At 47.2% G+C, this 57,671-nt stretch carries 52 protein-coding genes and 3 riboswitches (1 of these 55 running past the window's edge); of the genes, 11 read left to right on the top strand and 41 right to left on the bottom strand.

Annotation, left to right across the window (positions count from 1 at the left end):
* Nucleotides 1–487, bottom strand: the beginning of a protein-coding gene (locus tag K8U60_RS04520; RefSeq protein WP_223635031.1) for a TAXI family TRAP transporter solute-binding subunit. 503 nt of this gene lie to the left of the window's left edge; only the first 487 of its 990 coding nucleotides appear in the window; the start codon lies at nucleotides 485–487; its stop codon lies off the left edge, out of view.
* Between the two features lie 231 nt (nucleotides 488–718).
* Here K8U60_RS04520 and K8U60_RS04515 point away from each other — a divergent pair, with 231 nt between their 5' ends.
* On the top strand, nucleotides 719–2,047 hold the full coding sequence (locus tag K8U60_RS04515) for a TrkH family potassium uptake protein (RefSeq protein ID WP_223635028.1): 1,329 nt from the start codon (nucleotides 719–721) through the stop codon (nucleotides 2,045–2,047).
* 50 nt (nucleotides 2,048–2,097) lie between these two features.
* On the opposite strand, the gene K8U60_RS04510 is transcribed toward K8U60_RS04515, so the two are convergent.
* The 3 genes from K8U60_RS04510 to K8U60_RS04500 form a co-directional block, all read right to left on the bottom strand.
* Nucleotides 2,098–2,718, bottom strand: a complete 621-nt coding sequence (locus tag K8U60_RS04510; RefSeq protein ID WP_223636001.1) for a bifunctional 2-keto-4-hydroxyglutarate aldolase/2-keto-3-deoxy-6-phosphogluconate aldolase — start codon at nucleotides 2,716–2,718, stop codon at nucleotides 2,098–2,100.
* Between the two features lie 21 nt (nucleotides 2,719–2,739).
* Nucleotides 2,740–3,696, bottom strand: coding sequence for a sugar kinase (locus K8U60_RS04505; protein WP_223635025.1), 957 nt, complete (start codon nucleotides 3,694–3,696; stop codon nucleotides 2,740–2,742).
* Nucleotides 3,697–3,947: 251 nt separating this feature from the next.
* A complete protein-coding gene (locus K8U60_RS04500) occupies nucleotides 3,948–5,072 on the bottom strand; it encodes an NADH-dependent flavin oxidoreductase (protein ID WP_223635022.1) in 1,125 nt (374 codons plus the stop codon).
* 183 nt (nucleotides 5,073–5,255) lie between these two features.
* Between K8U60_RS04500 and K8U60_RS04495 the strand changes: the two genes are divergently transcribed.
* Complete coding sequence (locus tag K8U60_RS04495; RefSeq protein WP_223635019.1) at nucleotides 5,256–6,284, top strand: NADP-dependent oxidoreductase; 1,029 nt, start codon at nucleotides 5,256–5,258, stop codon at nucleotides 6,282–6,284.
* 229 nt (nucleotides 6,285–6,513) lie between these two features.
* On the opposite strand, the gene K8U60_RS19000 is transcribed toward K8U60_RS04495, so the two are convergent.
* The 3 genes from K8U60_RS19000 to katG all read right to left on the bottom strand — a co-directional run bounded on the left by K8U60_RS19000 (nucleotide 6,514) and on the right by katG (nucleotide 10,104).
* Nucleotides 6,514–6,648 (bottom strand): hypothetical protein, encoded by a 135-nt coding sequence (locus K8U60_RS19000; RefSeq protein WP_263298571.1) that lies wholly within the window; start codon nucleotides 6,646–6,648, stop codon nucleotides 6,514–6,516.
* Between the two features lie 58 nt (nucleotides 6,649–6,706).
* Nucleotides 6,707–7,714 carry an LLM class flavin-dependent oxidoreductase gene (locus K8U60_RS04490; protein WP_223635017.1) on the bottom strand — a complete coding sequence of 336 codons (1,008 nt, stop codon included), beginning with the start codon at nucleotides 7,712–7,714 and terminating at the stop codon, nucleotides 6,707–6,709.
* Between the two features lie 140 nt (nucleotides 7,715–7,854).
* On the bottom strand, nucleotides 7,855–10,104 hold the full coding sequence (gene katG, locus K8U60_RS04485; protein WP_223635014.1) for a catalase/peroxidase HPI: 2,250 nt from the start codon (nucleotides 10,102–10,104) through the stop codon (nucleotides 7,855–7,857).
* Nucleotides 10,105–10,589: 485 nt separating this feature from the next.
* Between katG and msrB the strand changes: the two genes are divergently transcribed.
* Nucleotides 10,590–11,726 (top strand): peptide-methionine (R)-S-oxide reductase MsrB, encoded by a 1,137-nt coding sequence (gene msrB / locus K8U60_RS04480; RefSeq protein WP_223635011.1) that lies wholly within the window; start codon nucleotides 10,590–10,592, stop codon nucleotides 11,724–11,726.
* A 635-nt stretch (nucleotides 11,727–12,361) separates the two neighbouring features.
* Here the strand turns inward: msrB and metH are convergent.
* From metH to K8U60_RS04465, 3 genes are all read right to left on the bottom strand, one after another.
* Nucleotides 12,362–15,799 carry a methionine synthase gene (gene metH / locus K8U60_RS04475; RefSeq protein ID WP_223635008.1) on the bottom strand — a complete coding sequence of 1,146 codons (3,438 nt, stop codon included), beginning with the start codon at nucleotides 15,797–15,799 and terminating at the stop codon, nucleotides 12,362–12,364.
* Nucleotides 15,780–17,639 (bottom strand): bifunctional homocysteine S-methyltransferase/methylenetetrahydrofolate reductase, encoded by a 1,860-nt coding sequence (locus K8U60_RS04470; protein WP_223635005.1) that lies wholly within the window; start codon nucleotides 17,637–17,639, stop codon nucleotides 15,780–15,782. Before K8U60_RS04470 ends, metH begins: the two co-directional genes overlap by 20 nt.
* Nucleotides 17,640–17,711: 72 nt before the next feature.
* Nucleotides 17,712–17,816, bottom strand: a riboswitch (SAM riboswitch).
* 265 nt (nucleotides 17,817–18,081) lie between these two features.
* Complete coding sequence (locus K8U60_RS04465) at nucleotides 18,082–18,831, bottom strand: DUF6920 family protein (protein ID WP_223635003.1); 750 nt, start codon at nucleotides 18,829–18,831, stop codon at nucleotides 18,082–18,084.
* A 140-nt stretch (nucleotides 18,832–18,971) separates the two neighbouring features.
* Between K8U60_RS04465 and K8U60_RS04460 the strand changes: the two genes are divergently transcribed.
* A complete protein-coding gene (locus K8U60_RS04460; protein WP_223635001.1) occupies nucleotides 18,972–19,517 on the top strand; it encodes a PadR family transcriptional regulator in 546 nt (181 codons plus the stop codon).
* 12 nt (nucleotides 19,518–19,529) lie between these two features.
* Nucleotides 19,530–20,006 (top strand): DUF4188 domain-containing protein, encoded by a 477-nt coding sequence (locus K8U60_RS04455; RefSeq protein ID WP_223634999.1) that lies wholly within the window; start codon nucleotides 19,530–19,532, stop codon nucleotides 20,004–20,006.
* 382 nt (nucleotides 20,007–20,388) lie between these two features.
* Here K8U60_RS04455 and K8U60_RS04450 read toward each other — a convergent pair whose 3' ends face one another.
* From K8U60_RS04450 to sat, 13 genes are all read right to left on the bottom strand, one after another.
* The gene (locus K8U60_RS04450) at nucleotides 20,389–20,976 is read right to left on the bottom strand and encodes a hypothetical protein (protein WP_223634997.1); all 588 of its coding nucleotides are present in this window, start codon (nucleotides 20,974–20,976) and stop codon (nucleotides 20,389–20,391) included.
* Nucleotides 20,977–21,065: 89 nt separating this feature from the next.
* Complete coding sequence (locus K8U60_RS04445; RefSeq protein ID WP_223635998.1) at nucleotides 21,066–22,268, bottom strand: MFS transporter; 1,203 nt, start codon at nucleotides 22,266–22,268, stop codon at nucleotides 21,066–21,068.
* Nucleotides 22,269–22,475: 207 nt separating this feature from the next.
* On the bottom strand, nucleotides 22,476–23,705 hold the full coding sequence (locus K8U60_RS04440) for a threonine synthase (RefSeq protein ID WP_223634995.1): 1,230 nt from the start codon (nucleotides 23,703–23,705) through the stop codon (nucleotides 22,476–22,478).
* An 84-nt stretch (nucleotides 23,706–23,789) separates the two neighbouring features.
* Complete coding sequence (gene cysI, locus K8U60_RS04435; RefSeq protein WP_223634992.1) at nucleotides 23,790–25,505, bottom strand: assimilatory sulfite reductase (NADPH) hemoprotein subunit; 1,716 nt, start codon at nucleotides 25,503–25,505, stop codon at nucleotides 23,790–23,792.
* A gap of 32 nt (nucleotides 25,506–25,537) precedes the next feature.
* Nucleotides 25,538–27,379: an assimilatory sulfite reductase (NADPH) flavoprotein subunit gene (locus tag K8U60_RS04430; RefSeq protein WP_223634990.1), complete on the bottom strand. Its 1,842-nt coding sequence runs from the start codon at nucleotides 27,377–27,379 to the stop codon at nucleotides 25,538–25,540.
* A 279-nt stretch (nucleotides 27,380–27,658) separates the two neighbouring features.
* The gene (locus K8U60_RS04425; RefSeq protein WP_223634986.1) at nucleotides 27,659–28,468 is read right to left on the bottom strand and encodes a uroporphyrinogen-III synthase; all 810 of its coding nucleotides are present in this window, start codon (nucleotides 28,466–28,468) and stop codon (nucleotides 27,659–27,661) included.
* A 22-nt stretch (nucleotides 28,469–28,490) separates the two neighbouring features.
* Complete coding sequence (locus K8U60_RS04420; RefSeq protein ID WP_223634982.1) at nucleotides 28,491–29,243, bottom strand: sirohydrochlorin chelatase; 753 nt, start codon at nucleotides 29,241–29,243, stop codon at nucleotides 28,491–28,493.
* Nucleotides 29,244–29,255: 12 nt separating this feature from the next.
* A complete protein-coding gene (gene cobA, locus K8U60_RS04415) occupies nucleotides 29,256–30,032 on the bottom strand; it encodes a uroporphyrinogen-III C-methyltransferase (RefSeq protein ID WP_223634980.1) in 777 nt (258 codons plus the stop codon).
* Between the two features lie 86 nt (nucleotides 30,033–30,118).
* Nucleotides 30,119–30,832: a phosphoadenylyl-sulfate reductase gene (locus K8U60_RS04410; RefSeq protein ID WP_223634978.1), complete on the bottom strand. Its 714-nt coding sequence runs from the start codon at nucleotides 30,830–30,832 to the stop codon at nucleotides 30,119–30,121.
* Nucleotides 30,833–31,017: 185 nt separating this feature from the next.
* A riboswitch (SAM riboswitch) is annotated at nucleotides 31,018–31,134 on the bottom strand.
* Nucleotides 31,135–31,269: 135 nt separating this feature from the next.
* Entirely contained in the window at nucleotides 31,270–32,085 is an 816-nt protein-coding gene (gene cysQ / locus K8U60_RS04405; protein ID WP_223634976.1) for a 3'(2'),5'-bisphosphate nucleotidase CysQ, read from the bottom strand.
* Nucleotides 32,085–32,687, bottom strand: coding sequence for an adenylyl-sulfate kinase (cysC, locus tag K8U60_RS04400; protein ID WP_223634974.1), 603 nt, complete (start codon nucleotides 32,685–32,687; stop codon nucleotides 32,085–32,087). Before cysC ends, cysQ begins: the two co-directional genes overlap by 1 nt.
* Nucleotides 32,688–32,698: 11 nt before the next feature.
* Nucleotides 32,699–34,477, bottom strand: a complete 1,779-nt coding sequence (locus K8U60_RS04395; protein WP_223634972.1) for an SLC13 family permease — start codon at nucleotides 34,475–34,477, stop codon at nucleotides 32,699–32,701.
* An 18-nt stretch (nucleotides 34,478–34,495) separates the two neighbouring features.
* Nucleotides 34,496–35,659 (bottom strand): sulfate adenylyltransferase, encoded by a 1,164-nt coding sequence (gene sat / locus K8U60_RS04390; protein ID WP_223634970.1) that lies wholly within the window; start codon nucleotides 35,657–35,659, stop codon nucleotides 34,496–34,498.
* A gap of 134 nt (nucleotides 35,660–35,793) precedes the next feature.
* Nucleotides 35,794–35,899: riboswitch (SAM riboswitch) on the bottom strand.
* A 233-nt stretch (nucleotides 35,900–36,132) separates the two neighbouring features.
* On the opposite strand from sat, the gene K8U60_RS04385 reads away from it, so the two are divergent.
* Nucleotides 36,133–36,765, top strand: coding sequence for an NAD(P)-binding protein (locus tag K8U60_RS04385; RefSeq protein WP_223634966.1), 633 nt, complete (start codon nucleotides 36,133–36,135; stop codon nucleotides 36,763–36,765).
* Nucleotides 36,766–36,814: 49 nt separating this feature from the next.
* On the opposite strand, the gene K8U60_RS04380 is transcribed toward K8U60_RS04385, so the two are convergent.
* Both K8U60_RS04380 and K8U60_RS04375 read right to left on the bottom strand, forming a co-directional pair.
* A complete protein-coding gene (locus K8U60_RS04380; protein ID WP_223634963.1) occupies nucleotides 36,815–37,333 on the bottom strand; it encodes a YehS family protein in 519 nt (172 codons plus the stop codon).
* 118 nt (nucleotides 37,334–37,451) lie between these two features.
* Nucleotides 37,452–37,664 (bottom strand): hypothetical protein, encoded by a 213-nt coding sequence (locus tag K8U60_RS04375; protein WP_223634960.1) that lies wholly within the window; start codon nucleotides 37,662–37,664, stop codon nucleotides 37,452–37,454.
* Nucleotides 37,665–37,860: 196 nt separating this feature from the next.
* On the opposite strand from K8U60_RS04375, the gene K8U60_RS04370 reads away from it, so the two are divergent.
* A complete protein-coding gene (locus K8U60_RS04370) occupies nucleotides 37,861–38,376 on the top strand; it encodes a CarD family transcriptional regulator (RefSeq protein ID WP_223634957.1) in 516 nt (171 codons plus the stop codon).
* An 84-nt stretch (nucleotides 38,377–38,460) separates the two neighbouring features.
* On the opposite strand, the gene K8U60_RS04365 is transcribed toward K8U60_RS04370, so the two are convergent.
* Nucleotides 38,461–38,925 (bottom strand): MarR family winged helix-turn-helix transcriptional regulator, encoded by a 465-nt coding sequence (locus tag K8U60_RS04365; protein ID WP_223634954.1) that lies wholly within the window; start codon nucleotides 38,923–38,925, stop codon nucleotides 38,461–38,463.
* A 176-nt stretch (nucleotides 38,926–39,101) separates the two neighbouring features.
* Here K8U60_RS04365 and K8U60_RS04360 point away from each other — a divergent pair, with 176 nt between their 5' ends.
* Nucleotides 39,102–40,511: a GH1 family beta-glucosidase gene (locus K8U60_RS04360; protein WP_223635995.1), complete on the top strand. Its 1,410-nt coding sequence runs from the start codon at nucleotides 39,102–39,104 to the stop codon at nucleotides 40,509–40,511.
* A gap of 84 nt (nucleotides 40,512–40,595) precedes the next feature.
* Here K8U60_RS04360 and K8U60_RS04355 read toward each other — a convergent pair whose 3' ends face one another.
* From K8U60_RS04355 to K8U60_RS04330, 6 genes are all read right to left on the bottom strand, one after another.
* Nucleotides 40,596–40,883: a PTS sugar transporter subunit IIB gene (locus K8U60_RS04355; RefSeq protein WP_223634953.1), complete on the bottom strand. Its 288-nt coding sequence runs from the start codon at nucleotides 40,881–40,883 to the stop codon at nucleotides 40,596–40,598.
* Nucleotides 40,880–42,244: a PTS galactitol transporter subunit IIC gene (locus K8U60_RS04350; protein ID WP_223634949.1), complete on the bottom strand. Its 1,365-nt coding sequence runs from the start codon at nucleotides 42,242–42,244 to the stop codon at nucleotides 40,880–40,882. Before K8U60_RS04350 ends, K8U60_RS04355 begins: the two co-directional genes overlap by 4 nt.
* A gap of 72 nt (nucleotides 42,245–42,316) precedes the next feature.
* Nucleotides 42,317–42,769 (bottom strand): PTS sugar transporter subunit IIA, encoded by a 453-nt coding sequence (locus K8U60_RS04345; protein WP_223634945.1) that lies wholly within the window; start codon nucleotides 42,767–42,769, stop codon nucleotides 42,317–42,319.
* Between the two features lie 381 nt (nucleotides 42,770–43,150).
* A complete protein-coding gene (locus K8U60_RS04340; RefSeq protein WP_223634942.1) occupies nucleotides 43,151–43,897 on the bottom strand; it encodes an aquaporin in 747 nt (248 codons plus the stop codon).
* A gap of 393 nt (nucleotides 43,898–44,290) precedes the next feature.
* Nucleotides 44,291–45,292, bottom strand: a complete 1,002-nt coding sequence (locus K8U60_RS04335) for a tRNA dihydrouridine synthase (protein ID WP_223634939.1) — start codon at nucleotides 45,290–45,292, stop codon at nucleotides 44,291–44,293.
* Between the two features lie 266 nt (nucleotides 45,293–45,558).
* Nucleotides 45,559–46,404 carry a DegV family protein gene (locus tag K8U60_RS04330; RefSeq protein WP_223634936.1) on the bottom strand — a complete coding sequence of 282 codons (846 nt, stop codon included), beginning with the start codon at nucleotides 46,402–46,404 and terminating at the stop codon, nucleotides 45,559–45,561.
* A gap of 281 nt (nucleotides 46,405–46,685) precedes the next feature.
* Here K8U60_RS04330 and K8U60_RS04325 point away from each other — a divergent pair, with 281 nt between their 5' ends.
* Nucleotides 46,686–47,450, top strand: coding sequence for an SDR family NAD(P)-dependent oxidoreductase (locus tag K8U60_RS04325; protein WP_223634934.1), 765 nt, complete (start codon nucleotides 46,686–46,688; stop codon nucleotides 47,448–47,450).
* A 192-nt stretch (nucleotides 47,451–47,642) separates the two neighbouring features.
* On the opposite strand, the gene groL is transcribed toward K8U60_RS04325, so the two are convergent.
* Nucleotides 47,643–49,274 carry a chaperonin GroEL gene (gene groL / locus K8U60_RS04320; protein WP_223634932.1) on the bottom strand — a complete coding sequence of 544 codons (1,632 nt, stop codon included), beginning with the start codon at nucleotides 49,272–49,274 and terminating at the stop codon, nucleotides 47,643–47,645.
* Between the two features lie 31 nt (nucleotides 49,275–49,305).
* Nucleotides 49,306–49,590, bottom strand: a complete 285-nt coding sequence (groES, locus tag K8U60_RS04315; RefSeq protein ID WP_006831533.1) for a co-chaperone GroES — start codon at nucleotides 49,588–49,590, stop codon at nucleotides 49,306–49,308.
* A gap of 115 nt (nucleotides 49,591–49,705) precedes the next feature.
* On the opposite strand from groES, the gene K8U60_RS04310 reads away from it, so the two are divergent.
* The gene (locus K8U60_RS04310; protein ID WP_223634930.1) at nucleotides 49,706–50,641 is read left to right on the top strand and encodes a CPBP family intramembrane glutamic endopeptidase; all 936 of its coding nucleotides are present in this window, start codon (nucleotides 49,706–49,708) and stop codon (nucleotides 50,639–50,641) included.
* A 77-nt stretch (nucleotides 50,642–50,718) separates the two neighbouring features.
* Here K8U60_RS04310 and tatC read toward each other — a convergent pair whose 3' ends face one another.
* From tatC to K8U60_RS04295, 3 genes are all read right to left on the bottom strand, one after another.
* The gene (gene tatC, locus K8U60_RS04305) at nucleotides 50,719–51,504 is read right to left on the bottom strand and encodes a twin-arginine translocase subunit TatC (protein WP_223634928.1); all 786 of its coding nucleotides are present in this window, start codon (nucleotides 51,502–51,504) and stop codon (nucleotides 50,719–50,721) included.
* A gap of 12 nt (nucleotides 51,505–51,516) precedes the next feature.
* Nucleotides 51,517–51,711: a twin-arginine translocase TatA/TatE family subunit gene (locus K8U60_RS04300; RefSeq protein ID WP_146558198.1), complete on the bottom strand. Its 195-nt coding sequence runs from the start codon at nucleotides 51,709–51,711 to the stop codon at nucleotides 51,517–51,519.
* A 90-nt stretch (nucleotides 51,712–51,801) separates the two neighbouring features.
* Nucleotides 51,802–52,434 carry a redox-sensing transcriptional repressor Rex gene (locus K8U60_RS04295; RefSeq protein WP_223634926.1) on the bottom strand — a complete coding sequence of 211 codons (633 nt, stop codon included), beginning with the start codon at nucleotides 52,432–52,434 and terminating at the stop codon, nucleotides 51,802–51,804.
* Between the two features lie 132 nt (nucleotides 52,435–52,566).
* Here K8U60_RS04295 and K8U60_RS04290 point away from each other — a divergent pair, with 132 nt between their 5' ends.
* Nucleotides 52,567–54,501: an ABC-F family ATP-binding cassette domain-containing protein gene (locus K8U60_RS04290; protein ID WP_223634924.1), complete on the top strand. Its 1,935-nt coding sequence runs from the start codon at nucleotides 52,567–52,569 to the stop codon at nucleotides 54,499–54,501.
* Nucleotides 54,502–54,881: 380 nt separating this feature from the next.
* On the opposite strand, the gene tsaD is transcribed toward K8U60_RS04290, so the two are convergent.
* From tsaD to tsaE, 4 genes are read right to left on the bottom strand one after another with little or no spacing between them, the layout of a single operon-like run.
* Complete coding sequence (tsaD, locus tag K8U60_RS04285) at nucleotides 54,882–55,901, bottom strand: tRNA (adenosine(37)-N6)-threonylcarbamoyltransferase complex transferase subunit TsaD (protein WP_223634922.1); 1,020 nt, start codon at nucleotides 55,899–55,901, stop codon at nucleotides 54,882–54,884.
* Entirely contained in the window at nucleotides 55,894–56,349 is a 456-nt protein-coding gene (gene rimI, locus K8U60_RS04280; protein ID WP_223634920.1) for a ribosomal protein S18-alanine N-acetyltransferase, read from the bottom strand. Before rimI ends, tsaD begins: the two co-directional genes overlap by 8 nt.
* Nucleotides 56,346–57,041: a tRNA (adenosine(37)-N6)-threonylcarbamoyltransferase complex dimerization subunit type 1 TsaB gene (gene tsaB, locus K8U60_RS04275; protein WP_223634918.1), complete on the bottom strand. Its 696-nt coding sequence runs from the start codon at nucleotides 57,039–57,041 to the stop codon at nucleotides 56,346–56,348. Before tsaB ends, rimI begins: the two co-directional genes overlap by 4 nt.
* A complete protein-coding gene (gene tsaE / locus K8U60_RS04270) occupies nucleotides 57,038–57,490 on the bottom strand; it encodes a tRNA (adenosine(37)-N6)-threonylcarbamoyltransferase complex ATPase subunit type 1 TsaE (protein ID WP_223634914.1) in 453 nt (150 codons plus the stop codon). Before tsaE ends, tsaB begins: the two co-directional genes overlap by 4 nt.
* Nucleotides 57,491–57,671: the final 181 nt, after the last annotated feature.

Here is a 57,671-nt window from a genome sequence, read left to right as displayed (position 1 = left end):
AATTCTGGTCGCCTACCGCGATCCGCTTGCCGCGCAGGTCTTCAAACGTTTCAATGCCTGAATCCGCAGTGGTGACGATTTGGACGTAGTTTGGATACAAGGCAGCGATTTGGCTGATTTTGTCTGTCGGCTCTGTAAAGCCTTCCGTTCCTTCAACCGCCTGGCTGACCACATCGCTCATGGTGAATGCCATTTCAATCTTGTCTTCCTTGATCAAGTTGACGTTCTCAACCGAAGCACCGGTCGTCTGTGTTCTTGAATTGACGCCATATTGCGAACTGTACGTTTCAGCCAGTGTCGAGCCGATGATGTTATAAGGACCGGACGCTCCACCCGTAGCGATGGTGACAATATTCGTCTCTAGTCCAGCGGCTTCCTCGCCCCCGCCTTCTTCTGGGTCCGTAGTGACATTGTCATCTCCACACGCTGCTAGAACAATGCTTCCGGCAACAATCAAAGAGAAAGCGCTTGCCTTCATATTTTTCATCTCTCTACCCCCTAGGTTTTTTCTCATTATACCGAAATTAAGAAGTGATTAATAGGAAATATTCTTTTTTTTCTGATTAAATAAGCATTTGTGCTTCGTTATAGAGAAATGACTTTTCCGTAACCTGCTGAAAAACTGTCCTTTTCACCGTGCATAATTTTGTTGACAGGCTGCCGAAACAGGAATAGAGTAGGCTCATAATTTCAGTTCAATGGATAAGGAAGTGCCCTGATGCGCTCTTGGAAAAAAAAGCGGATAACCATTTCGCCGCCGTTGGTTATTTCCGGTAGTTTTCTATTTTTGATTTTGGCAGGCACCTTATTGTTGAAGCTGCCGTTCGCAACCACACGTCCGATTTCCTGGACCGACGCCTTGTTCACCGCCACTTCCGCAACCACAGTGACGGGGCTCAGCGTCTTTGATCCCGGCACTGTCCTCACCGGATTTGGTGAAGTGGTCCTGCTGGTGCTGATTCAATGCGGGGGCATCGGGTTGATGACGTTCGCTGTCGCCATCCTCATCTTGTTCCGGAAAAAGGTCGGCCTTCAAAACCGGATTTACCTGCAGGAATCGCTGACCCAAAATACGATCGGCGGCATCGTCAGACTCGTCAAATTGATTTTGACATTCGCTTTGACCGTGGAAACAGTGGCCGCTGTTCTATTGACCATCTACTGGATCCCGGAGTTCGGCTTTAAGGATGCACTCAACTACAGTGTCTTTCACGTCATTTCCGCTTTCAACAACGCAGGGTTTTCTTTGTTTCCCGATAACCTGATGAGCTTTGCCGGAGATCCGTTGGTTAATGTGCTGATTTCCTCCTTGTTCATCATCGGAGGTATCGGGTTCACCGTTGTCATGGATATCACACAGAAAAAATCGTTTCACCGGTGGGCTTTGCACACCAAGCTGATGATCAGCGGCACATTGATTTTGAATGTTGTAGCCATGCTCGTGATTTTCGCTTTGGAATACGGCAATCCCGGAACTCTCGGCAATCTGTCTCTGCACGATAAATTGCTGGCTTCCTATTTCAGTGCTGTAACGCCGCGGACTGCGGGATTCAATACGCTGAACTACGGGGAGTTCGAAGATCCGACATTGCTGTTCACGATGCTGTTGATGTTCATCGGAGGCGGCAGCGCTTCGACCGCATCCGGCATCAAGTTGACGACTTTTATCGTCGTTATCCTTGCGACGATTTCTTTTTTGCGGTCACGGCGCGAACCTGAAATTTTCGGCCGTTCCATTCGGATCGAAACAGTGATTCGCTCCCTTGCCATCACAACCATCAGCGTTCTGCTGGTTGTCTTCTTTCTGTTCCTATTGACCGTAACCGAAAAAATCCCGTTCCTGCCACTGGCATTCGAAGTGGTGTCAGCGTTCGGGACCGTCGGCTTGTCCATGGGCATTACTGCCGATTTGAGCGATCTTGGCGAAATTCTGCTGAGCCTGGTGATGTTCACCGGCCGCATCGGACCACTGACTTTGTTCTTTATCTTAATGAAGCCGCACAAGGAAAATTACCGTTACCCGTATGACGCAGTGTTTACGGGTTAAATCTAAAAAATGCAGCTCCCGAAAATCCGGAGCTGCATTCTTTCATTTCTTTACTCTTTGCTTTTCTGCATGTATTGTTGGCTGAGCTCGACCGCTGCATCGAAACCGCCTGCTGCATAGGCCTTGTTCAAGTCGCTGCCGATTCCGACAGCTACTGCACCGGCGGCCAGCCAGTCCTGGATATTGTTCAAATTGATGCCGCCAGTCGGCATGATGCGGACATGCGGCAGCGGTCCGTTGACCGATTTGATAAAGGAAGGTTCAAAATTATTCGCCGGGAACAATTTAAGGATGTCGCTGCCTGATTCCAATGCTTTGACCATTTCCCGGATTGTCATGCAGCCAGGCAAATACGGGATGCCATAGCGGTTGCAGATTGGTGCAATTTCTTCGTTGAAATGTGGGCTGACAATGAATTTCGCTCCCGCCAAAATGGCATGGCGCGCTGTTTCCGGGTCCAGTACTGAACCTGCGCCGAGCAGGACATCTTCGCCTTCAAGCGCTTCGAATATCCGCTGGACGTGCGGCGTCGTGTATGTCAGTTCAATTGCACGAATGCCGCCCTGTACTGCCGCTTTCGATAATTCAACCGCTTCTTCTGCACTGTTGCCGCGGATGACCGCGACCACTTTCGTCTCAGACAATCGGGATAGAATAGCGTGCTTTAACATCAATTGATTTCCTCCTTTGGATTAACGTTCGATGATCGTTTCCTTGCTGATCAATGCCTGCACTTCCTTCAGGTAAGGGAGCCCCTCGTTGTCTCCTGACACGGTCGTCACCAATGCACCGACGCCATTGGCGAATTCCAGTGACGCTTCCGGAGAATAGCCATGCAATACCGAGTAGATATAGCCGGCATCAAAACCGTCTCCCGCTCCTACAGTGTCGATCGGATTGACCTTGAACGCTTCCTTCTCGTGCCATTCACCGCCCGTAAAGACGCGTGCTCCGTTGCCCCCGTCTTTGATGACCAATTGGCCGATCGAGAAATCCGCCGCGCATTTTTCCAGCGCTTCGATTGAAGCGTCACCGATGATCAATTCAATTTCATCCAAACCAGTTAACAGGATATCCACTGACGGCAGGATTTCCATATAAGCGGCTCTCGCCTGTTCGATGGTCCATAGCTTGAGGCGGATATTGGGATCAAATGAAATCCGGATTTCCAGCTGTTTTGCAATTTCCAGCACTCGCTTGGTGATAGCCAGATTTTTTGGATCAATGGCCAGGAACACGCCGGTTAAATGAATGATGTCGATGCCTTCAAACATTTCCGCAGTGATGTCAGCCGGCTCCATCGTCAGGATCGGTGACTGGTACCGATAATAGAACGTCTTGCCTGAGCCGTCTTCCCGGATCTCCTTGAAGTTCAATGAAGTCGGATAGCCCTCCACAAACTCGACATCCGCCATGTCGACGCCTTCGCCACGCGCAAAATTATAAATGACACGGCCGAATTCGTCACCGCCAAGACGGCTTGCCCATTTGGAATGCAGACCCAAACGTGCACAACCGATCGCAAAATTCAATTCTGCCCCGCCGACTTTCCGTGTAAAAGCAGGGACGTAACGCAATGGACCCGTTTCCGACGGATTAAACGTAATCAACGCATCTCCCAATGTAAAAACACTATAACTTTTAGTCAAAATGGTCACTCCTTCTTTTTTATGATCGAAATCTATAGGTAGATCCTCTAAGATGAAATTGCTTCAAACTATTTACTAAACCGGTTTAGTAAATTATAGATGACAGGGCTTACAAAATCAACCTTCTAGAAAGAAGTAGTCGGATAAATGAAACTTAAGCATCACCATTTCACTCCTTCTTCGACCGCTTAGCGCAGGGTTCCCATTAAAAAAAGCGTTCAACTTTGGTTGAACGCTCAGCGGGTAAAATATTAATTGTCTGCTACTTTGACCATGCCATATGAGGTGATCAGATGCCACATATTTTGCGGGATGTCTAAGTTGCCGACCATTTTTTGTGTGATGACAGGATGGATTTCCTGTTCCTTGCCTTGCTTCACTTTTTCAGTCCATTCCGGATCAATCAGTGCCTGGCGTCCGATTACGACGATGTCCGCGCCTTCTTCCAATGCCATCAATGCATCTTCCGGTGTTTTCACGCTGCCGACTGCCACAAAAGCAACACGGCCATTGATATGATCCGCTAAGATGCGGACAATGCTGTCGCCTTGTTCCGCGCCTTTTGGCGTTTTCTTTACTTCCATCAATGATACATGGATGTAGTGGATGCCACGCTGGATCAATTCTTCCACCAATACTTTGGTTTCTTCTATTGTATAACCGGCTCCTGTTTCGTTGTTTTCTTCCGGTGACAGGCGGTAGCCGACGATAAACTGCTCATCTGCATATTTTGCGACGGTGTCCTGAACTTTTTTCTGGACAGCCAGTGGAAACTTCAAGCGGTTTTCAAGGCTTCCTCCCCACTGGTCCTGGCGCAGGTTCGTAGCCGAAGAAACGAATTGCTGAAGCAAGTAGGTATTGGCACCGTGGATTTCCACGCCGTCAAATCCTGCCTCAATCGCTCTTCTTGTCGTTTCACCGAAGTCTTCGATGATCGCTTCGATTTCCTTCCCGGTCAATTCACGCGGTGCCGGCTTACCTGCTGCATTCGGCACAGCGCTTGGTGCAACGGTTTCATTGGCTTTGATCAACGCAGCCTGTCCTTGGCGGCCGCCATGCTGAATCTGCAGGATGGCTTTGCTGCCTTTTGATTTCATTTCTTTTGCCATTTGCGTCAGGCGCGGAATAGCATTGTCGTCAAAACCGATAAACTGGTTCGGGAAAGCGATGCCGTTTTCAGACACTGCAATGCATGCCGAGATGAACAAGTCGCCAAGACCTGCCCGGCGGTTGTAGTACGTCAATTCTTCGTCCGAAACGGTGCCGTCTTCATTTCCTGAATACGTCGTCATCGGTGCAACACCCAAGCGATCGTTCAAGACGACGCCGTTCGGCAATGTAATTTCGTTAAATAGATCTTTATAATGTGGATTCATGGAATTTCCTCTTTTCTGAAATAGGTTCTCTTCCGAAAGGCTTCGGTATTTCAAAATAGCATAGGCATTTTAAGGAATCAAGAATACACGCTCGCCACCGTTTTCCGGTGCATTATTTTTGACCACCCTCATTTCGAGTGGTACGCTTTTCATCGAATTCGTATATAGTAGGAGGAATTTTCCATGACAAACCAAACACATAGAGAAATCCATTTGGTCAATCGCCCTGAAGGCATGCCAAGCAACGATGATTTTAAATTTGTTGAGAAAGAAATTCCGACACCTGGCGATAACGAAGTCTTATTGAAGACACTTTACTTGTCGGTCGATCCATATATGCGTGGACGGATGAGAGATGTAGAATCGTATATCCCCCCATTCGAATTGAATAAAGTACTGGTCGGCGGTGTTCTTGCCGAAGTGGTCGAGTCCAATTCGGATTTATTGAAAAAAGGCGATATCGTCAACGGCAACCTCAGCTGGGCGGAGTACAATGTAGCGGACCCAAAAAAACTGCAACAAGTGGATCCAACTGTCGCTCCGATCACTACACGGCTTAGCGTCCTCGGCTTGACCGGGCTTACTGCTTATTTCGGATTGCTGGACATCGGCAAACCGCAGGCAGGCGAAACGGTTGTTGTTTCAGGCGCAGCGGGCGCTGTCGGTTCGATTGTCGGCCAAATCGCCAAAATCAAAGGAGCGCGTACAGTCGGCATTGCAGGCTCTGATGAAAAAGTTGATTACCTGATCAATGAACTCGGCTTTGACGCAGCGGTCAACTACAAGAAAGACAGCTTCGAGGAAGATCTGATTGCAGCGTTGCCCGGTGGCGTCGATGTTTATTTCGACAACGTCGGTGGAGACGTTTCTGATGCAGTCATCAACCAGCTGAACCGCAATGCCCGCGTTTCGTTATGCGGCTCGATTTCTTCCTACAACTCACCAGGCGAAGATGTCGGCCCGCGCATGCAATGGAAATTCATCAAAACCAGCTCGATGATGAAAGGTTTCACGCTCGGCGATTACGCGAAAGACCTGCCGACAGGCGCCGCAGCCCTTACCCAATGGTTCCAGGAAGGCAAATTGAAATACGACGAAACGATTGTCGAAGGCTTTGAAAACACGCCGGAAGCATTCTTCGGACTCTTCAAAGGCACTAACCTCGGCAAGCAATTGGTGAAAGTCGCTGACCCTGAGTTCGCGAAGCTATAAACCTGTGAAAAGCCGCCTGTCTGGGCGGCTTTTTTTCTATTTAATCGGCGATACTGTCCAAACTCGTTGAAATACTGTCCAATGCAAAAAACAGCCGCAACGAGCATGCGGCTGTTTCCATTTATTTGGATATACTTTCTGTTTGGGCTGGAATACTTTCCGTTTCCATGCAAATACTTTCTGAATGCCATCGAATACTTTCCAAGTCCCCCGAAATACTTTCTTTCCTTTACAATTCCTTAAGAAAACGGAAAACCATACGCGGAAGATAAAATAAAATCTCGAAGATGTCGACAAAAAAGTCGATTACATCAAAAATCCACCAGCGGTCTTTCTTCTCTTTTGTTTTCGTTTTGATTGCCATCTGCCATCTCCGCCTCTTCTGCTTTTTTACTGTATACGCAGCAATAGCGGAAATGGTTTCATTTCCCAGAAAGATTAAATGCCGATGCCAATAAATGCAGCTCGTTCATGCGGTGATCCGCTCCGGAAATATTGGGGATGATGGTGATTTCATCTGTATTGTAGCGTTCTGCAAGGGATTCAATCTGAACTTTCACTTGCTCGGCGGTACCAATCAGCATGCGCTGCCGGTTGCGCACTACTTTTTCCTGTTCATTGGCGCTGAACCCCCGTCGTTTCGCCGTGTCGATAGATGGATAGTAAGGCGGCTGTGAATCGGACTCGACAAACAGCAGCCACAGGTCGAACGCAGTCGCCAGCTCCTCGGCTTTTTCCGCCGTTTCAGCAACGACTGCAAAGACGGCGATCATCACCTTCGGCTCTTTCAAGAATGCCGACGGCTGGAATTTTGAGCGATACGCCTCAACCACTTCTACTCCTTGCTGCGATGGCTTGGCAAAATGTGCAAAAGCATACCCCATCCCTTTTTCAGCCGCGAGCCGCGCACTGCCCGGACCTGTGCCCAGCAGCCACAATTCCGGCGCTGTCTCGATGATTGGCATGGCAAGCAGCGGCTTGAAGCGATGTTCGCTTTCTGTGTCATCAGCGAAGTATTTCTGCAGGTCGGTCAATTGCTGATCGTAAGGAAGCCGTTTCGTTTTGCTTTCATTCAATGCTTCATTGACGATCCGATAGCTGCGCGAACGGCCGATGCCAAGATCGATGCGGCCGGGATAGAGCGCTTCGAGCATGCGGAAGTTTTCCGCTACTTTATAGGCGCTGTAATGCGGCAGCATGACACCTCCCGAACCGATGCGGATGATTTTGGTAGAGGCGGCCAAATGCATCATCAGCATTTCAGGCGTGGTGCCGGCAACCGACTCGACCTGATGATGCTCGGCTACCCAAAAACGCTTAAAGCCGAGCCCTTCTGCCAGCTGCGCAAGTTCCGTCGTCTGCTTTAGGGCAGATGCTGCCGTTTCGCCTTCATCAATCGGGGAATAATCCAGAATGTTCAATGAAATCATTTGCCTGCCTCCTTTGCTGGTCTTTGAATAGTAGCATGCCAGCCCAAATGCATTCCACTAATGATAGCTGGTGATACCTGATAACCATTTTACTCAAAAAATCCTGGTCAGCGGCATGCGCTGACCAGGATTCCCTCTACTTATTTTTCTACGTTGAAACGATCGGCATTCATCACTTTGTTCCATGCTTTGATGAAATCGCGAACAAATTTTTCTTGGTTGTCGTCTTGTGCGTAAACTTCGGCAACTGCACGAAGAATCGCATTCGAGCCGAATACTAAGTCAAAACGTGTTGCTGTGTGGACAACTTCGCCTGTCACACGATCTTTGCCTTCGTATTTATTGAACTCCACTGGTGTCCATTCGATGTTCATATCCAATAAGTTAACGAAGAAATCGTTTGTCAGTACACCGACTTTGTCAGTGAAGATTCCCTCTGTCGCCCCTTGGTGATTTGCACCGAATGCGCGCATACCGCCGACTAACACAGTCATTTCTGGTGCAGTCAGGCCTAGCAGATTCGCTTTATCGAGCAGCATTTCTTCTGGGCTTGTAGCATATTCTTTCTTCTGGTAATTTCTGAAACCGTCTGAAATCGGCTCCAATACCTTAAAGCTTTCTGCATCGGTTTGTGCTTCAAGTGCATCTCCGCGGCCTTGAGTGAATGGTACCGGAATATCAAATCCAGCTGCTTTTATCGCTTGTTCAATAGCTGCATTTCCTCCCAGCACAATCAAGTCGGCGATGCTGATTTGATTGTCAGTGCTGGCTTTCAAGTGCTCGTAGAAATAAAGAACTTTTTCCAGTTCTTCCGGCTCATTTGCTTCCCACTCACGTTGAGGAGCGAATCGGATGCGTGCTCCGTTTGCGCCGCCGCGCTTGTCTGAATCACGGTATGTGCTGGCAGATGCCCAAGCTGTTTTCACCAGCTGCTGAGGATTCAATCCGCTTTCCAAAATTTTCGCTTTTAGCTCTTCCAATTCTTTGTCTTTCAATGTGCCTGGTGCTTCAGGTACCGGATCTTGCCAGATCAATATTTCTCCTGGAACTTCTGGTCCCCAGTAGCGCTCTATTGGTCCCATATCACGGTGCAGAAGTTTGAACCATGCACGGGCAAAAGCATCTTGAAACTCGTCCATGTTCTCATAATAGCGACGGGAAATCTTTTCATATGCCGGATCCATGCGAAGTGCCATGTCGGCTGTTGTCATCATCGTTTTCACTTTGATCGACGGATCTTCTGCATCTGGTGCCATCTGGTGTTCCGACAGATTTTTTGCCGTCCACTGGTATGCACCGGCAGGAGATTTCGTTAACTCCCACTCGTATCCAAACAATTGCTCGTAATAGCCATTATCCCATTTTGTCGGGTTGGCAGTCCAAGCGCCTTCGATACCACTTGAAATCGTATCGCGGCCTTTTCCGGAACCGTACGAGCTCTTCCAGCCAAGTCCAAGGTTCTCCATTACAGCCGCTTCCGGGTCGTCCCCTACATTGGAAGCATCTCCAGCTCCGTGAGCTTTACCGAAAGTATGTCCGCCTGCGATCAACGCAACGGTCTCCTCATCGTTCATTCCCATACGGCCAAAGGTTTCACGAATATCAAAAGCACTTGCAAGAGGATCAGGTTTGCCATTTGGTCCTTGTGGATCCACATAAATCAAGCCCATTACAACTGCAGCCAGAGGTTCTTCTAATTCGCGGTCTCCTGAATAACGGTTATCCGCTAACCATTCTTTTTCATTGCCCCAATAAACATCTTCTTCCGGTGCCCAAATGTCTTCGCGGCCTGCGCCGAATCCAAAAGTTTTGAAGCCCATCGACTCAAGTGCCACGTTGCCCGTTAATACCAGCAAATCGGCCCAGGAAATTTTGTTCCCGTATTTTTTCTTGATCGGCCACAGCAAACGGCGGGCCTTGTCCAAGTTGACGTTATCCGGCCAGCTGTTAAGCGGCGCAAATCGCTGGTTTCCAGTAGATCCGCCTCCGCGGCCATCTGTCGCCCGGTAAGTCCCTGCAGCATGCCATGACATACGGATGAATAATCCACCGTAATGGCCATAGTCAGCCGGCCACCATTCCTGGCTGTTGGTCATCAATTCGTGAAGATCCTGCTTTAATGCAGCATAATCCAACTTCTCAAACTCTGCTTTGTAATCAAACTCTTCCCCGAGAGGATTCGATTTCTTATCGTGCTGATGGAGAATATTCACATTCAGCATATTCGGCCACCAGTCTTTATTTTGCGTTTTCCCCGGTTTGTTCGATGTCGTAATCGCGCTGTCCTTGTGCCCACCTGTTTGGCTGCCGCCTGTTACTGGACATTGTGAATCCCCTGTCGCCGCCGTGTGGCGCTTTTTATCATTGTTGTCATGTACATTGTTTTCCATTTTCTAAATCCTCCTAATTAATAATGAAATTTTTTCTTTAACCATTATCGATGAGCGTCGCCTCTGAAGGACTATAATTCTTACATTAGAATTGTACTAAAGAAGAAGCAGATTGAACAGCGAAATGCGAGATGGCACGAGAAACGAAAAATCCTTGCAAAGTTTATCTTATATATCGATATGCTCCCTTTAAGGTCACCATCAGTGTGGTGAAGAACAAATTTACCAATGATACGTTTTGGCGAATCATAAATCCATTTTGTGACAACTGAGTTGAAATAGCCCTTCATTCCAAATCGCTTCAGTTCCTCTTTTTCAGCCATTCGATTAAACTGAAGATACAAATAGCAAGATAACGCTTCCATCAAATACTTTATACAAACTCATACACAATTTCCGACAAAATTTAAGCTGCCCTTGCCGCCGATAGATCAGACCCACCAGCATTGCGAACCTACTCAATGACGAAAGGCAGGAGCTCTCCTATGAAAAGAATTTCATTTTTAAGTTTTGTGATTTTATTGCTGCTGGTGCTTGCAGCCTGTTCATCCGGCAACGGGTATAATTCAGGCAGTGCCGCCACCGGCGAAGCAGCAGATACAAGCACGTCCAAGTTCCCGGATAATCCGAACACCGACCTCGAGTTCGATACCGACCAACTGGAGGATATCTGGTTGGCGGGCGGCTGTTTCTGGGGAGTCGAAGCCTATATGGCCCGGGTCTTCGGTGTCTATGATGTGACATCCGGCTACGCCAATGGCAATACCGAAAATCCGACCTACGAAGAAGTCATCCGTGAAAATACCGGACACGCCGAAACCGTCCATGTCCGCTACGATCCGGAACGCGTAGAGCTGGAGAAGCTGCTCGGCCATTACTTCATGATCATCGATCCGACGCTCCTGAACCAACAGGGCAATGACCGCGGCGAACAATACCGCACCGGCATCTATTATGAAAATGAAGCCGACCGGGCTGTCATCGACAACGTCGTGGCCGCTGAAAAAGAGCGTTACGACGATCCGATCGTCACTGAAGTCGAAGCGCTGGAGCATTATTACCTGGCAGAAGAATATCACCAGGATTACCTCGAAAAAAATCCGGACGGCTACTGCCATGTGGAGTTTGACACGCTGGAAGGCCAAGATATAGAGGAAGGCGCCCAACTGATCGACCCGGCACTTTATCCGAAACCGAGCGACGAAGAACTGAAAGCAAAGTTGACGGACATTCAATATGAAGTGACCCAGGAAGATGCGACCGAACCCGCTTTCTCCAATGAATACGACGGCTTTTACGAGCCGGGCATCTACGTGGACATCACAACCGGAGAACCGCTTTTCTCTTCTGCGGATAAATATGATTCCGAAACAGGATGGCCAAGCTTCACCAAGCCGATCGATCCAGCTGTCGTGACCGAGCACGATGACGGACTGCTGTTCATGAAACGGACTGAAATCCGCAGCCGTGCCGGCGACAGCCACCTCGGACATGTCTTCAACGACGGTCCCGCGGATAAAGGCGGACTGCGCTATTGCATGAACAGTGCAGCCCTGCTGTTTATCCCGGAAGCGGAAATGGAAGCAGAAGGTTATGGCTTTTTGCTGGATAAAGTGAATTGATTTATCATGCCGAAAAGGCAGTCAGCTGACTGCCTTTTTTTCATACGATTAAAAGCAAAAGCGGGAAATCAATGATTTCCCGCTGTTTTTGTTGTTGAGCAGCTAGTGACGCACCGGTTTTTCGAGGTGCTTTGGATAAAATTGCATAAAAGAGCTCTTTGTCGGGTCGGCAGATGCATTTTTTCTGCTGCAGATACCCGGATTTTTTATTTATGGGCGTTCAGATGGATTTGTGGTCGTTCGTAGAGATTTGTGGTCGTTCAAACGGATTTACAGTCGCTCAGACGGATTTACAGTCGTTCAAATGAATTTGCAGTCGTTCAGCCTAAACTCTCATGAAAAAACATGCACATGAACATGAATCCAAAAGCGAGCGGCGAGCTTCTCGAAATCAATGCTTGGGAGAAGTTTCTTCACAATAAGCAAAGGCGGGAAATCAACGATTTCCCGCTTTTGCTTATTTTTTTGTTTTCTTATTATCGGGGCTAAACGGCTGCCTTCGCTTTTCGCTATTGTCCAGCTACAGCGCCCAGCTCTTTGGGTCATAAGCCAACCCAGCGCCGTGGCAAAGAGCGCCACTCTGCTGGTCTGTCTTATGCCTGTCGGAGCTCAGCGGCCGTTTCCGCTTTTCTTCATTAATCCACAATAAAATATCGCGCATCCGGATGGGCGAAAACCATTGCCGATACTGATGCTTCCGGATCCATCATGTATTCTTCTGTCAGATGGACGCCGATGTCTTCCGGCTTGATGAGATTGAATAGTTTTGCCTGATCCTCGAGGTTCGGACAAGCCGGGTAGCCGAAGGAGAAGCGCTGCCCTTGGTATTTCGCTGCAAAACGATCGCGCATCGAGAAATCCGTTGCGTCCGGGAAGCCCCATTGGTCGCGGATTTCCTGGTGGATGCGTTCGGCAAAGCCTTCAGCCAATTCCAACGCTGTCGCTTGGAGGGCATGGCTTTCCAGGAATTTTCCTTGTTCTTTTAAACGCGTCGCTTCGTCGCGGACACCGAATCCTGCAGTCACCTGCATAAAGGCTACGTAATCCATTTCTCCGCTGTTCACCGATTTCAGGTAATCGGACAGGCACAAGAATGGCGGAGCCGATTGGCGTGGGAACGTGAAGCGCTCGATTTCCGTTTTGGCATCTTTTGGATCATAGATGACGACATCGTCGCCGTCGCTTTGAGCCGGGAAAAACTGATAAAGGCCGGATGGCTTCAACAACCCGGAACTCAGGAAGTTGGTGGCCATTTCATGCAGCTGCACAGCACGCGGATCGCCCTGCGCCAAGGTTTTATCGCTATAACCTTTCAGCCCGAGGTGATGGCCGATCAAGGTGCGCATATTGACATATGGATACAGATGCGCCACCGAATAATCCTTCAGCACATGGCGCCGTAAGTCATTTGGTACAAAGACAGGTACATCTTCGCGGACCGTCTTGACCGGCTTCTCGGCAACTGCCACAGCCGGTTTGGCTGCGCGCACCGCTTCAGAAGCCTGGCGTTTTTCCTGTTGGGCATCCAATTCCAGCAAGAGCTCGGCTTTGCCTGCACCGCTTTGCAGGCGGTTGGCCAGGTCCAGCCCTTGCATGGCGTCTTTCGCGTAAATAACCGGTCCGTCGTATTCCGCTGAAATCTTGGTTTCGGTAAAGCGTCGTGACAACGCCGCACCTCCTACCAGAATCGGCACATCAATGCCCGCTTCCTTGAAATCCTGCGCGGTGATGACCATCTGCTTCGCTGACTTGACCAGCAAGCCTGACAAGCCAATCATATCCGGCTTTTCTTTCCGGATGACTTCGATCAATGTCGCCGGCGACACTTTTATGCCGACATCGATTACTTTAAAGCCGTTATTGCTCAAGATGATCTCAACCAGGTTTTTGCCGATGTCATGGACATCGCCTTTCACCGTAGCCAGTACGATCTTCCCTTTTCCGGAGTCGTCTTCTTTCTTCTCCATGAATTGTTCGAGGAATGAAACCGCCGCTTTCATGACGCCGGCACTTTGCAGCACTTCGGCGACAATCAATTGGTTGTCGTTGAACAACCGGCCAACTTCGGCCATTCCTTTCATCAAGGGTCCATTGATGACATCCAGCGGTTCATCATACATTTCCAGCGCCTTTTCCAAATCCGGAATCAGGCCTTCTTTTGTTCCTTCTATAATATAATAAGCCAAACGGTCAGGTACCGTTTTCGGGATGTCGTCTTCAGTCTTCTCTTTTTTCTTGTCGCGGTAGAAAGCCGTAAAATCAGCCAAAGTTTGGTCTGTCGTCGTAAACAGCAATTCATTGGCCATATCGATCTCCTGTTTTGGAATCGATGCATAGCGCTCCAGTTTTTCCGTGTTGACGATGGCGTAATCCAAGCCTGCCTGCGTGCAATGGTATAGATAGACCGCATTCAACACTTCACGACCCACCGGCGGCAAACCGAATGATACGTTGCTGACACCCAGGATGGTTAAAGCGCGCGGCATTTTTTCTTTGATCAGGCGGATTCCTTCGATGGTTTCCACAGCCGATCCGATATACTGCTGATCTCCTGTACCGACCGGGAATACCAGCGGATCGAAAATGATATCTTCCGGTGCCAGCCCCCATTTATTGACCAATAAATCATACGAACGTTGGGCAATTTCCAGTTTCCGCTCACGCGTAACCGCCATGCCCGGCTCATCGATTGTTCCGACGACAACTGCTGCGCCGTATTTTTTCACAAGCGGCATCACCGCATCAAAACGCTCTTCCCCATCTTCAAGGTTGATCGAGTTGATGATGGCTTTCCCTTGCGAATATTTCAGCGCCACTTCGATGACTTCTTCATCAGTGGAGTCGATGACCAGCGGCACTTTGACTTTTTTGACGACTTCTTTCATGAAATTGGTCATGTCTTCCACTTCGTCGCGGTCCGGGTTTGCCAGACAGATATCGATGACGTGCGCACCATTCTTCACTTGTGCACGGGCGATTTCAGATGCCTCTTCAAACTGGCCATCAATGATCAGCCGTTTAAATTTGCGGGAACCGATGACGTTCGTCCGCTCTCCGATGAAAAGGGGACGCATGGTCTCATCGTATTGCAAGGCTTCAATGCCCGACACGACATGGCCATGATCGACACGATCCGGTTTTCTTGGTGCCAGGCCTTCCATGGCTTCACGGACTGCCTTGATATGTGCAGGCGTTGTTCCGCAACAGCCGCCCACTACATTCAACCAGCCTTTATCGGCAAAGCCCCGCAGTTTTTTCGCAAGGGATTCCGGCGTTTCGTGGTAATGCCCGTCTTCGTCCGGCAGACCCGCGTTCGGGTAACAACTGACGTAGCCGTCCGACAGCTCGGACAGCGAACGGATATGGTCCGTCATGAATTCCGGTCCGGTGGCACAATTCAAGCCGACCGATAACGGTTTAACGTGTTCAATCGAGATATAAAACGCTTCAATGCTTTGGCCCGCAAGTGTCGTGCCCATCGGTTCGATGGTTCCCGACACCATGATCGGCAATTCGATTCCGGTTTCTTCAAAGGCTTGTTTGATGCCGATCGTCGCAGCTTTGACATTCAGCATGTCCTGGCTCGTCTCTAAAAGGATCAAGTCCGCTCCGCCTTCAATCAATGCCTTGGCTTGCACATAAAAGTTTTCCAGCATTTCATCGAATGTGACACCGCCAGTCACCGACAATGTTTTCGTCGTCGGCCCAATAGCACCGGCCACAAAACGCGGCCATTCCGGCGTTGAAAAAGCAGCAGCCGCTTTTTTGGCAATTTCCACTCCGAGCCGGTTGATTTCTGCTGCCTGGTTGCCGATCCCATACTCATCCAACACGATCGGCGTTCCACCGAACGTATTGGTGCAAAGAATATCAGCTCCCGCTTCCAGATAAGCTGTATGAATCTCTTCAATAACCTCCGGACGGACAATATTCAAATATTCGTTGCAGCCGTCGAATTCATCGCCACCAAAATCTTCAGCGGAAAGATCCGCGTTTTGGATCATCGTTCCCATAGCTCCGTCGATGATCAATATTCTTTTTTCCAGTTGTTGTTCAATAAGATGTTTGGACATGGCTGGCATCGCTCTCTTTCTGTTGATCTAGTTGTCTGATATAACGAATCAATTCCACGGTCATGTCGTAACGGACAAACGGCGTGATCAGGTAGATGCCATGGAATAGCTCCGCCGCCGTATCGATCAATTCTTTCGCAATCTGGACGCCTTCCGCAGTAGCGCGGTCTTTATCTTCCCCGCAGGCGCGCATGCGTTCCAGTGCATCATCCGATAGTTTGATGCCCGGCACTTCATTGTGCAGGAATTCGGCACTGCGGATGCTGGTCAACGGCATCACCCCGATAAAGATCGGAGACTCCAGATGTTTGGTCGCTTCGTGGATTTCTACGATTTTCTCTTTTGTATAGACTGGCTGCGAAATGAAATAATCCGCACCACTTTCAATTTTCTTATCAAGTCTTGCCACTGCCCGGTCCAGTACGCGGACATTCGGATTGAATGCCGCCGCTACCGAAAAGTTGGCTTTTTTCCGCAACGGCTTACCGGAAAATGAAATGCCTTCATTGAGCTTTTTGATCAGCTGGATCAATTCCATGCTCGACACGTCATAGACGCTGGTCGCTCCCGGAAAATCACCGACTTTGGTCGGATCTCCCGTCACGGCGAGTATATCATGGATTCCGAGCGCATCGAGCCCCATCAAATGCGATTGCAGACCGATCAGGTTGCGGTCGCGGCAGGTGATGTGGGCAAGTGCCCGAATATCCTGCTTATGCTTGAGGATCGATCCCATCGCCATATTGCTGATGCGCGGCGATGCCAGTGAATTGTCCGCCATCGTTATGGCGTCCACTCCGGCATCGTTCAAAGCGGCAGAGCCCTCCAGGAATTTGGTGGTATCCAAATGGCGCGGTGTATCCAATTCCACGATGATGGTCCGTTCCGTTTTGGCTTTTTCATGGAGCGGCTTGACTTCCAGTGCTTCTGCTTCACGGATGACAATCGGTTTTCTTTCAGTGACTTCCTTATGGACGATCGGCGGCAAATTACCAAGATGCTTTTTCACCGCTTCAATATGCTTCGGCGTCGTGCCGCAGCAGCCGCCGATCAATCGGACACCTTCTTCTCTCAATAACAAAGCAGCGCGTCCGAAATAATCCGCTTCCGATTCATAGACGATCCGTCCATCTTCCACATCCAGCAGGCTGGCATTCGGATAAGCAGACAGGAACGCTTTTTCAGGCAAGGTGACTTCATCAAAAGCCTGAATGGTATGGTGCGGCCCAAGACGGCAGTTGACGCCGACAATATCGGCTCCGAGCGTCTCCAATTGATGCAGTGCGTCATTCAAGGACATGCCGTTTTGCAGAATCCCCGGATCGTGCATGGAAACTTGTGCAATCAGCGGTGTATCAGTGATTCCTTTCAGGTGCTTGACCGTTTCCGCGAGTTCTTCGAAATCGTAATAAGTTTCCAGCAATAAGCCATCAGGATTTCCGGCAAGCAAATGGCTTGCCTGCTGATCGACCATCGCAATGATTTCCTGCAATGTGGCATCGCTTTTGCGGATTCCGCGTATGCCCCCGATAGTCCCGAATACAAATTGGCCGCCGGGTGCTGCCGCACGTTTGGCGATGTCAATTGCCGCTCTATTGATATCCGCGACCTGTTCTTCCAGACCGTAGCGCGCAAGCTTGGCTGCGTTCGCTCCGTATGTGTTGGTCTGGATGATGTCCGCTCCGGCTTTAATGTAATCCTGGTGAATCTTCTCGATCACTTCCGGCCGCTGCAAATTCAATTCCTCGTTGCAATACTCGATGCCGTACGAATACAGCAAGGTTCCCATGGCTCCATCAGCCGTCAAAATCCTGGTCTTTAATTCGTCTAATAACCCCATCCTCTTCAACCTCCTATATATACAAAAAAAGCCTTCATGAAAAAGAAGGCTTTACGATATCAAACTCGTTCCTTTTCATCTGCCAGACAATGACTTGCCTGCTGGATTTAGCACCTGACCTTTCGGCTGGTTGCTGAAGTTTCATCGGGCCAGTCCCTCAACTTCTCTTGATAAGAATTCACTATTCTGTTTTAAGTATTCTAGATATGGTACCTGTATCTGATGGGCAGGTCAAGGCGATCTGTCAAAAAACAATGAAATTTCTGTGATTTTTTTCACAATCCTTAAATAAATCGAAAAAAACAGCTTCCCGCACCTTTTTCTCCTAAAAAAAGGCTTCAAAATTCCGGGCTGGATCTGTATAAAAAAGGAAAATTTCCACGTTCTTTGCGTTCACCTAGAATATGTTTTCATATTCATTTCGAATTTCTCACTGATGGATTCAAGGATTGAACTGGAAATCGTGCGCCTGAAATTTATACCAGGTGAACGTTCCTTCTGCCAGCTCCCAGCTGATCTCCATGTCCACCGGCACCTTCAATGCACCCACCTGTTTGTGTTCGTTGATGGTCCCTATGCACAGCAACGGACGCGCATCTTCTCCATTTTCTTTATAGCGCCAGGCCTCCACTTTCAGCAGCTCGTAATGCTCATCGAAGAAGTAAGTGGCGGAACCGGTCAGACCGCCATAATTCATGGTTGCCGTTGCACAATACGCATTCACTTCCTGCCAGGAAATGAACGGACTGAGCGCAGCGGACGGATACCAAGACAGCTCCATCAAGTAGCGCTGCAAAGCCGATTCATTCGTCTTTTCGTTGTCGACTGATCTGGAAATTGGCAGAATCCCGGCAAGTTTGATGCGCATATCCGCCTTGCCTTCCTGAAAGCTGTCTTTGCCCGTCACGACCAGGCCTTTCCCCATTTTCATCTTCACGGACCAACGAAAAGCAGGTGGATCCGTGAAGCTGATTTGTTCCGCTTCGGAGGCGGTCCATTTTTTCTGTTCGGGTTTCAATTTCATCATTCCCGATTGTTTGAGCTTCACGGAATCGATTTTTTCATGGCCGACCGCCCCAATTGCTGTAAGCCAATTCTGTACGGCCAATGGAAGTGATCCAGTCATTTCCGCTGTAAGTTTGTCCCGAGCCGCAAAGCCGGCTTCTATTTTCTGCGTTCCTTTTCCCTTCATTACGACCACCCCTTTTACTTGCTATACCTGTTCTTTTAACAAATAAATCTTATTGATGATAATTTATAGACAAACAAACGAAAAAAGAGTATTTTTATATCAATTAGATATGTATCAAAAAGATAGTTGGAGGTGGGTGGATGCCAAAAGAAAACCATACTCAATATGCCATACTGGGACTCTTGACCACGGAATGCCGCACGGGTTATTCGATTAAACAAATGATTGATACCAGCTTGACTCACTTTTGGAAAATCAGTTATGGACAAATTTATCCCACGTTGAAATTGTTGGTGGAAAAAGGTTATGCGTCCGTCGAAGATCAGGCCCAGGATGGCAAGCCCGATAAAAAGGAATACACAATCACCGCTGAAGGCGAATACGTTCTTAAAGAATGGATTCAACAGCCTATTCAGCAGCTCCCGACTGAAAAGAATGAATTGCTGCTGAAGCTTTTTTTCAGCCGGAATCTGGATGTTCAAGACACACTCGACCATTTGGATGCTTATCGCGATAAGCTTACTGACCGCTACAACATTTATCTCGGAATCCAAGAAATGATCAGCACACAGTTGACCGGTCAGCCCGATGCTCCTTTTTGGCTGATCACTTTGGACTATGGATTGCGGACGACACAAGCTGCTATTGACTGGTGCGAAGAAACAAAAAGAACATTACGTTCTTGAGGAGGAAAAATAATGAGCGCAAACGTTTTTCCCGGAAGATTCACTGCTGAAAGCCACGAGGGAATCGTTGTCTTTGTCATCGGAATGCGAATCAACAAATGGAGAGCTGTGCATAAATGGCTTCCCGTTATGGCAGCCATGCCCCCAATGATCAAAGAGCTGGCCATCCACAAAGAACTGGGCTGCCTGTCTTCTGAAAGTTTTTTCAAACCGCCGCTCACTTTTATGGTTCAATATTGGCAGTCAGAAGAAGAGTTGAATGCCTATTCAAAAGGCCAGAAACATTTGCCTGCCTGGAAAACTTTCAACCAAAAAGCAAGAAACAATGATGCTGTCGGCATCTATCATGAAACCTATCTCATCTCCCCTGGCCAATCAGAATCGATTTACGTCAATATGCCTGAATTCGGTTTAGCGAAAGCCCTTGGCAAAAAAGACATCACTCCAGTCAATTCCTCCGCCCGCAAACGGCTGAACAAGCAAGAATAACCATCGTTATTTCCTGTACTCACTACCAGCAAAAGATGGAGCTTGCGGCTTCAATCAAAAAGAGAAGCTCGCTAATTAGATTTTAAAAAAAGTAGTCTTTACAAACCTTGTAAACCCTTCAATTAAGGATCCGGAGCGCAAGGCGGCGACTCCTGCGGGAACAGCGAAGTGCCGAAATCCACTCGGGCGCTAGTCCGAGTTAGTTCGGCGCGAGCCCGCGGAAAGCGTCCGCCTGGAGCGCAGGATCCAGTAGATGAGTATTCATTCTTTAATTGACCTAAGTATTCTTTCATCTAAAAAAACCTGTCAGGAAGGATTCTTCCTGACAGGTTTTCAACTTAAATATACCAGCCCAACTTCAAATTTCATGAAGCTCCTTCAATCAAAAAAGACTCTGTAATTCCTTTACTGGCAGTAAATCAGGCTGGCCATTGTAGCTGACGAACTCGATTTCCCCGATACGCATGCCTGCATTGTATTCTCCGATGATGGTATCCAGCAGAATAAAAGAGGCAGAGATGAACTCATCTTCGTTTTCTTCTGTAAAGCCTTTTATGTACAGAATCAGGTTGACTTCATCGCTATTGCTTTCTTTTTCGAATGTACAGAAGATATCATCCCATGCCAGTTCAATATCGCCATATTCAATGGAAACTTCTTCGTCCTGTTTTTGCCGAAAGGCGATGATGTCAAAAGAATCGAGCTCAGGTGCCTGTCCGACTAAATCGATGACATCGTCAAAGGCCTCCACCATGCCATCCGCACTGATGACGAATTCCCGCTTCCCATCCACCAGAATCTCACTGAGTTCAAAAGCCAAATGCCGGTTAACCTTCTGCAACTTCTTTTCCAATTGGCTGAAAAGTTTCCCTCGTCCAGAATCACCCAATTCAAAGAAAGCTTCTTTATTGTCTGCAAACCATTCCCAGAAAGCTGCTACCTTATTTTTTCTCTTCGGCAACCAATTCATTCCGCTATCCCCTTTGCATCCAGCAATTATATTAGTTCTATCATAATCATAATTATCAAAAAATGATAGTACTTTTTATCCACAAAAACCTACTTTTCGCTTCTTCCCGCTGTTTCATATAGGCTGAATTTCACCATGGAGACTATGCCTAATGCAGGACCAATACTCAGCAAAATAAATACCCATTCCCACCCGATCAAGCTTTGCACAACAGGAATCAAGTTGATCGAAAAAATTGTAATCAAAAATCCGATGCACATCTGGAACGTCAAAGCTGTCCCCAGGTAAGGCGTCTCCGCAAATTCCGTCACCGCTGCTGAAAACTGAGCCGAATCGGAAATCACGAACATTCCCCAAATGACTGCCACGAGAAGGGTCAACCAGAAGGCCTGCCCGAACGTAAAGCCGATGATGATGGAGCAGCTGCCACTGATCAGTAAAGAAAGAATGGTCAGACGCGACCTTCCTAAACTGTCTGCGGCCATCCCGCCCAAAACACAGCCGACTGCTCCGGCAATTCCAATTGACACAAACGAGGCTAACGAAATAATTTCCGGGCTGACCTGGGAAGAGCTGCTGGCGAAACTGGCCGCAAGAAATACAGGGAGCCACGTCCACATCGCATACAATTCCCACATATGGCCGAAATACCCGTAATTCGCCAGCATGACCGGTTTATTGAGCAGCACTTGTTTTATTAGTTTAAAAGAAAAAATTGTCTTTTGCGGTGAAGTTGGTGCGTCTTTTACCACCCAGTTCATAATGCCTGCTGCAGCCAGCGCCAGCAGAGAGCTGACGACGATGACCAGCTTCCAGTCCACAGAAGAAAAAAGAAGACTGATGAAATGGGGCAAGGACGAGCCCAAAGTCAGTGCTGCGATCAAAATCCCAAGCGCCAGTCCTCTTTTTGAGGGGAACCATTGAGAAAGCAATTTGACAGCTGTCGGATAAACGCCAGCAAGCGTCACTCCGGTCATTATCCTCAAGGCAATTCCGATCATGGCACTGTCTGCAACGATCAACAGGCCATTGATCAGCGCACCCGCTAATGCGGAAAGCGCAAACACTCTTCGGGCATTAAAGCGATCTGCTATCCCGAAAGAAACACTGATCAATGTACCGATGATAAAGCCGGCCGGAACCGATGCCGATAACCACGCCTCTGTCAGTACGGTGAGATTCCAAAGCTCCCTCAACTCCGCCCCTGTGACGCTCGCACTGAACCATAGACTCAATGCGAAAAGTTCTGCTATGGCAATCCACATTAAAGCCGTCCATTTCCCCTTGCCCATCATCATTCTCCTTCCGCAAACTAAAACAGTCCTTCTTTTCTCCTAATCATAGAATAGTAAAAGAAAATATGATAGCTGTTAAAGAAAACAGCATCCCACCTACGAAAATCGCCTTCTGCAAAAAAAAACCTTTCATCAGTTGAATGTTCTGATGAAAGGCTTGGAAATTATGATTTTCGCTCTATTGTATGCTATACCGATTAATCCTCAGCTTTTAGCTATCGCCTCTTTTGTAATCGATTCTCCTATTTCCAAAGTCGGCACATCAATGTTCACTGTATCCGGGTATTTGATGCCTGCTCCGGTATTCAACGCGACAACCGTTTCGCCGTCTTTGATCCAGCTCTGTTTTCGCAACTCACGGATTGCCACAAAAACCGCCGCACCTTCCGGACAAATGAAGGACCCTTCCAGGCGAGCAATTTTTGCCTGTTCGGCAAGCATGGCTTGATCATCTACTGCAATGGCACAGCCTTTTGTCTTATAGATGGCATCCAATACCAGAAAATCGCCCAGCGCTTTTGGCACGTTGATTCCAAAAGCCTGCGTGCTGGAATTTGTCCAGAATTCGGACTCGTTCTTCTTTTCTTCCCAGGCTTTCACAATCGGCGCACAACCTGTTGCTTGAACGGCTACAAGGCGCGGCAAATCACCTTTGACCCACCCTAATTTCTTAAGTTCATTGAGGGCTTTATAGATGCCGATCAAGCCGACACCGCCGCCTGTCGGATAAAGGATGACGTCCGGCATTTCCCAGTCCATCTGCTCAGCGATTTCCAATCCCATCGTTTTCTTGCCTTCAATCCGGTAAGGTTCCTTTAAAGTCGAGGCATCGTAAAAGCCAAAATCCTTTACAGCCTGCCCGACGATTTTCCCGGCATCGCTGATCAAGCCGTTAACCAGGTAGAGATTAGCACCCGACAATGCCACTTCGTTGCGGGTGATTTTCGGTGCATCCTGCGGCATGACGATGGTCGATCGGATGCCGGCTTTCGCGCCGTAAAGCGCCCAGGCAGCACCCGCGTTGCCGTTTGTCGGCATCGCGAACTCCTTGACGCCGACTTCTTTAGCTTTCGAAATTCCCACTGCCGCTCCCCTGGCTTTGAATGTGCCGGTTGGAATCAGCCCTTCATCTTTCATATAGAGGCTTTCTACATCCATATCCTTGCCAAGGGTCGGCATCGCGATCAAAGGCGTCATGCCTTCGCCTTGTGATACGACGTTCGCTTCGTCTTCCACTGGCAGCATTTCATGATATCTCCATAAGGTCGGTTTCCTTTTCAACAACTCTTCCGGACTCAAAGCGGCTTTCAATTCATCCCAATGGTAATCCACCAGTAACGGCGAACCGCATGTACATAATTGATGCTGCTGTTCTGTATCGTATGTAGCCTCGCATTTTGGGCAGTAAAGATGGGAAACGTAACTGTACTTCAAATTGAACACTCCTCTCCCGTTGATTTTCCTGACAACAATAGCCCGGAAATCACCCCCGGGCTATTGAATGGATCTTATTTGATTTCAGCTATGGAAATTGAGGCCAGATGTGACCGGCGCCACATAACCGGCACGGATGACGAAATCACCGAAATGTTCGTTTTCCGCGCGCTCTTTGGCGAATTGGAAGAAAATCGGCTTGAGTGTCGCTAAAATCTCTTCTTCTCCGATATTCTCGCGGTACATTTTGTTCAGGCGGTCGCCTGCAAAGCCCGCACCCAAATACATATTGTATTTGCCAGGTGCTTTGCCGATAAAACCGATTTCCCCAAGTGCAGGGCGTGAACAGCTATTCGGGCAGCCCGACATGCGGATGATGATTTCCTCATCACGCAGACCAGCTTCGTCCAGCGTATCTTCGATTTTGCTGATCAGCACCGGCAAGTACCGCTCCGCCTCGGCCATTGCCAAACCACAAGTCGGCAACGCCACACATGCCATCGAGTTCTGGCGCAGCGCTGAATTTTCTTTGCCGTCGGTCAAGCCATATTTCTCAACCAAGGCATCGATTTTCTCTTTATTTGTTGCCGTAACATTGCTGATGATCAAGTTCTGGTTGGCAGTCAGGCGGAATTCCCCCGTGTGGACATGGGCAATTTCGCGAAGTCCTGTCATCAATGGGTAGCCATCAAAATCTTTGACACGGCCGTTCTCGATGAATAACGTCAAATGCCATTTCCCGTCGCTTTCAATCCAGCCATAGCGGTCGCCGTTGCGGTCGAATTGGAACGGTCGCTCTTGTTCAATCTCCCAGCCCAGACGCGTGTTCAGTTCATTTCTGATCCAATCAAGGCCCAGTCTGTCGACAGTGTATTTGAAACGGGCATTTTTCCGGTCCGTCCGGTTGCCGTAGTCACGCTGAATCGTAAGAATTTTTTCACCGACTTCATTGACTTTGTCCGGCGGGCAGAATCCAATGACACGCGCCAATTGCGGATACGTATTCGTGTCGCCATGTGTCATACCCATGCCACCACCGACTGTCACGTTGAAGCCCTGCAGCTTGCCGTCTTTCAAGATGGCAATAAATCCAAGATCCTGCGAATAGATATCGACATCATTGGCAGGCGGAATCGCGAAACCGATTTTGAATTTCCGCGGCAAATAATAGCGCCCGTACATCGGTTCCACTTCTTCTGCTTCATTGCTGTCGACAACTTTTTCTTCGTCCAGCCAAATTTCATGATAAGCTCTTGTTTTTGGTAACAGGTGTTCACTTAACTCACGGGAAATGTCATAAACTTCTCCGTGGACATCCGACTGATATGGATTGGATGTCGACATGACATTCCGGTTAACGTCTCCGCAGGCGGCAATCGTGTCCATCAAAGCATGATTCATTTCCTGGATGGTACTCTTCATATTCCATTTCAGGATGCCATGCATTTGGAACGTCTGGCGTGTCGTCAGCTTCAACGTGCCGTTGCCGTGCGTGTTGGCCAGATTGTCCATCGTCAGCCATTGATGCGGCGTTGCCACACCTGCCGGCAACCGGACGCGGATCATGAATTGGTAAGCAGGTTCAAGCTTCTGCTGCGCACGTTCGTTGCGGATATCCCGGTCATCCTGCATATAGCTGCCGTGGAATTTCAACAGCTTGGTGTCTTCATCCGGAATCGAAGCCGTCAGGCGCTCCGCAAAGCTTTCTTCAATATTGCCCCGTAAATAATTGGTTCTATCTTTAATGACCTCCATTTCACTTGGAGTGCCTTCTATGTCAGTCAACTCTTTAATTTTCATGATAAGCCCCTTTCAATGTTGAGCGGTTCTGCTTAATAAACATCGCGCAAATAACGTTTGTCGCTGCGCATCGAAGTCAGATATTCTTCCGCTTGTTCCGCGCTCATATTGCCTTCCTGCTCCAAAATGGCCGCTAGCGTAGCATGGACATCTTTGGCCATGTATTTTTCATCGCCGCAGATATAGACATTCGCGCCGGCTTCCAGCCATTGATACACTTCCTGGCTTTTTTCCATCAAACGGTGCTGCACATAAATCTTTTCAGCCGTATCACGGGAAAAGGCAACATCCATTTTTGTCAGAACGCCATCCTTCAGCCATCTTTGCCATTCGGTCTGGTAAAGGAAATCGGTGACGAAATGCTGTTCACCGAAGAACAGCCATGCGTCTCCCTGAGCATCCGTTTCTTCGCGTTCTTCCATAAAGGCACGATAAGGGGCGACTCCTGTTCCGGCACCGATCATGATGATCGGCGTTTCCGGATTTTCAGGCAAGCGGAAATTGTTATTGCTTTGGATGAAGACAGGCAAGCTTGCGCCGGCTTCTGAGCGTTCTGCGCATTGTGTCGAGCAGACGCCTGTCCGTTTCCGCCCATTCGCTTCATAACGCAAAGCCCCTACAGTCAGATGCACTTCATCCGGATTTGCTTTGGAACTGCTGGCAATCGAATACAGGCGAACCGGTATTTTGCGCAGTATTTTAATGAATTCAGCAGCAGGCGTTTGCCACGGACCGAAATCTTCCGTTAAGTCGATCAGGTCTCTTCCATAGATATAAGCCTGCAGCTGTTCTTTGTTTTCGGGCTCCAATAGATCGGCCAAAGCATTGCCTTCTGCAAAAGCTGCCGCTTTTTCAAGCAAAGGTTTTGATAGACTCGTGATTTCAAAAGTAGTGATCAAAGCGTCGCGCAGGGAGCTTGTATCGCCCTGCTTATTGATGGATACCGGTTCATCCGGATTCCATCCTGCTGCAGCGATCAATTGGTCAACCAGCTGATCTTCGTTTTCAGGAACGATCCCCAAACTGTCACCCGGCTCATATTGCAGGCCCGAGCCTTCCAAATCCAGTTCCAGGTGGCGGGTTTCCTTATTCGAACCACGGCCATTCAAGTTGATATTCTCCAAAACTTCCGCGTTGAACGGATTGCTGCGGGAATAAGCCGGCTGTTCAGCCGGTGCAGTTTGCTGCGTACCCGAAGCAGCCGTTGGAGCGCCCGGACGATCTGTTTCTCTGTCTTTATTCAGGACACTGAAAACACCGTCAAACCATTCTTCTGCCGGTTCTTCAAAGTCCAGATCGGCATCCACGCGTGCGTGGATCCGGTTGGCACCCAATTCCTCCAGGCGCTTATCAAAATCTTTGCCTGTCTGGCAGAAAAACTCATAAGAGCTGTCGCCAAGAGCCAGCACCGAGAAACGGACATCTTCGAGCTTAGGCGCCCGCTTGCTATATAGGAAATCATAGAGGGCAAGGGCATTATCGGGCGGGTGGCCATCCCCATGCGTACTGGTGATGATCAGCAAATCTTCGACTTTCTTCAAGTCTTTCGGTTTAAACTCATCCATTGGCGTAAGCTTCACCTGGTAATCTTTGTCCTGCAATTTTTTCGAAACCTCTTTAGCGACCGATTCACAGTTGCCTGTGTGGGATCCGACCAAGATGGTGATTTCACGGGTAGCGGCAGGTGCGCCGCCTTGCTGGGCGTACCATTCCAATCCCGGTTGTTCCTGTACGGCCACTGTAGCGGCTGACTGGGACCCAGCCAGATAGCCGTTCAGCCAAATTTTCTGATTGTCGGTCAGCATCGGCAATAAGCGATTGATAAGCTCTACCTGTTCCTGATCGAATGGACTGTTCATTGTCTGCAATTGCAAATTGTTTCACCTCGAAATTCGTTTATTTTTTGTAATTAATTCACAATAAGAAGCGTTGTGTTGAAGAAATCGCTACGGGTGTATGCTTTCCGGGGGGCTTGCGCCGAACTAACTCGGGCTGCTGCCCGAGTGGATTTCGGAGCTTCGCTGCTCCCCCAGGAGTCAACCCCCTTCGCTCTTTCTTCTAAGAGTTGTGCAGTTAGAAACAAATATAAGATAAATTGCTGTTTACTTAATTAAGAGATGAAGCAAACACTCATCAATCTATGGTGTCTACCTTCACACAGGCTGCTGGCGGTAATGATGGTCAATCGCTACAATCATCGCCCCCATCTTTTGGTGTTCAGGCTGCAGCACTTGTTTGATGCCATTGCTTTCGAGTTCCTTGGCGGTGACTTTGCCGACAGCTACTGCCAGCACCTGGTCATTGAAAGCCTTGATCAGCTGCGTGCTTTGAGCTGGGTCAGCGAATATATTCCTGACTTGCGTTTTACTGGTGAAGACAATGGCATCCAAGGACTGTTCGATAATGGATTGCTTCAACTGGTCCACTACGAGAGCGTCTGGTTTTTCGTAGGAATAAGGGCGGGATAAGTAGACGGTATGGCCATTTTCTTCCAATATGCTTTTCAGCTTATCATCGTCCTGGTCATAGGCCTGCAAGAAGATCCGCTGTGGGCTTTTGCCTTTATACTCTTCATCTAACGCTGCTAATAGATTGTCCATTGTTCCATCTTCTGAAACATGGATCGGCTCCAGACCATGTTCTTTGATCCATTTCATCGTTTTGCTGCCGCGAACGGCCAGTTTTGTTTCCTTCAGCTTATCGAGATAACGTGATTGCAGACCGATGTTTTCAGCTGAATCCGTTAATGTTCGTGCTCCGATGCCGGTTGTGAAGATGGCCCAGTCAAAAGATTCGGCTAAAAAATCCGTGATGTTCTGTGCGCTGATGTCTTCGTTTAGCCTCTGCCTTCCCTGAATCGGGAGAATGACAGGAGTGCCGGACTGCTTTTCAATGAGCAGGCTGATTTCTTTTGCGGCACGTACGGCTGCCACACCTATTTTCTTTCCGGCCAATCCATTCATATCCAATCTCTCCTTCCGTCGTTCACCATGCCGGCTGCTGCTCGTTTTGCAGCGCTTCAAGCACACGTTCTGCGAGGGCATCCACCATAGATGGATGATCGCCTAAATATCCACATAAGATAATCTGCTGTTCGTATGACGACAATCCGTTGATTTTCTTCTGCATTGATTTCACCAGAAGTCCGGTGAACCATAAATAAGGGACTACGAAAATCTGTTTGCTGCCCGAATTGATGGAAGCTTGCAATCCTTCATCAAATGACGGGGCAGCTGCGGCCAAATAACAGACGTCTACGTTCGGTACATTTGCTTTCACTGCCAGTTTCGCAGCAATTTCTTCAACCGAACGAGTGATTTCCGAACTTTTCCCGCCTCTTCCGACCAGTAGAATCTTCGCTTCAGGCAAGCGGTGCACGCCCGTTTCCTGTAGACGTTCGGCTAAAATCTCTACGAGCCGGTCCTGCACGCCCAGCGGTTTTCCATACGTAAAGCGGATGTCGGGATAGCGCAATACTGATTTTTTGACTTCATCCGGAATATCTTCGTAATAATGTCCGGCACTCAACAGCAGAACTGGAACGACGGCAATCGCTGTAGCGCCCTGTTCGACTAGACTGTCGATCCCTTCGCCAATATCCGGACTAGCCAACTCCAAAAAGCAGGTTTCATGTAGAGCCACATCAACTTTTAAATGAACCTGCTCCATAAACGCCATCGCTTCCTGGCGCGTTTCCTTTACACGGCTTCCGTGGCTTACATATAATACAGCCTGCATGTCATCATCTCCTTATCCAACATGGGCGGCAAGCTGGAATTGCTGTTCGTCCTGCAGCTGCTCATACCATTGCAATTTGTCTCTCAGGCGGACCACTTCTCCCACAACGATCATCGATGGGTTCTCGAAATCCTTGGCGTTTCGGACAATGTCCTCAAGCGTTCCAGTAACGGTCCGCTGCCGTTCTGTCGTCCCCCATTCAATCAAGGCGATCGGTGTCGTCGGTTTCAATCCATGGCGCATCAAACGGCCGCAGATTTCCGGAAGCTTGCTGACGCCCATATAGATGCACAATGTATCCATACTTTTAACGACATGTTCCCAGTATTCATCCTGATCGACGCCGACTTTGCTGACCCCTGAAATAAAAGCTACGGACGAACTGTAATCGCGGTGGGTGACCGGGATTCCTGCATAGGCTGGCGCCGCGATCCCCGCTGTGATTCCCGGAACAATTTCAAACGGAATATTATGGTCCACCAGTGCTTCCGCTTCTTCTCCACCTCTCCCAAAAACAAAAGGGTCGCCGCCTTTCAGGCGTGTTACGATTTTTCCTTGCAGCGCAAACCGGCACAGCAGCTCGTTGATTTCTTCCTGTTTCAATGAATGGTTATCGGGTTTTTTGCCGCAATAGATCAATTGGGCATGTTCTTTCGCTTCGTCCAGCAATTCCTGGTTTATCAAGCGATCATAAAGGATGACATCGGCCTTCTGAATGGCCTTCAACCCTTTCACTGTAATCAAATCAAGGTCGCCTGGACCTGCACCAACTAAATAAACTTTTTTCATAAGCTTCCTAGACTCCTTTTTTTAACCAGAGAAACGAAGATTCCGCCATTTTCTGATCGTTGATTTCCATCATCCTGCTGGCCACATTATGTATGCAGGCCACATTCAGTTTTCGCAAAACCTTTCCATCTTCCGTCGCGGCTGTCTCCATCCGTTGTCACGGCAAACGAACAGTGCTTGCAGCCGATGCTTGGATAACCTTCGTCGTGCAAAATATTATATTCAAGGCCGTTCAATTGGATATACTGCCAAACATCGTCCCATGTCCAGTGGATCAGCGGGCAAACCTTAACGGATTTGAAACGGTTGTCTTTATTGATGAAATCCGTTTTGCTGCGGCTTGCCGACTGCTCTCTTCTGAGGCCGGAAATCCAGGCCTGTGCGCCGGAAAGGGTCTGTTCAAGCGGTTTGACTTTGCGGATATCGCAGCATTTATCCGGCTGGCTGTTCCACAGTTCATCGCCGAACTGGCTGGCTTGCTCCTCCAGCGTCAATTCCGGTTTTTTCATGCGGATGTTCAATTTCGGGTAGCGTTTCTTGACCCGCTCAATCAATTCATAGGTTTGGTCGAAGTGGACGTCGGTGTCCAGGAACACCACTTCCGCATCGCTTTTCACCTTGGAAATAAGATCGATCAATACCATGCCCTCCGCTCCGAAGCTGCAGGCATAGACAATATTCTCTCCATAGGAATCATAGGCCCATTCCAGAATATCAGCGGCACCTTTCAGCGTATCGGTCGGTGCCAGGTCCTTAAATGGATCTCCAGTAAATTGCTCGTACGAAACAGCGTGGCTCATCCTAACTTCCTCCTTCAAACTAACCTTGTATTTTGTACTCCTTCTTTATCTATTAAATAAGAGATGAAGAAATCGCTCCAGGTGGACAATCCAATGAATTTCCCACCAAAAAATATAAATAAAAACCCTCTCTTCCAATAGAACAAGAAGAGAGGGAGCCAATGCGCAATTGCAGCAAGCCTGTCTTCTTATCTTCCAGATCCGTTCGGGACCTGCTGGAATTGGCACATTATCCCCAGTCAAAGACTAAAGCTGTTGCCGAGGCTTCAAAGGGCCAGTCCCTCCACCTCTCATGATAAGAAATACCTTATAAGTTTACTAGGTTTTATGATTTGTCTAAATACTAAAGCAATAAAAGATAACTGTCAATAAAACTCTGAAAATATCATTTATTTACTCGGGTTATTTTTCTTTCTTCATTTCTCGGCTCTTCGAAATCATGAGTTCTTCCCTGATGCCAAAAACCAGCCATTTGTGAGGCTTTCCTGGTTATAGGAAAACCGGCTTTGATCTTTGGCGCATTGCACGAGGCCGCCTGCCGCTTCGACAATCGCTTGTCCGGCAGCCGTATCCCATTCCATCGTCGGCGCAAAGCGCGGGTAATAATCCGCCTGCCCTTCGGCCACTAGACAAAATTTCAGAGAGCTACCAGCCGATACACGCTCAATCGATTGCCCTTCATTATTCAGCCGTTCAATAAATTCATGTGTTTCAGCCGACATATGGGAGCGGCTCGTGACGATCCGGGTTATATCCCCCGTTTTTTCAGCAGATAAGGAAATGCTTTTTTCGCGCAGTACATCAACGTTTTCAAACCTTTCAGCAGAAGCATCTTCCAATTTATAGGCGCCCTCATTGTCTTCACCAAAATAGAATACATCGGTCGCCGGCACATAAATAACGCCGAGAACAGGATAGTTTCCTTCTATTAATGCGATGTTGACTGTAAACTCGCCGTTCTGTTTGATGAATTCCTTGGTGCCGTCGAGTGGATCCACAAGCCAAAACCGCTTCCAGTTTTTCCGTTCTTCATAAGGAATTTCACTGCCCTCTTCGCTCAGCACCGGTATTTCCGGATAGGCGCTCTTCAGTCCTGCATCAATTACGCGGTGAGACCGCTGATCTGCAATCGTCAGCGGCGAATCGTCCGATTTTGCCTCAACAGTCAGTTCCTGTCCATAAACCGCCATGATTTCCCGGCCTGCGGAGAGGCTGATTTCGAGCAGTCGATTCAGGTCAATGCCACTTGCCATTAGCCCAAGTAGCCTGTTTTCTTCAAATAATCGATAATCACTTGAACCGATTCTTCCAGTGACTGCTTATCGGTTTCAATGACGATTTCAGGTTTCACCGGTTCTTCATAGGGTGCATCGATGCCGGTAAACCCTTTGATTTCTCCGGCTCTGGCTTTTTTATAAAGGCCTTTCGGATCGCGTGCTTCACAAGCGTCCACACTGCACTTCACATAAATTTCGATAAACTCATCTTCTTCAAGCAGCGCACGGACTTGATCGCGGTCTTCCTGATACGGAGAAATGAATGCGGTCAAAGTCAATACCCCGGCATCGCTCATCAGCTTTCCGACTTCACCGATCCGCCGGATATTTTCAGTGCGGTCTTCGGGACTGAATCCCAGGTTTTTATTCAACCCGTGGCGGACATTATCCCCATCCAATAGGTAGGTACGGATTCCAAGTGCGTGGATTTCTTTTTCCAAGGCAACGGATACCGTCGATTTCCCTGAGCCCGATAACCCCGTAAACCACAGGACCCCGCTTTTGTGATTATTCAATTTCTGTCTATCCTTTTTTGTAACACTCGATTCATGCCAAACGATATTCGTTGATTTGCTCATTTTTTCTCCTCCTAAAACCAGTAATAGTAGACGATTCCAATGGTAACCGACATGACTAGAATACTAAGGGGTGTCCCTACTTTGACGTAATCTGTGAATTTATAGCCACCCGGTCCATAGACGATCAAATTGGTCTGATAACCGATTGGCGTGATGAAACTGGCGGATGCGGAAATGGCGATAATGACGGCAAAGCCCATTGGGTCAAGCTGCAGATTGCTGGCCATTTCGATGCCGATTGGAATCATCAGGACCGCCGCCGCACTATTGGTGATCAATTCTGTAAAGATGCTGGTCAGCAGATACACTAAAATCAGAATGGCCAGCAGGCCGAATGGCTGGCCGATTGCCAACAGCCCGTCTGCCGCCCATTGTGCCAAACCCGTTTTGGTCATAGCTGCCCCAACTCCGAATGCACTGGCAATCAGCAGCAGTACATTAAACTGCACATCGTTTTTAGCGTCTTCCATTGAAATTGATTTGGTCACCAGCAAAATCAGCACTGCCAATGCCATGGCTTTGAACATGCTCAGCCAACCGACAACAACCAGGATAATGGCGCCCAGTAGCACCAGCAATGAAAACCACCCCACGAACCGGCTTTCCTGCAGGGATTTTGGGGTTTTCATGGAAGAGACGACATAAAAGTCATTGGACTGCTGATATTTTTCCACAAAACCCGTTCCGGCGAGCAGCAGCAGCGTATCGCCCGGCCGCAGAATGATATCGCCGACTTTGCTTTTGATGCGCTCATTATTGCGATGAACGGCCATAACACCGGCATCATAGCGTGAACGGAATTGGGATTGCTTGATGGTCTTCGACAGCAGCGAAGATTCATGGGAAACCACAGCTTCCGCAAGCTGTGTATTGCCGTTTTTCAGGTCTTCCAATTGAAGATCGGTTCCCGTCTTCAATGTCAGCCCTTTTCTTTTTTGCAAATCGGCAATGGTGGAAATAAGTCCTGTAAAAATCAGGCGATCTCCAGCTTGGATAACGGTTTTGGAACTGACCGATGAAATCCGGGCATGATCCCGAATGATTTCAATCAGGTACAGCCCCTTCAAATCACGAAGCTTCGCTTCTTCAACCGTTTGACCGGTATATGGAAACGCCTCTTCCACTCTCATTTCAGCGATGTATTTCCGGGAATCTTCAGCAACCTGCTTGCTGAACCCCTTATTTTCAGGCAACAGCATATTGCCGACGGTAAATAAATAGATTAAGCCGACAATGGTGATGGGAATGCCGACAATCGCCAATTGGAACAGCGAAAATCCTGGAAGCCCATAATCGATGAGCATGCCGTGAATAACTAGGTTCGTCGAGGTTCCCATCAAGGTGATGGTGCCTCCTAAAATCGTTACATACGATAAAGGAATCAGCACCTTGGATGGTGCAATATTCCTTTCTTCACACCATTTCTTCAATAAGGGCGTCAATGTCACAACGATCGGCGTATTATTCAAGAAAGCCGAAAATAGCGGGAGCGGAAGAAAAATACGGAACAATGATCCTTTCAGGCTCTTGCCCTTGTTCAGCCAGCCAATCATCATCTGGTCAATCAGGCCATGCTTTTGTACGGTACCGACAACGATGAACAATAAGGCAATGGTCAGCATTCCCGGATTGGAAAAGCCGCGCAATGCTTCTTCTGTCGTTAAAATTCCTGACAGCAGCAAAACCACCAATGCAGAGAACACGATCATATCCGGACGGGCAACTTCAAACAGCAAGGCACTGACCATAGCAACGATGACAATTAGCACAAAAATCATTTCGACTGACATGGGCAACCATCCTTCAACTTAGTTACTTACTACGGTCTCCCGCAAGCCTTTGATAAGGACATCCGCCACTTCCGGACGGGAAAATTGTTTCGGGGGCTTCTCCCCGTTGCGAAGCAATTCACGTACTTTCGTACCGCTCAAATGAACATGATTTTCTGCCGTATGCGGGCAGGTTTTGGCTGTTGCCATGTTTTCGCATGCATTGCAGTAGAATGAATGCTCGAATTTGAAGATTTGAATGCCCAGTTCGTCTTCGAACTGGCTAATGAATTCCTGCGCTTCGTATGTGCCGTAATAATCGCCGACACCGGCATGGTCGCGCCCGACGATAAAATGTGTGCAGCCATAGTTCTTGCGGACGATGGCGTGAAGAACCGCTTCTTTCGGTCCCGCATAGCGCATTGCTGCAGGATAGATGGCTAGGCGCGCACGATCTGCAGGATAGTAATGCTTCAAGATGACCTGGTAGCTTTCCATCCGCACCGCCGCTGAAATGTCGTCGGATTTCGTTTCGCCCACAAGTGGATTCAACAACAATCCGTCAACCACTTCCAATGCCGCTTTCTGGATGTACTCATGTGCCCGGTGCACCGGGTTGCGTGTCTGGAAACCAACAATCGTCTTCCAGCCAAGATCCTGGAACAACTGGCGCGTTTCAACCGGATCCAAATGGAATTCCTCGAATTCGCTGTGATCCGGGCGATTCAATAAGGTGATCGGTCCGGCCAGGTACACATCGCCGCGTTCGTATAATTTCTTAACGCCTGCATGTGCTTCTTCCGTCGTTCCGTAGATTTTTTCCGCTTCCAACCGTTTGTCGTAAGCGTATTTCTCCTTCAGTGCGAGCGTTCCGTAAATCACACCGTCTTCGCCTTTCAGCGCAATTTCGTCGCCGACTTGGTAGCTATCCGCTTCTTCTTTGGTGACCGACAGTGTAATTGGCACGCTCCAAACCGTGCCATTGCTGAGGCGCGATGTATGTACCACACTTTCATAATCTTTTTGTCCAAGGAAACCGGTCAATGGGCTGAAGCCTCCGATGCCGATCAGTTCCAGATCTGAGATCGCCCAATCCGAAACAAATAATGAGGAAAGCGATTCTGCATTTTTCAAGGCCTTTTCTCTTTCCGTGCCTGTCACCTGTCTGTTTACCAAATCTCCACCGTGTGCTTTACTAGTCATTTCATTACCTCCAAGGTTAGTTTTGAATTGCGCTGTTCATTTCGAACCATTCTGAAACCAAACTTCCAAAGCGTTCGAACAAAAAGAAAAGGACCCTCTTCGACAAGAAGAAGGTCCGGAAAAACAAAACAATCTTCTTATCTTCTAGGCTGATGAAGCCTATTGGAGTTAGCACCGTTTCCTTATAGGAGGGTTGCTGAGACATCAAAGGGCCAATCCCTCCGTCTCTCTTGATAAGAACGCCTATTCAATTTTAATGAGAATTGTTTGAAATGTTTGATTTCACAAAGTATATAATAGACTATTCCGAGTGTCAAACTATGTTTTAAGTTTTTTTAGACTTTTTTCCAGGAAAGCTGCCCTGCCAATGGCTAGCGCAAGTAAAATTATTTTGATTAGCTGATGAATGGTTTCTGTTCGACGCAGAGAGGAATATTTTTGATAGTATTAGGAGAGTTAAGGAGGCGGAGAAGATGACGGTAATTCCCATCATGATTGAGTTGGCAGAAAAAAAAGTGATTGTAGTGGGCGGCGGACGCATCGCCAAACGGAAGCTGAACACTTTACTGGACAGTGGAGCTGTGCTGACCGTAATCAGTCCCGCCGTGGCACCGGAAATAAAGCAGTGGGCTGAAGAAGGGAAAATCCAATGGAAACAAAAAAACTTCGACTCAAAAGAGGCCGAAGAGGCTTTCATGATGATCATCGCCACCGATGATCCAGTTGTCAACGCGGCCGCCAAAGAAGCTGCACCTCCGCACTGCCTGATCAATGCTTCCACTGAAGCCGAGTCTGGAAATATCCATTTTCCGGCTCATTTGAAAAGAGGCAAATTGAGCATCGCGGTTTCAACGAATGGCGCCAGCCCTATGCTTGCGAAAAAAATCAAGCAGGATCTGCAGACTCAGTTTGACGAAAGCTACGAACACTATCTTGAATTTCTTTTTGAAGCCAGACAACTCCTGAAACAAACACAGCTTTCTAAAAGCCGGAAAGAAGAATACTTGCGCAACTTTCTTGCTGAATCGTTTATGCAGGAAGAGACTCAGCAAGAGACTCTCCATGAATTGCAGCTGCTCGCAACTGAAAAAAAGGATTCGGAATAACTCTTCCCGAACCCTTTCAATCCTACCGCTTATAGATCTGTTAACCAGATTATTTTCTATACTTGATCGCCAAGCCCTTAAGGAAGTTCCGTGCGTAGCGATCGCCGCATTCTTTATAGTTTTTGTGGCCTACTTTCCGGAGCAATGCACCCAGCTCGCCTCTTGATACGGTCACACCCGCCAAATCCCAAATCTCCAGCATATCTTCACTGGTGAGCTGCAAGGCGATTTTCACTTTCTTCAGCAATAGGTTGTTGGAGCGCTCGTTCGTCAACGCTGGAACTTCTGGCTGACCCGCTTTCGGCTCCTGACGCCCTCGTTTGAAAATGATGAAGCCATTCAAGAACGACTCAAACAGATGATCGTCCGCTTTGATGTAATCGTCGGTTTCCTGTTCGGCCCAGATGCTGTCATTGTCCTCCTCATCGCTTTCAGGCGTTTTCGTCAGCACTTTCAGCACTTCTTCCTTGCTCAGTTCAACGCCGCCCAATTTGAAGATTTCGACCATGTCATTGTTTTTTATATCCAGCGCATAGCGCAGTCTGATCAATAAATCATTATTATCCATTGTATTTGCCTCCTGTTAAGTTCCGGTGATAGTCCATATCCACAATAAATCCACTACTAATAATAGCACATTATCGCGCATCAATCAGACTTACCTGAAGACAGCAAAAAAGACAGTTTCAGGTGACTGTCTCATGGCTTTCTTTATTTTTCACTGCTTTTAATTGCTTCACTTTATCCTGCAGATCCATGATGATTTTAAGGGACTCTTCATCGTCTATTGACTCTTCGTAGAAAAACTGTAAATCCCGCTCCATGTCAGCCAAGCGCTCATTATAATGCTTCAGTTTTTCGGCGATGATCAAACGCTTTGCTTCTTCTATCGTCTTCATTGTTCTTATACCTCCACTTTGGCAGCCCGTAAGTCGCCTCGTATTATAATTCCCTGCTTCTGCCTGTTCTAACCCAGTTTTTCATGACATTTGTATGTCTTTTCAAAAGCGTTCCACTTAATTGTCAACTAAGTTTACAATTAAGTGAACTTGTGTTATAATAAAGGAAGTTGAGATATATTTTAGGAGGAAAAAAATGTTCACTATTGGAGACCACATCATTTATTCCGCCCATGGCCTATGTAGAATTGACGATATTCGTGACGAAACAGTTTCAGGGGTCACGAAAAAATATTATAAATTGCATCCTTTGGAGAATACCTTAGTGACCATCAGCACACCTGTCGATAACGAGAAGGTGGTCATGCTGAAGCTCCTCCAGAAAGAAGAAGCCCTTGCTATCGTCGAAAGCTTTAAACAGGATGGGGCCGAATGGGAAACACAGCCAAACTCACGGCTGAAGCAATATTCCGAGCTCATCAATTCAGGAGATCGCCTGCAGATCGCAAAAGTCGTCAACACCTTGATGCGCAAAAAATTCGATGCCCAGCTTGAGAAGACGACACTTTACGAACGCGACTACAAACTGCTGAATAACACGCAGATCATTCTCTTCAAAGAACTTGCCCGCGCTTTGGACACCAGCTTTGAAGAAATCAATAAGCAGATCAATGACCTGATCAAGAATGATCAACCGCTTCCCACCTCATAAAAAGTCCATATTGGACATTCCTTATAAAAAAGAACGCCCTGCTTCATCAATGGATTGATGAAGCAGGGCGTTCTTCAGTTCGGGTTAGATTCCCCAATCGGCTCTTAACAGATCTTTGAGGGCTTTCATCTGGTCCTTGCCGATTTTTTCTGCAATTTTATTTTCCAGCTGAATTTTCAGCGCTTCGTGTTTCTCGTAGTATTCTTCTCCTAAAGCCGTTAAGCGAATGCATTTTTCTTTTCTATTGTTCTCCACATTCTGCACTTCCACCAAACCTTTGGCTGCCAGGTTTTTAATGAATTTATGAATCGCTTGGCGGGAAATGTCCACATTTTTAGTGACAGATGCAATGGTGGGCTGTTTTTTATAGATTTTGGCCATGATATACCATTCAGAGTTTGAAATATGGATTTCGCTTGCGTCATTCCATGCGCTTTCCGAAATTCTCCGTGTTGCGATATGGCGCTCGCTCAATAAATCAATCAAATCCAAGTTCTGTAATTCCACGTCCGGGGTCAAACGGTTCACTCCTATCATCTTCTTCGCCATTTAATATACCCATTCCGTTAAGCGAAGTCAATTTGTAGAAATACTTATGCACGGTGGAAAGAATTGCTTCAAGTTCCTCCACACGCCTTTATTTCTCGCTCTCTGCTCTCTATTGCTATAATTCAATTAACAAATGCAGATGGAGGGCTTTTACTATGAAAAATGACGATATTCCACTGAAGTTTCCACATGACTTTTTATTCGGCGCAGCTTCCGCTTCCTATCAAGTGGAAGGCGCCGCCAGTGAAGACGGCAAAGGGCCGACCAACTGGGACGTCTTTTCCAAGATTCCCGGCAAAACATTTGAAGGAACAAACGGCGATATCGCCGTCGACCATTACCACCGGTATAAAGAAGACATCCGCTTAATGGCGGAGATGGGCCTGGAATCGTATCGTTTTTCCGTCTCCTGGGCGCGTATTTTTCCTACAGGTGATGGGGAAATGAATGAAAGAGGCCTGGAATTCTACAACAACCTGATTGATGAATGCCTGAAATACGGCATCGTCCCCTTCGTGACGCTATATCATTGGGATCTGCCGCTGACGCTTGAAGAAGATGGCGGCTGGACCAATAAACGGACAGCCAGAGCGTTCGTCAACTATGCGGAAACCTGTTTCCGTTCTTTCGGCGATCGGGTCAAACATTGGATCACCTTCAACGAAACCGTCATGTTCTGCGGGTTGGGCTATTTGAAAGGCGCCCATCCGCCAGGCATCCAAAACGACGAAAAGAACTATTTCCAAGCAACCCATAACGTTTTCTACGCCCATGCCATGGCAGTCGAGTCCTACAAAAAGCTGAAGCAATACGGCGAAATCGGCATTACCCACGTATTCCTTCCAGCCTATAGCGTCGACAATCGCGAAGACAACATGAAAGCTGCACAGCACGCCAACGAATACGAGACCAACTGGTATTACGATCCCATCTTAAAAGGCGAGTATCCTCCCTATGTGGTCAAGCAATTGGAGGAAAAAGGATGGACCCCCGACTGGACACAGGAAGAACTGGACACCTTGCGGAGAAATGCCGACAATAACGATTTCATCGGACTCAATTATTACCAGCCCATCCGAGTGGAGAAAATCCATGAAGCGGTTTCTTCGATAGAACACTCAAGAGAAACCTCCACCTTGGTTCCCGGCAGCCCTTCTTTCGATGGCTATTACCGGACAGTCAAAATGGAGGATAAAACCTATACCAAATGGGGCTGGGAAATCTCGCCGCAAGGATTTTTGGACGGGCTCCATATGCTGAAAGCGCGCTACGGCGACGTCAAAATGTATGTTACAGAAAACGGGCTGGGCGATGAAGACCCGATCATCGATGGCGAAATCGTCGATGTCCCGCGCATCAAATACATTGAAGAGCATTTGAAGGTCATCAAGACTGCCATTCGTCAGGGCATCAACTTGAAAGGCTATTACGCCTGGTCGGCCATCGATCTGCTGAGCTGGCTGAACGGCTTCAAAAAACAATACGGTTTCATCTACGTCGATCATAAAGACGGACTGAACCGTAAGAAAAAGCTTTCGTTCCATTGGTATAAGCATGTGATTGAGACGCGTGGGGAAGAGCTCTAAATCCTCTAACCCCAAAATAAAACCATCCCGTTGTGAAATGAATCGATTTCGCAACGGGATGGTTTTTCTTTCGAGCAGTATGCATTACTCGCGCTTGATCTCAGCCAATACTTTATCGTACATGCTATCGACGCCGATGCCGGTCAACAGCGGCACCCCATCGATCACTTTGTCTTTTATCTTATCCGGCACTAAGGTAGTCGACAGCACGACATCGTATTCATCAATCCGCCCAATTTCATCGCTGACTTTCGACTGATAAATCTTCACTTCCTGGCTCAAGTCATTGTCCTTCAGCCATTGCTCCACTTTTCCTTTCACGACGGTCGAAGTCGCGATTCCTGTTCCGCACATGATCAATAACTTTTTCATTTAAGTTCCTCTCCCTCTCCTGTTGCTTCTGTTTGTTTCTGTCGTCTTGGTTTGATTTTGTTTTGATAAATCAGTCCGAACAAAATCAATAGCCCCAATCCGATCATGCCATACCAGCTGAGGATTCTCGGAATCCAGACGAATACGAAGGTTGTCCAAACCGCTCCATCGATCAATGACGAAATACTGGTGTTCTCGCCCATCTCAAAGTTCGAAGCAATCGCAGCTTCTGTAAACAGCGGCGCAATCCACGTGGCAATGTAAAAACCAATTCCGATGTATATCGATCCACCGATTACGGTTCGGATGATGTTCCCTCTGAAAATCGGAACCATCAAACAGATCAGGAATGGAATGGAAGCCAGATCCGCAAACGGCAGAACGGAATTTCCCGGCAGCAAGACGGCCATGAAAATGGTGATCGGCACAATCAGCAAAGCCGAGGACAGTACTGCTGGATGCCCGATTGCCAAGGCACTGTCCATCCCGATGTAGAGATCTCTTCCCGGGAAACGTTTTTTCACAAATTCGCCTGCTGCCTCCGATACCGGTATCAAGCCTTCCATCAATAAAGCGACCATTCTCGGAAGCAGGACCATGACGGCCCCAGTCTGAATGGACAATTGCAGGATGCCGGGAACATCATACCCAGCCAATATTCCGATCAGAATCCCGATCAATACACCGATGATGGTGGAATCTCCGAGGATCCCGAGTCTTTTTTGAATCGATTCCGGATCGGCCTCCAGCTTGTTGAAACCGGGGATCCGGTCAAAAACCCAGTTCATCGGCATCGCAACAAAAGCAGATGGTGCAGAGGTTCCATGCGGGAACGTGATGTTCTGAAAACCGTAAAATTTCTCGATGTGCTTCGCCAGGACGTCTGCCATCAAATACAGAAGCATCAAGTGAACGATAATGGTCAAAAGCCCCAGCCAAAAATCCCCGGTCAAAGCATAGACCAACGAGCCAGTGAACGCCACATGCCAAAAATTCCAAATATCAACGTTCAGCGTTTTGGTCAAACCGAATGTCAGGAGGAGAATATTAACGCCGACCCCCAATGGAATGGCGAGACTCCCCAAAGACGTACCATAGGAAATAGCAGAAGCTGCCGGCCACCCTACATCGATGGTGTTTAATTGAAATCCAAAATTATCGACCATTGATTGCGCGGCCGGCCCGAGGCTTGAAACAAGCAGTCCGATGACCAGGTTGATGCCCACAAACCCGATCCCGACGATGATGCCGGCACGCAGCGCTTTACCGGGCTTGGTTCCCAGCACTAATGCAAAGATAAAAATCAAAATCGGCAGTAAGACAGAAGCACCCAGATCCACGAACCATTGTAAAAATCCCATCAACTTCACTCCTCGACTTATATTTTAATCTATCGAAAGAAAAGGCTTATTTAAGGGAATATGCCGTGATTTTTATACTTTGTCTTCAACTAATTCATTCAGTTCGTCAACGCTTTTGATTTGGGCCAGCTTTGAGACCATTTCCGGGTCTTGTATCAATTCCATCAACTTCTGCAGCATTTCCAATTGGTCATCCGGACTTTTTAAAGCGAGCATAAAAATCAGCTTCACCTCGACCAGTTTATCGTCTGTTCCCATCATCAGGAACTTGACCGGGTTCTTCAAACTGGCAAAGGCGATTGTTGATGTATGGATCATATCGCCGTCTGTATGGGGAATCGCTACGCCAAAAGGCTCTGTCGGCAACCCTGTTGGATAGTTTTTCTCTCTTTCGAGTATGCTTTCGATGAAATTTTCTTTAACATAGCCTTGTTCGATCAGCTTGCTGCCCAATAACTGCAATGCCTCTTCTTTTGAAGTCGCCTCCAATTCAATAATCGCCAGTTCCTTTTCTACTTTCATCATCCACGCTCCTTCTCCGATTTTCGCATCAACAGAAAACGATAACTCACTATATGTATAAACAGGATGTACGGATCACGATTTTCTACCCTAAAAACTCTTTTACAAATGTTCTTTCTCAGCACATTTGATATCACCCTTATTATAAAAGCGCTTTCAAAATAAATCAATACAGAATACAGAATAATCAGTTAATTAAATAAAGAACTGACTTCTGTTTTTTAAAAAGACCGTTTAGAAGTACTCCTTGAACTTCCAAACGGCCTTCTCCATTATTCCATTTCCTACATGAGTTTCAGCTTTTTCATCAGGAATTTGTGAATGGGGAAGGTTCTTTCAGACAGAAAAAGACTGCTTCCCATCGAAATGGGAAACAGTCTTTTTTTACTTGTTGGCTAGGTCGATATCCGACTCTCCAGCTACTTCAATACCAGTCTCTTCTTTTACCACAAAGAAAGACTTAAAGACAATGGCTGCAAGGGCGGCTCCGACAAGAGGAGCTAAAATGAATACCCATAATTGAGCCAGTGCATCTCCACCCGCAAAAATTGCAGGAGCCAGACTTCTTGCCGGGTTTACAGAAGTACCCGTCAGCGGAATACCGATAATATGCACCAAGGTCAGCGTTAAACCAATGACAATTCCGCCCATGTGGGAAGTTGCCTTACTAGAAGTCACGCCCAAAATGGCAAGGACAAAGATGAAAGTAAGGATGACTTCAATGACAAGAGCTCCTGGCAGATTTAAACCCACAGCACTCAATTCGCCATAACCGTTTGCACCAAATCCTTCTAAGCTTATCGAACTTGCCACGACAAAGGCCAGGATCGAACTCCCAGCAAAAGCACCCAACACCTGTGCAACGACATAACCACCAAACTCTTTAACGGTTATATTCCCCGATATCAGTACGGCCAGTGAAACTGCCGGATTGACGTGGCATCCCGAAATATGCCCGATGGCATAAGCGCCTGCAACAATCGAAAGCCCAAAGGCAAGTGCAATGGCTAGAACCCCAAGAAAGCCTGTGTCCGTTCCCCCTGTGTAACCGCCCAATACAACTGCTGTGCCTGTACCCAAGAATACCAATATAAACGTACCGATAAATTCAGCCAAATACTTTTTCATCACGAAACAACTCCTTCTTCTGAATGAATTTCTAAAAGACTTTGCTTTCTTTCATTACATTGAAGCTGAAGTGCTTGGGATTCAAAATATTCCCTGATTCTTTACACCTGATCTGCGACGTCATTTATGACCGATTCGTACACTACTACCGTTTCCCTAAACATATTCAAAAAAAATGAATTCATTCCACTATCTTTCAGATCGATTGTACCACATTCCCCTTCCAATTAAGCCCCATATTTCCCTGGCCTTTCTTCTCCTCCATATTGTATGGAAGGAAATCCATCGGGTTTCTCGGCAAAAAAAAAGCCTCGCGTCCATTTGTTAAATGGATGCGAGGCCTAGAGATTCAACTAAACTTGGTCTTTATTGATAACATTAACTGGTATTCGAAATTCAGCTGTTTTCTACAGGCTCTGCCAGCTGCTCTGCTTCTATCGAAGCCTCGAAGTCATTGAGCAAGGTACGCACTTCGTCTGTCGTTTCCGTATACATCAATTGGTTTCTCAGCTCACCGACTCCACGGACGCCGCGGACATAAATCTTAAAGAAACGGCGGAGCGGCTTAAATGCGATCGGTTCGATATCTGTGGAATATTTATCATGCAGATCCAGGTGCAGCCTCAACAGATCAAACAATTCTTTGCTGTCATGTTCTCTCGGCTCTTTTTCGAAAGCAAATGGGTTATGGAAAATCCCCCGTCCGATCATGACGCCATCGATGCCGTATTTATCGGCGAGCTCTTGGCCTGCCTGGCGATCTGGAATGTCGCCGTTGATCGTAAGAAGCGTATCCGGCGCTATCTCGTCGCGGAGTTTCTTGATTTCCGGAATGAGTTCCCAATGTGCAGGTACAGCACTCATCTCTTTTTTCGTCCGCAAATGGATGGATAGGTTGGCGATGTCCTGCTCCAATACATGGGTCAACCAGCCTTTCCATTCCTCCACATCGGTATAGCCGAGACGCGTCTTGACGCTGACAGGCAATCCGCCCGCTTTGGCCGCCTGGATAATTTCAGCAGCATTATCCGGGTAATTGATCAGTCCGCTGCCTTTTCCTTTGGCTGCTACGTTCGGCACTGGACACCCCATATTGATATCGACACCTTTAAAGCCCTGCTTCGCCATACCGATACTCATTTCCCGGAAATGCTCGGGTTTATTGCCCCAAATATGGGCCACCATCGGCTGTTCGTCTTCCGTGAACGTCAAACGTCCCCGCACACTGAAAACCGCTTCCGGATGACAATAACTTTCGGTATTCGTAAACTCCGTAAAATACACATCAGGACGCGCTGCTTCAGCCACTACATGGCGAAACACAACATTCGTCACATCTTCCATCGGCGCCAACACAAAAAACGGTTTCGGCAAATCACGCCAAAAATTCTCTTTCATAGTTACATTCCAATCCTTTCATTACGGGATGAAAGGCCAGCCCTTCATCCAAAAGTTCTTATTTCATCTATTCTTACGAACATTAGCTATCAACGATATATAAAGTCATTCCTCTTTTTCTTAACCTTATATAGTTTACACGAATCGTGCCTTTCTGGAAAGTGACGTGTTTTACAAATGAGAAAAGGCGGCTCGACAATTCAAAATTGTTGAGCCGCCTCTTTTTATACTAAGTTTATTCTCATCTGGTTGCCGGGAGATAGGCGTTATTTAGCCAGCCAGCTTAATCCCGTTGTGCCTTCACCCGCATGTACACCTACACATACACTGAGCTGCACCACTTCGACCTTTAAATCCGGAAACTCCTGAAGAAGCTCGTTCTTCCAGATTTCAGCATCAGCGGCATTATTGCAGTGAATAGCTGCCACTTCGGTTACGGTGCCTGCAGCCATATCCGCGCGAAGCGCTTCAGTCACATTATTTTTAGCCCGCTTAATGGAACGGACTTTTTCCTTCATGATGGTTACTCCATCCACAAAAGTAATGACCAGTTTAATATTCAGTAAGTTGCTCAGGAAATTCTGCGTGCCGGAAACACGCCCACTTTTATGCAATTGGTTCAGGCTTGAAGGAATAAAAGATAAATGGGCTTTAGCTGTCATTCCTTCCAGGGCTGCAACCACCTCTTCAACTTCTTTCCCGTTAGCCAGGAGTTCATTTCCGGCTTCGATCATCTTGACCATCGGAAAAGAACCGATTTTCGAATCGATGGGATAAACTTTAAAGTCCGTCATTTTCGCGGCTGACTGCGCGCTTTCAATGGTACCCGAAAGACCGCTGGATAAATGCAGTGCAATCGCCAAATCATATCCTTCGGCTTCCAATTTTTCGTATAAGGCCAGCATCTCTCCAATTGCCGGCTGGGACGTTTTCGGTGAACCTTTCGCTACACGCAATTTATCGTAAAATTCTTCCTGTGTAAGGTCTATGGATTCTCTATAGGTTCCGTCGGAAAATACAACACTGAGGGGCAGGACATGTACATCATGTTTTTGAATGAACGCGTCATTCAACTGTGCAGCTGTATCCGTGATCCAAGCAACTTTTTTCATTAAAAAAATTCTCCTTTTTAAGCAAATCCCTCAAAGGAATCCGCATTCGACTCCTGCTAACTTACATTACGGAGCCGCTTTGGAACCAGTGACAGCTGTCATAAAAGCAGAAATTTTCTAACGGCCGACACAATGTGAACATATTTCATTTAACTCATAAAAACCTTGGATCTCCGAGCGGGGTTCTACGCGCGAAGAATCTCATCACATCATTTGCTTTCCGGTTAATACTAACAGTACGATAGCTGTGTATCATAATAAATTTCAGTGGAGGAATTGGGATGAAATACACCGTCATTACAGGCTCCAGCTCAGGCATTGGATACGAAACCGCATTAGCTTTTGCATCACGAAACAAAAACGTCATTCTGGTCGCAAGACGGGAAGCTCAGCTTAAAGCGTTAAAAAATGAAATCCTTAACATGAACGCTGACCTGGACGTCGTCATTAGAACCGCAGATCTTTCTGAAAGTGAACAAGTTCATGATTTATACGAGAGCCTGAAAGAATACGAGATTGAAACCTGGATCAACAATGCCGGCTTCGGAAACAGTGCGCCGGTTGCTGAACAGGCGGTAAAGAAAATCGAAAAGATGCTTCGTGTAAACGTTGAAGCACTTACAACCCTCTCCACACTTTACACACATGATTATTCCGGCAAAGAAGGCACACAATTAATCAACGTCTCGTCTGACTTAGGCTACCGGATCGTACCAAATGCTGTATCATTCGCTGCAACAAAATTCTACGTGAGCGCCTTTACAGAAGGGCTGGCCCAAGAACTGCGCGATTTGGACTCTCCCATGAAAGTGAAATTACTTGCGCCGGCTATGACCGAAACCGAGTTTGTAAAAACAGCCCGCGAGCTGGATGAGTTCAGCTACAGTGACAATGTCCAAAAATATCACACTGCAAAAGAAATGGCCCACTTCATGCTGGAACTTTACGACAGCGAGAAGACTGTCGGGAAAGTAAATAGCGAGAGCTATGAATTCGAATTAATGGATCCTATTTTTCCTTATACTTCGAAGCGTACAGCTAAGTGATCTAAAAAGCTGCATTCCGAAAAAGTGGAATGCAGCTTTTGGTTTTTTTGGCACAAGCATCGGTGTTAAACCGATGACAATCCCGCCTATGTAGAAGTACCTTACCATTCGATTGCCAAATCCCTTTTTTCACAAAAAAAGAGCGTGAAACCCGATGATATTCGGGTTACACGTTCTCGATTCATTTCTGTCTTACATCATGCCGCCCATGCCGCCCATATCAGGCATTCCGCCCATTGGTGCTGCTGGTTCAGGGATGTCTGCGACTACTGCTTCCGTCGTCAGGAACATAGCTGCAACAGATGCTGCGTTCTGTAATGCTGAACGGGTAACTTTAGTTGGATCGACGATTCCTTCATCCACCATGTTGACCCATTGGCCGTTAGCGGCGTTGAAGCCGATACCGACTTCTTCGGATTTCAGGCGGTGAACGACGATTGATCCTTCAAGGCCTGCGTTTGTTGCGATTTGGCGAACTGGCTCTTCCAGTGCACGAAGTACAATGTTGACGCCTGTTGCTGTGTCGCCTTCCTCTGTTTCAAGAAGTTCAGCCACTTTGTTATAGACGTTGACTAGAGCTGTACCACCACCGGCAACAATTCCTTCTTCTACAGCTGCACGAGTTGAGTTCAATGCATCTTCAATGCGAAGTTTACGTTCCTTCAACTCAGTTTCAGTAGCCGCTCCGACTTTGATGACTGCAACGCCGCCAGCCAATTTCGCTAAGCGCTCCTGCAATTTCTCTTTGTCGAATTCAGAAGTTGTTTCTTCCAGCTGATTGCGGATCTGTGTAACGCGTGCGACGATTTGTTCCTGGTCGCCGGCGCCTTCCACAATGGTTGTGTTTTCTTTCGAAACAACCACTTTTGATGCGCGCCCAAGCTGAGCGATGTTCGTTGTTTTCAATTCAAGTCCAAGATCCTCTGTAATCACTTCTGCGCCAGTCAAGGCAGCGATGTCTTCAAGCATTGCTTTACGGCGGTCACCGAAGCCTGGAGCTTTAACAGCAACAGCATTGAACGTGCCGCGTAATTTATTGACGACCAATGTCGCCAACGCTTCGCCTTCAACATCTTCAGCTACGATCAACAATGGCTTGCTTTGTTGAACGACTTGCTCAAGGATCGGAAGGATTTCCTGGATGTTGCCGATTTTCTTGTCGGTAACCAAGATGAACGGGTTATCCAGAACCGCTTCCATTTTATCTGAATCCGTCACCATGTATGGAGACTGGTATCCACGGTCGAACTGCATACCTTCTACAACATCAAGTTCTGTCGTGAAGCCGCGTGACTCTTCCAATGTAATGACGCCGTCGTTGCCGACTCGCTCCATTGCTTCAGCGATCAGTTTGCCGACTTCTTCATCACCCGATGAAATAGCTGCAACTTGTGCAATCGATTCTTTGCCTTCGATTGGCTTAGAAATAGCTTTCAATTCCGCAAGTGCATTTTCAACGGCCAATTCGATTCCGCGGCGGATGCCAACAGGATTCGCGCCCGCTGTAACGTTCTTCAACCCTTCACGGATCATTGCCTGTGCAAGAACCGTTGCTGTTGTTGTTCCGTCACCAGCGATGTCGTTTGTTTTAGAAGCAACTTCCGCAACAAGTTTCGCTCCCATGTTTTCAAAAGCATTTTCAAGTTCAATTTCTTTCGCGATCGTCACACCATCATTGGTGATGAGAGGCGAACCGAATTTTTTTTCAAGAACCACGTTGCGCCCTTTTGGCCCAAGTGTCACTTTTACTGCATCTGCTAATTTATCTACGCCTTTCAGCATTAAACTGCGTGCGTCTTCACTGAACTTAATATCTTTTGCCATGTTTAGCTTCCTCCTGTGTCGTTGGTTTATTTTAGCCTAAAACTGCTAATATGTCGTTTTCACGTAAAATCAAGTATTCTTTGCCTTCATATTTCAATTCAGATCCTGCGTATTTCGAGAAGATGACGCGGTCGCCAGCTTGCACGTCCAATTCTGTGCGCTGCCCGTTTTCACGGATAAGTCCATTTCCTACAGCGATCACATGGCCCTCCTGCGGTTTTTCCTGTGCTGATCCCGGCAAGACGATGCCGCTTGACGTTTTTTCTTCCGCTTCGATGAGCTCAATAATTACACGATCTCCTAGTGGTCTTAACAATTGAAACACCCTCCTCAAATTATCTAAATGTTCTCGCTTAGCACTCTCAACCTCTGAGTGCTAACCCACTACCAAGTTTAATAAAATCTTCTGTCTTTTGCAAGCAGGAACCATCATGATTTTGATTTCTTTGCGGTTGTTCTTTGAAAGCTCTACAATAGAAAGAGCATCCATCAGTGAAAGGAATTACATCATGCCCACCAAAAGAAAAACTTTTATAGACAATTTTTTAAAAAATGACCATACGTCACGGCCAAAAACCAAAAACAACAACGGCGGCTCCCGCCCGAAATCCCAGGGCAAAAAGACTCCGTTGTATGTATTATTGATTTTCATCGCTGCACAGCTTTCCCCGATCCTGTTCATCGCTCCTACCCTAAGTTACTTTCAGGGACAGGGAATGGACCAAGAAGCCGCGGCTACCGCTACTTCAGGCTGGCTGATCTTCTTGACGATGGGCATCGGCTTCCTTCTTACCTTGCTCGTCATATTCCGGGACAAGCGCTTTTTTGATATTTGGAGAGGCGCGAAGTCCAGTGTCTTCATGTCAGTCGTCTGGGGCCTTCTCGGTTTCCTGCTGCTGCTGATTGGGCAATCGATCGCCGCTTTAATTGAAATGCAGCTTCTTGGCATTGAACCGGGTTCTGAGAATACCGCTTCACTGGTCAACATCGCTGAAGCGGTACCGTTCGCAATCGTATCGATCGTATTGTTTGGACCGATTCTTGAAGAATTGGTTTTCCGCCGCGTCCTATTCGGTTCGCTCAATCAAACGACCAATTTCTTTTTCGCAACAGCCATCAGTGCGTTGGTGTTTGCTTTGATCCATTTTGATTTTACACATTTGCTGCTGTACTTTACTACCGGATTGATCTTGGCATTTCTGTACCAGAAAACCAAGCGCATCATCACGCCCATCATCGCCCATATCTGTTTGAACGGATACGTCATGTTGATTCAACTTAATATGGATAAGATCCTTGAGTTCCAAAAACAGATGGAAGAGCTTCAAACTGCAGGTTTCTTCTTCTTTCAATACCTAATAAAATAGCATTAAAAATGAACGGGCTATGCAGCGTATATGCTGCATAGCCCGTTTTTCTTCAATAAGAAAAAGCCTTCCCCGATTCAATTCGGTGGAAGGCTTTGTTGTTTGATGGCTTCTTGCTGTTCTTCGATGATTTGCTGCTGCTCGGCTTTCAAAAACTTGCGGTAGCCGATTTTGGCGATGATGACACTGAACTCATACAGGATGATCAGCGGCAAGGTCACGATCATATGGGAGACGATGTCCGGCGGGGTGATGAAAGCCGCGATAATCACCAATCCAAGATAGGAATACTTGCGGTATTTCGTCATCAGCATCGGTGTAATGATACCGAGTCTGGTCAGAAACAGCATCAGTACAGGCAGCTGGAAGATCAAGCCGAAGGGCAAGGTGATCTGGAACAGGAACTGGAAGTACTCATTGATGCCGATGGTTTCCTGTATATCCATATTGTCGGAGATATTCAACATAAATCCGATTACGTAAGGAAACAGGATCAAATAGGCAAATGCGATCCCGCCTAAAAACAATATCAGTGAAAACGGAATATAACTTAACGTCGCTCTCCGCTCTTTATCGAGAAGTCCTGGACTGATGAATGCCCAAAACTGATACATGATCAAAGGGGATGTGATGATCAACGCTAAAATCATCGTTACCTGCATGAAGATCTTCAGCGGATCTGTAATTTTGAACGCGTTCAGGGTAAGGTCTTTCGCTTCTTCCGTGTACTGCAGATACTGGATCAGCGGCTGCGCAAGAAAAAAGCTGATAATAATCGCTAATACAAAGAAAACGACTACAATGGTCAGCCGTTTTCTGAGTTCAACTATATGTTCAACTAACGTCATATCTTTTTCTGTCATCAGACAAACATCCTATCGTATTTCCTTTTGCTCGTCTTTCTTTTTCAAATCTACTTTATCGTCGTCATCGTCTACAAGTCCTTTTGTTGCGTTTTTGAATTCACGCAAAGACGAACCGAATGCTTTTCCAAGTTCCGGAAGCTTTTTGGGACCGAAAACTAGCAAGGCAACAACACCGATAATAATGATACTCATTGGACCTGGCATACGTGGCACCTCCTGTATTATGGCTCTATTTTACATCATTAGAGCCGTTTTGGCTATTTGCAAAGGGCTAGTAAATGTGAAGGTTTTAAGTCATTGCTGCTTGATCTGGTAAATCAATGACTGCAGTTCAACTGACAGATCGATGGTCTGTACACGGATATGGTCGGGCACCGAAATTCGCACCGGCGTAAAATTTAAAATCCCTTTGATATCAGTCTTCGCCAAACGGTCTGTCACTTCCTGTGCTGATCGTGACGGCACCGTCAAAATAACCAGTTCTACCCCGTATTCTTTGATTTTCTCTTCAATTTTATCGGGATGGTAGGTATCGATATCGCTGATCTTTTCGCCTTCTTGCGGGCTGTTCGAATCGAATGCGACAATGATTTTCGTATTGTGGTTGCGATGGAAATTATACTTTAAAAATGCACTGCCGAGTCCCCCGACTCCAATTAATGCTACATTGGTGGCTTCGTCCTGATCCAGTGTTTTACGGAAAAAGAGCAGCAGCTCCTGAACGTCATAGCCATAGCCCTTTTTGCCAAGCGCACCCAGATGTGAAAAATCACGTCGGATGGTAGCAGAGTCGATTTTCATCGCTTCGCTCAATTCCTGTGAAGAAATCCTTTTTTGTCCTGCATTCGCGAAGTTTTGAAGGAAACGGTAATATAGCGGCAGCCTTTTGGTCGTGGCTTGCGGAATTTTAGATGTCTCATGTAACATACGCTTTCGCATCCTCCTGAGGTGTTGTCAAATCGCTTTCATCTTACATTAGGAACCTTGATATGTAAAGGCTTGTGCAATTGCGAACAAACGCCCCATCAGCTACACTTAAGAAGAATAGAGGTGACCTACATGATTGTTTTGCAAGTAAATCAAGTCCATAAATCATTTGGCGCGGAGGAAATTCTTTCGGGCGTCAAATTGGAAGTACAGCACCGGGATCGCGTAGCACTGGTAGGCCGCAACGGCGCGGGAAAATCCACATTACTGAAAATCATCGCCGGTGAAATGTCCCACGACAGCGGCGATATCAGCATGCCGAAAGATTTGACGATCGGCTATTTGGAACAACAGACGAATCTCGAATCCGATGCTACCGTCTGGGATGAAATGATGACGATTTTCCAGCATTTCCGTGAGCAGGAAACAAAACTCCGCCGACTGGAAGCGCAGATGGCCGAGCCTGACATATACAATAACCCGGAAGAAAACGACAAGGTCATGAAGGAATATGACCTGCTTCAAACTGATTTCAAAGATGCGGGCGGCTATCAATACGAATCAGACACGCGGGCTATTCTGCATGGCATGAAATTCTATCCGGAAGATTACGACAAGAAAGTCATATCGCTATCCGGCGGCCAGAAAACACGCCTGATGTTGGCGAAGCATCTGCTCAGCAAGCCACAGCTGCTTATACTTGATGAGCCGACCAACCATCTGGACATCGAGACCTTGAGCTGGCTGGAGAACTACCTGAAGAATTATCCGGGTGCTTTGCTGATCGTTTCCCACGACCGGTATTTCCTCGATCAGGTGGTGACGCTGGTCTATGAAGTATCCCGCCACCGCGTCAAAAAGTATACCGGCAACTACAGCCGTTACCTGGACGAAAAAGCCAAGCAATACGAACTGGACCACAAGCAATTCGAAAAGCAGCAAGGCGAAAAAGCTAAGCTGGAGGATTATGTCCAACGCAACCTGGCCAGGGCTTCAACCACCAAAATGGCGCAAAGCCGCAGGAAGACCCTGCAGAAAACCGATTGGATGGATGCCCCCGACGGCAACGAAAAATCAGCCCGCTTCGGCTTCACCATCGACAAGCAAAGCGGCAACGATGTACTGAATGTCCAGTCGCTGAAAATCGGCTACAGCAGCAAGCCGGTGTCCGAAAATATCTCACTGAAGCTTTACCGGCAGGAAAGCCTGGCGCTGGTCGGTCCAAACGGTGTCGGCAAATCGACTTTACTGAAAACCATCATGAAAGAACTGAAGCCGCTCGATGGGGACATCCATTACGGCACCGGCATTCAATTTGGGTATTATGATCAGGAGCAGGCCAATTTAAAGGGCAATAAATTAGTCTTGAATGAATTATGGGATGATTATCCCCTCATCAACGAAAAAGACATACGCGGCATCCTGGGACGTTTCCTATTTACAGGCGACGATGTACTGAAACCGGTCTCCACCCTATCCGGCGGCGAGAAGGCGCGAGTGGCCCTTGCCAAACTGATGATGCAAAAAGCCAATGTCCTGTTGCTCGATGAGCCGACCAACCATTTAGACCTCGACAGCAAAGAAGTGCTTGAAAATGCGTTATTGGATTATCCGGGCACTTTGCTTTTTGTATCGCATGACCGCTACTTCATGAACCGGATCGCCACAAAAGTCATCGAACTCACACAGGACGGAACAACCGAATACTTGGGTGATTACGATTATTACGTGGAGAAAAAACTGGAAGTTGCCGAATTGAAGGCTCTTGATGAAGCCGGTTCAGTAACCGAAGTAAAAGTTGCAGCTCCCGCTTCCACTTCACAAATCGATAAGGAAGCGAAAAAACTGGAACGCCAGCTGGTCCGCCAATCCGAAGAAGTCGAACAGGTTATGGAAAAATTGGATCTGCAAATCACAGACATCGAAGAACAATTGTGTGAACCTGAAATCTTCCAGGACCATGAACGGGTTTTGCCCCTTCAAAATCAATTGGAAGAGCTGAAAGCAGCTCACGAAGAAACGATGACCCAATGGCTTGAACTTCAGGAAAAAATTGAAAATATTTAATTTAAACCGGCTATTAAATTAGCCGGTTTTTTTGTTACTATATATAGGTCAATAGGATATCGTGAAATATTTATTTCCACAGATTTCTCCACAATACTTCGCTTGTCTAATCAACTGTCAACAGGCTTTTCCACATTATCCACAGGTTACGTAAATGTTATACACATAGTTTTCCACTCTAAAGCACACAATATATAGGATAACCACCTTTTACCCCCTAGTTAGTAACAGTTTATTCACAAATTGTGCATAAGTACAAATGTTCTCTATTGACAGAACAATTATGATTTGCAATGTGAAAGTCTGAATTTTATGGTAAAAAAAAGCAAGTAATTTCACACATTTCAGATCGACTGAAATGGTGAAATTACTTGCTTTTACTAAATCCATGACATTAAAGGCATACCTGGACGGCCGTTCATAGCCATCGTGCCATAAAGCCCTTTTTCATACATGATGGTTCCTGCTGCTGCAATCATTGCTGCATTGTCTGTGCATAGAGGTAAAGAAGGAATATAAAAAGGAATTCCTTTTGCTTTGAATGCTGCTTCCAGTGAGTGCCGCAACCCTTTGTTCGCTGCAACTCCACCTGCCGCAATCACTTGACGAACCTCATATTCCTCAGCTGCACGCATAGTTTTTCCAGTTACTACTTCCACTACACTGTTCTGGAATCCAGCTGCCACATGTGCTGGAGCAACCTCTTCCCCGCGCTGCGCTGCATTGTGCATATAATTCAATACGGATGATTTCAATCCACTGAAGCTGAAGTCATAAGAGCCTTCCTCCAGCCAAATTCGCGGAAATGTAACCGCCTTATCAGCCGCATGTGCCAAACGGTCAATATGCGGACCGCCTGGATAGGGCAAATTCAAGGTCCGGGCGACTTTGTCGTAGGCTTCCCCCGCTGCATCATCCCGAGTTTCACCGATTACGGTAAAATCTCCATGCTCTTTCATGTAGATCAATTCAGTATGTCCGCCTGAAATGACCAGTGCAAGAAGTGGAAATTCCATTTCCTGCTCTAACCGGTTTGCGTAAATGTGGCCAGCAATGTGATGGACTCCTACAAGAGGCAACTGGTGAGCAAAAGCAAAAGCTTTCGCAGCATTGACGCCAATCAGTAAAGCCCCAACCAGTCCTGGCCCTTCTGTTACTGCTACTGCATCCAGTCGATGCGGTTCCATGTTCGCCAACTGCAATGCTTCTTCAATAACCAAAGTGATTTGCTCCACATGATGCCTCGAAGCGATTTCCGGCACTACACCACCAAAACGTTTATGACTCTCAATTTGTGAAGCCACAACATTGGAGATGATTTCCGTACCATTTTTCACAACAGAAGCTGCCGTTTCATCACAGCTCGTTTCAATTCCCAATATATAAATGTCTTTATTCATCAAAATTCACCCACATCACTATGGCATCTTCGTAATTGTCCGTATAGTACCGCTTACGGATGCCACCATTTTTAAAGCCTAATTTCCGGTAAAGATTTTGTGCTATTGTATTGCTGACCCGGGCTTCCAGTGTCATGAGGACAGCTCCATGCGCTTTCGCTGCATCAATGGCCGCCTGCATCAAGCCTTCGCCCAGCTTTTTACCACGCTGATCGGGATGAATAGCGATGTTCGTGACATGCGCTTCATCCATTACCAGCCACATTCCACAGTATCCAACAATGCCTTCATCGGTTTCAGCAATTACGTAATAGGCATGCTCATTGCCGATCATTTCATGATAGAAAGCATCTTTGGTCCAAGGCAAAGTAAAAGACAGCGTTTCTATCTCATAGACCTGTTCGATGTCCGCAATCGTCATTTTTCTGAATCTAACTGAGTCGTTCATAGGGCTTGTCCTTCTTGTGCTTTGTTATAATTCGCTTCCGCTTCCGTGATACGGCGATATTCAGGAACAGCGTGATGGACGTCGATTTCCACAGATTCCTGCGCCAGCATAATCAGATTTGATGCCCGCGGCAAACGGTTTTGAACGCTACTAAACTGAGCTGTTTCACCAAGCATTTCACTGATCACTGCTTTATGGAGCACCACATCAACCCCAGTGAACAGCACAGGACGGCCCAATTCTTTGACCTTCGCCAGGAATTCCTTTACATCACTATGCTGGTCGGCCAATACCTGCTCCAAACCAACACCTTCATACAAGCCAATAAAGGCCGTCCCGCGACGAGCATCCATTATCGGGCAAACAAGCCCATCAAATCCGAGCCCGTTTGCAGCAAGCACCTTCAAGCTGGAAACAGTAAGCAGCGGTATTTTCAAAGACCATGCCAAGGTTTTCGCAATGGTCAATCCAATACGGACACCCGTGTATGAACCAGGTCCTTCGGCTACTGCAATATGAGTCAGATCGGCAGGCAGCACCTTGGCTTTTTTCATCATTTCCTCAATTGCGGGCATTGCCGTCAACGAATGATTGATTTTTAAATTTGATGTTTCTTCTATTAAGACCGTTCCATCCTCAATTAGCGCGATCGCCAATGGAGAGTTCGAGGTATCGATTCCAAGATAGATCATAGGTTTAGCTCCCTGCAAATTTTTTCATACCGTCTGCCAATCGGATGCAGGGTTAGCTTGCGCCCTTGCTCTGACTGTCGATTAATGGTTATTTCCAGACGTTCTTTTGGTAAATAGTCTTCTATAAATCTTGCCCATTCAACCACAGATACCGCTTCACTGCTGAAAAACTCATCAAACCCGATGTCTTCATCACTGTTCTCAAGACGATAAACATCGAAATGATTCAGTTCCAATCGGCCAGAATATTGCTTAAGGATGGTGAAAGTCGGACTGTTGACCATCCGTTGAATCTCAAGTCCCTTTGCCAATCCTTTAGTGAATGTAGTTTTTCCGGCGCCTAAGTCGCCTTCCAGCGTCAGCAGATCTCCCGGCTCCAATAAATCAGCCAAAGTGGCTGCAAGTACCTCGGTTTCTTCGGGCGAATTCAATATAATTGTATACGTCATTTATCATGTCACCTCTATTGAGTCTTTACATAGTTTAGCGAAATTACTGCGGTAAATCAAAATATATTGTTTTGCCGGTATTTTTTAATGAAAACAAAAAAATAAACACAGCAGGATCGCTGTGTTCATCATTAAAATTACGGTCCCGACCGGGATCGAACCGGCGATCTCCTGCGTGACA

It is taken from the genome of Planococcus circulans, from assembly GCF_020023385.1.
Lineage (GTDB): Bacteria > Bacillota > Bacilli > Bacillales_A > Planococcaceae > Planococcus.
This window is presented reverse-complemented; position numbering and strand designations above follow the sequence as displayed.

Excerpts from the sequence above, each read along its gene's own strand:
- K8U60_RS04380 (WP_223634963.1), bottom strand. The coding sequence starts at position 37,333 with ATGGATAATAATGATTTATTGATCAGACTGCGCTATGCGCTGGATATA.
- K8U60_RS04450 (WP_223634997.1), bottom strand. The coding sequence starts at position 20,976 with ATGAATTGGTTGCCGAAGAGAAAAAATAAGGTAGCAGCTTTCTGGGAA.
- K8U60_RS04510 (WP_223636001.1), bottom strand. The coding sequence starts at position 2,718 with ATGTTAAAGCACGCTATTCTATCCCGATTGTCTGAGACGAAAGTGGTC.
- K8U60_RS04495 (WP_223635019.1), top strand. The coding sequence starts at position 5,256 with ATGACAAACCAAACACATAGAGAAATCCATTTGGTCAATCGCCCTGAA.
- cysC (WP_223634974.1), bottom strand. The coding sequence starts at position 32,687 with ATGAGCAAATCAACGAATATCGTTTGGCATGAATCGAGTGTTACAAAA.
- K8U60_RS04395 (WP_223634972.1), bottom strand. The coding sequence starts at position 34,477 with ATGTCAGTCGAAATGATTTTTGTGCTAATTGTCATCGTTGCTATGGTC.
- K8U60_RS04455 (WP_223634999.1), top strand. The coding sequence starts at position 19,530 with ATGAGCGCAAACGTTTTTCCCGGAAGATTCACTGCTGAAAGCCACGAG.
- tsaE (WP_223634914.1), bottom strand. The coding sequence starts at position 57,490 with ATGACGTATACAATTATATTGAATTCGCCCGAAGAAACCGAGGTACTT.
- sat (WP_223634970.1), bottom strand. The coding sequence starts at position 35,659 with ATGACTAGTAAAGCACACGGTGGAGATTTGGTAAACAGACAGGTGACA.
- cysI (WP_223634992.1), bottom strand. The coding sequence starts at position 25,505 with ATGAAAATTAAAGAGTTGACTGACATAGAAGGCACTCCAAGTGAAATG.
- metH (WP_223635008.1), bottom strand. The coding sequence starts at position 15,799 with ATGTCCAAACATCTTATTGAACAACAACTGGAAAAAAGAATATTGATC.
- K8U60_RS04335 (WP_223634939.1), bottom strand. The coding sequence starts at position 45,292 with ATGAAAGAGAATTTTTGGCGTGATTTGCCGAAACCGTTTTTTGTGTTG.
- tatC (WP_223634928.1), bottom strand. The coding sequence starts at position 51,504 with ATGACAGAAAAAGATATGACGTTAGTTGAACATATAGTTGAACTCAGA.
- cysQ (WP_223634976.1), bottom strand. The coding sequence starts at position 32,085 with ATGGCAAGTGGCATTGACCTGAATCGACTGCTCGAAATCAGCCTCTCC.
- K8U60_RS04330 (WP_223634936.1), bottom strand. The coding sequence starts at position 46,404 with ATGAAAAAAGTTGCTTGGATCACGGATACAGCTGCACAGTTGAATGAC.
- K8U60_RS04345 (WP_223634945.1), bottom strand. The coding sequence starts at position 42,769 with ATGATGAAAGTAGAAAAGGAACTGGCGATTATTGAATTGGAGGCGACT.
- K8U60_RS04310 (WP_223634930.1), top strand. The coding sequence starts at position 49,706 with ATGATTTTGATTTCTTTGCGGTTGTTCTTTGAAAGCTCTACAATAGAA.
- K8U60_RS04470 (WP_223635005.1), bottom strand. The coding sequence starts at position 17,639 with ATGGGGTTATTAGACGAATTAAAGACCAGGATTTTGACGGCTGATGGA.
- tsaB (WP_223634918.1), bottom strand. The coding sequence starts at position 57,041 with ATGATCTATCTTGGAATCGATACCTCGAACTCTCCATTGGCGATCGCG.
- groL (WP_223634932.1), bottom strand. The coding sequence starts at position 49,274 with ATGGCAAAAGATATTAAGTTCAGTGAAGACGCACGCAGTTTAATGCTG.
- rimI (WP_223634920.1), bottom strand. The coding sequence starts at position 56,349 with ATGAACGACTCAGTTAGATTCAGAAAAATGACGATTGCGGACATCGAA.
- K8U60_RS04375 (WP_223634960.1), bottom strand. The coding sequence starts at position 37,664 with ATGAAGACGATAGAAGAAGCAAAGCGTTTGATCATCGCCGAAAAACTG.
- tsaD (WP_223634922.1), bottom strand. The coding sequence starts at position 55,901 with ATGAATAAAGACATTTATATATTGGGAATTGAAACGAGCTGTGATGAA.
- K8U60_RS04385 (WP_223634966.1), top strand. The coding sequence starts at position 36,133 with ATGACGGTAATTCCCATCATGATTGAGTTGGCAGAAAAAAAAGTGATT.
- K8U60_RS04425 (WP_223634986.1), bottom strand. The coding sequence starts at position 28,468 with ATGAATGGATTGGCCGGAAAGAAAATAGGTGTGGCAGCCGTACGTGCC.
- K8U60_RS04300 (WP_146558198.1), bottom strand. The coding sequence starts at position 51,711 with ATGCCAGGTCCAATGAGTATCATTATTATCGGTGTTGTTGCCTTGCTA.
- K8U60_RS04410 (WP_223634978.1), bottom strand. The coding sequence starts at position 30,832 with ATGAGCCACGCTGTTTCGTACGAGCAATTTACTGGAGATCCATTTAAG.
- K8U60_RS04355 (WP_223634953.1), bottom strand. The coding sequence starts at position 40,883 with ATGAAAAAGTTATTGATCATGTGCGGAACAGGAATCGCGACTTCGACC.
- K8U60_RS04460 (WP_223635001.1), top strand. The coding sequence starts at position 18,972 with ATGCCAAAAGAAAACCATACTCAATATGCCATACTGGGACTCTTGACC.
- K8U60_RS04370 (WP_223634957.1), top strand. The coding sequence starts at position 37,861 with ATGTTCACTATTGGAGACCACATCATTTATTCCGCCCATGGCCTATGT.
- K8U60_RS04290 (WP_223634924.1), top strand. The coding sequence starts at position 52,567 with ATGATTGTTTTGCAAGTAAATCAAGTCCATAAATCATTTGGCGCGGAG.
- K8U60_RS04515 (WP_223635028.1), top strand. The coding sequence starts at position 719 with ATGCGCTCTTGGAAAAAAAAGCGGATAACCATTTCGCCGCCGTTGGTT.
- K8U60_RS04365 (WP_223634954.1), bottom strand. The coding sequence starts at position 38,925 with ATGGCGAAGAAGATGATAGGAGTGAACCGTTTGACCCCGGACGTGGAA.
- K8U60_RS04445 (WP_223635998.1), bottom strand. The coding sequence starts at position 22,268 with ATGGGCAAGGGGAAATGGACGGCTTTAATGTGGATTGCCATAGCAGAA.
- K8U60_RS04295 (WP_223634926.1), bottom strand. The coding sequence starts at position 52,434 with ATGTTACATGAGACATCTAAAATTCCGCAAGCCACGACCAAAAGGCTG.
- K8U60_RS04465 (WP_223635003.1), bottom strand. The coding sequence starts at position 18,831 with ATGAAGGGAAAAGGAACGCAGAAAATAGAAGCCGGCTTTGCGGCTCGG.
- cobA (WP_223634980.1), bottom strand. The coding sequence starts at position 30,032 with ATGAAAAAAGTTTATTTAGTTGGTGCAGGTCCAGGCGACCTTGATTTG.
- katG (WP_223635014.1), bottom strand. The coding sequence starts at position 10,104 with ATGGAAAACAATGTACATGACAACAATGATAAAAAGCGCCACACGGCG.
- K8U60_RS04325 (WP_223634934.1), top strand. The coding sequence starts at position 46,686 with ATGAAATACACCGTCATTACAGGCTCCAGCTCAGGCATTGGATACGAA.
- K8U60_RS04490 (WP_223635017.1), bottom strand. The coding sequence starts at position 7,714 with ATGATTTCATTGAACATTCTGGATTATTCCCCGATTGATGAAGGCGAA.
- K8U60_RS04350 (WP_223634949.1), bottom strand. The coding sequence starts at position 42,244 with ATGGGATTTTTACAATGGTTCGTGGATCTGGGTGCTTCTGTCTTACTG.
- K8U60_RS19000 (WP_263298571.1), bottom strand. The coding sequence starts at position 6,648 with ATGGCAATCAAAACGAAAACAAAAGAGAAGAAAGACCGCTGGTGGATT.
- K8U60_RS04420 (WP_223634982.1), bottom strand. The coding sequence starts at position 29,243 with ATGCAGGCTGTATTATATGTAAGCCACGGAAGCCGTGTAAAGGAAACG.
- msrB (WP_223635011.1), top strand. The coding sequence starts at position 10,590 with ATGAAAAGAATTTCATTTTTAAGTTTTGTGATTTTATTGCTGCTGGTG.
- K8U60_RS04500 (WP_223635022.1), bottom strand. The coding sequence starts at position 5,072 with ATGAATCCACATTATAAAGATCTATTTAACGAAATTACATTGCCGAAC.